Here is a 43,854-nt window from a genome sequence, read left to right as displayed (position 1 = left end):
TCATCAACACGCCGAACCAGCCTACGTACAGGCGGTTGTCGGTCGAGGTCACCCAGTTGCAGAACTGCGCCCACAGGTTGGCGCTTTCGCGTCTCTGTAAGGTCGTTGTCATGGTTGGATAATTACAATTTGAAGAATGATGTAAGTGGTGTTAACCACACTTTACATAGTAGAGAAAAAATTTCGATTTGTAAAGCGTTTTAACGATCGTTTCTCAGATTCTCCATCTGAAGGAGTAGATCAAGAGTACAAAAAGTATCTGGCTTCAAATGCTCTGCCCCGTCCCAGAGCGGCTTCTGAGCATCCGAAGACACTCTTTAGTCAAGACTGAGAAGAGGCAGAAGCAATTGTAAACGAATAATACGAACTAAAACCGAGAGAACGACATCCGCTCTCTTGTTTCAATCCGTAACGAGGTTGCGAACCCATCCATTAAATTACGATCGCTAGCTTGCGTCCTAAATTGACGATTGCAGGGGTTATTGTGGGCGATCGATGCAACCACTGGTGAAATAGCTCTTGACTCTTGGTGAAAGAAACGTTTAGTCCAAACTGTCCACTGAGCGTGATCAACCGCTCTAAGACATGAACTTGAGGGTCTGAATTTTCTATTTCACGTTCGTTAAAGAGTGTCCACAACGCTCGTTCGATCAATCGCTGCAAAATTTCACGCGCCTCTGGCTGTTGAAGCTGACAGTGCAGATGAACTGCTTCAGTTGCGATCGCTTCCAACTGCGCCAAAATTATCAAAGTTGAGTCCAGATCCTCTGCATCTTGCTCGAACGATCGCAGCGTTAGCAGCAGCCGATGTCCGAGTGCTATTTCAGCCGCGACTTGTAGCTCCTGGGGTACAGGCAATTCATCGCGATGAAACGCCATTAAAACCCCATAGTTGTCGCGATAGACTTGTGTGTAAAGTTGGTCTAAGCGCGTTAGGGTCTCTTGAGTGAGCAACCTCATCATTCGATGTCGCTCCTCTGCAAACAAATCCTGCAAACTGTAAGCCACATCCCCAAACAGTTGATTCATTTTCAGGATGACTTGAGCGGCGCTACCTTGTGCAAGCTTTTCAAAAAGCTGCTCTTTCACCTGCGTATAGTTCCGCCGTCCCGCAAAGGGTTGAATACAACACTGAAAATCCCAGCCGCATAAATGCAGCACTGCAAAGACGAAATGCTGACTCTCGCGAGTAATCTCAGACGTGAGTTGTAGCTGACCGACTGCAAGCGTTACCGATCCCAAGCGCTGAATCTGATAGTCCAACTGAGACGTGCTGTAGCAGTAAACGCGCTGTTCTCGTGCATAAGTTGTAAACAGAGAAGAGATTGCGTAGTGGGCTGCAACCTGCTCGAACGTGATTTGAGCGGGAATCACGAGTTGACGATACACTTCCGCACCATTTTCGAAGCAATCAACATTGCTCGGAGACAATGCCAGTCGTTTAATAAAACTTTTTTCAAGCTGAAGCCCTGCTACATCTCCAGCAAGTTCAAGCGCTCGTGAGGCATACCGCAGAATTTGCACCCCCTCTGGTCGAGAAAGCTCTTCAAAAAACCAGCCGCAACTTGTGTACATCAACAACGCATGACGCTGCATTTCTAGCAGGCGTAACGCATCTAAACGATCGTCACTGCTCAATTTATGCGACTGATGCCGAGCAAGAAACTTTGGTACCGAAGCCCGATCGCGAATGACTTCGATATACTCATCTCGCGCTTGCCAAGGATCATCAAACAGCTTTTTCCCTTCCTCTTCGTACACGCGAATCAACTGATCCCGCAGCCAATCCAGTGCTTCTCTCAGCGGTCGTCGCCATTTTTGGTGCCATAGACCGCCGCCTCCACAGCCACAGTCATCCTGCCAGCGATCAACTCCATGCGCACAACTCCAAGCGGTAACGGGCTTCAACACCACCTCCCACGTCGGTGGATTAAGGCTAAGGTAGTGCGCGAAATTAGTGACTGTCCAATCGCGTCTTGGAAACTCTTCAATAAAAGCATATGCCAAGCATTTCTCAGTGCCACCTTTGTGATGCCCGAAAGTTTCACCATCGGTTGCGACTGAGATTAGCTGAGTGGGACGATGATCCCCGCGTACCGCTTGGCTCAAACGACTCGCGAGATGATGAGAGCTGCTCAAGGCTGAATCAAAGCCCATGTCACGAGAAATCGGACCGTCGTAGAAGAAAATATCTAGATAAGAAGAATCAGGATCACCTGATTGCAGATAACAGCGATAGGGGCGAGTGGGATCAATTTGACCTCCGCCCACTTCCATCCAGGTAGAATCATTCTCAGCTCGACAGCGTTCTGCCTGCGATGGAGCCAGAACAATAAACTTGATCCCCTCTTCGATCAAAATCTTCAGGGTTGGATAATCAACTGCGGTTTCAGCGAGCCACATTCCTTCGGGATCGCGTCCGAAGTGCGATCGAAAATCTGCTTTTCCCCAGCGAATCTGTGTCCGCTTATCGCGATCGTTCGCCAACGGCATGATGATGTGGTTATAGACTTGAGCGATCGCATTGCCATGCCCGTTTAAACGATCGCAACTTTTACGATCGGCATCAACGATGCGTTGATATACCTCCACGTCATGCCGCTCGATCCAACTCATCAATGTTGCGCCAATATTGAAGCTTAGATACTCAAAGTTGTTAACGAGCCCCAACAGTCGTCCTTGCTCATCTAGCACTCTAGCGAACGCATTCGGACGATAACATTCGTGATGAATTCGCTCATTCCAGTCGTGAAATGGAGCGGCGCTGGGTTGTCGCTCAATGGCATCCAAGTAAGGATTTTCACGAGGAGGCTGATAGAAATGTCCATGTACTGCGACATAAACACCGATCGCAGTTTCAACAGGATCGCTTACCGCAGCGGGGTTTGGAGTATTGAGATCGGCAGCAGACAAGCGGGATGAGGTCATGGGTTAAGTTCCACATAAGAAGACACTCACACTCGCAACAGCAGCACATCGGAGTGTAAGCAGAACGTATCAAACTTAAAAAAATCGCAGTAGAAGCGGTTTTCTCAAAACTAAAATCAGTCGGAGGTTTCTCGATCGCACAGAGCGGAGATGATGCTGTGTCTGACCTTAGCAAGCGCGAAAAAAACCACAACCTAACTCAAGATTGATTCTATTGGAATGGGAATCAATAAGTTGAGTTAGATTGTGACAACGCTGATGTGAAAGCAGGATGACGAATAAAATGCGAGATTCATCGTTCTGCGATCATCTCTTCTGATTGAATCGCACTTTAGACCTGTTCCTAAAGTTCTTTAAGATCTTTATATAGAATTTTACGATCGTGCCACCAAAGTTCATTCTTTGTGATGTAAAGCGTTGAGCAAAACACAAAGAATTATGCTGCCGTCAGCGCCGATCGTGAGTATCCTATTGAGGACGATTTTCTCATCTAGAAACGCGAATGTCATTCAAGAATATAGTTTTTACAGCATTGCTCGTGATGATCCCGGTGTCGATCGCGGCTCACTATCTCCATTGGGGATCACTCGTTGTTTTCGCCACGGCAGCATTGGCAATTTTACCTCTAGCAGCCTGGATGGGAACTGCAACCGAGGAAATTGCGGTTGTTGTCGGTCCAACGTTGGGCGGTTTGATGAATGCAACGTTCGGCAATGCAACTGAGCTAATTATTGCCCTAGTTGCTCTAAATGCAGGTCTAATTGATGTTGTAAAAGCTAGTCTCACAGGTTCGATTATCGGCAATCTGCTCTTGGTTATGGGCTTAGCAATGCTGCTAGGCGGCTTGCGCTATAAAGAGCAGGAATTTCAGCCGATCGTGGCACGAGTGAATGCTTCATCAATGAATTTGGCGGTGATTGCACTTTTGTTGCCGACAGCAGTAAATATCACTTCATCAGGAATCGAGCCATCAACGCTGCAAGTTTTGTCGGTTGCAGTTGCGATCGTGTTAATTAGCGTCTATACCCTCACCCTTCTGTTCTCGATGAAAACTCATACTTATCTCTATGATGCGGGTGTAGCAGAAGAAGAACTTGCGGCGGCGAGCTTAGCCCATGAAACCAAAAAGCCGAATCTTGTGTTGTGGTCTGTTGTTTTACTCGTTTGTACAGTGCTGGTTGCAGTTGAATCGGAATTACTGGTCGATAGTTTAGAAATTGCTACAGAGAAGCTGGGATTGACCGCACTTTTTACAGGAGTAATTTTGCTGCCGATCATTGGAAATGCCGCTGAACACGCTACTGCTGTCACGGTAGCTATGAAGGACAAAATGGATCTATCGCTTTCGGTTGCTGTAGGCTCAAGCTTGCAGATTGCGCTGTTTGTCGCTCCGGTGTTGGTGATTGTGGGCTGGTTAATTGGACAACCGATGGATTTGAATTTTAATCCGTTTGAGTTGGTTGCAGTGGCGGTTGCGGTGTTAATCACGAATTCGATCAGCTCTGATGGTCGATCGAATTGGTTAGAAGGAACATTATTATTAGCAGCCTACACAGTGCTAGGACTCGCCTTTTATTTTCATCCAGTAATGGCATAGCTAAGTGTATTACTGAGGACGCGATCGCACTTTCTGCCCGACAGCTACCCAAAGAACTTGAACGCTGCGATCGCGATACTCCGCCAAATTCAACCATTTTCGTGGTCGCTACGATCCTCGAATCAGAGAGCTTGTAAAATTTGCGTTTTTAAAGTCTACGTAAATTTCCAGTTTTTCCCGGATTGCAGGATAAAATCTGGAAAATAGTGACCATAAGCAGTAGTAAAAGATACGCAGGATTCTTGCGGATATTTGTGTAAAGATTTGGTGAGTGACGCAGATTACACCGAGCCTGCGTGGGTTCGATTATGATTGCCCGTATTTTGACCTTGCCCCGGTCAAGCTTGCTTGAAGTCGATTGAATCCGCTGATTAAATCTATGTTCCTGAAGTCTGGGGTTAAGAGGTGCTAGAGCCATGATTGCTGAGTCTATTTATCAAAGTCGGGGAATTCTGCCGGAGGAACAGCGGCTCTATGATCACCTTTTATACCTGGTTCAAAACGAATCGCCGCAAGCATTGACGGAACGGTTTCGCCTTCTATTCATTGAAGCAACTGGCCATCCGAATGCTACTCTGCAACAAGACCTCGATCGCCTTGTGCAGTCCAAGAACTCCAGCGAAGACTTTCGTTTTATTCTCAATCGTTGCTGCCATATTCTAATCAATCGCTGGCAATCGCGACCCCAGTGCTACAGCGCGATCGCAGAACTCATCGCCCTGTTTGAATTAGCTCCGACTCGTCCAGTTACATCAGACCTTTATCGATCGCGCATTATCAAGCAACAGCGTCATTTGATTCAAGCATTCCGAAGCACCGAGCAGTACCTCACGCTTAAGCGCTTGGCAACTGTTTTGCAGCCTGCGGAGTTCTCGATCGAAACCGAGCGCTTCGGAACACTAATCCGCCGTTACCCCTATCTATATGAACATTGCCTTGTGACTGAGGGAACACCCGCGAGTCAACAAGCTTCAATTCGCCAGCTTCAGGTGGAACGACAAAAGCAATTTGAAATCGACCTTTCCAAGTATGTAACTTACCAAGTTCGTTGCGCTGTGAGTGATACTGCTACACCGGGACGCGATCGCGTCATTTATCCGGTGCAAAATCCAACGCTATTAGATGAACGATCGCTCAGCGCCGCCCTACACGAATTCACCGGAAAAGTGAACGGGAATGATACCTGTCGCGAAGTAGCGCAGCGATTTTCTGCTCATTGTCAGGAAGTGCGATCGTATCGGGAATTCAAAAGAGATCTGTATGGCTATCTCACCGATGTTGTGAACCCAGCTTACGGCAAGCGGCACTTCAATCGGCAGTTTGCTAATTTGCTGAATGACATTCATTCAGAGAGCGAATCACAGCCGCTGACAGACTTTCTGATGCTGCGGACTTGTAGCCAACTGCTGAATTTTCTTGTCGTCGAAAGCGCTCAAAATCCGCAGCATTTTGTACTCGTTGATTTGCTATCTAACTTGGGTGCGACCTCAACCACGCGACTTCTGCTGCAAATCGTTTTGCTCTGTCAACGAATTAAGCCTTACTTAGAGAAGCGATTTTCGATTTTGTTTCATCACTACGAAAGCTACAGTCGCGATGGCGTTCAGTGGCTAATTGCGGCAATGGAAAATCTACAGCTTGCTTTAACTACGAACTTCAGCACTTTAAATTTGTGTTTTGTGCATCAGCTTGTGCGTTAGCGGTTGGGATTTATGTTAATCTACACGATGGTAGGATGCTCATTCTCTAGAATGCTGTGCATACTCATGTATGGACAGCCATTTTTAGTCCGATGAGAAACCCAAAACTTTTGATTCAATTGGAGGATACAGCATGACCCAAGTGGTTCTCGGAGAAAACGAAGGAATCGATTCAGCGCTGCGTCGATTTAAGCGTCAAGTTTCAAAGGCTGGAATCTTAGCAGACCTGCGATCGCACCGTCATTTTGAAACCCCGCTCGAAAAGCGCAAGCGTAAAGCGATCGTCGCTCGACGCAATCGCCGCTACCGCTAACGGTGACAGTCGATTCTTAGATTAAGAATCGATTTTTTATTAAAAACGGTTGACTGGGAGCATTGCTAGGATGTGAGAAGTACGCTGCTCTTCTTTCCGTGAATTTATGACTGACTCCATTTCCGACGTTGGCAAACCCTTGGATCAGGAACTAGACGAAGCGATTTCTGGGTTTGGTGAGATCCAAGCTGAGCTAAATTATCGACAGGCGCAAACGACGCTACGAGAGCTAGTTGAGAATCTAGATTTAACGGCTCAGGAGCGATCGGGGTTGGAGTCAGAAATTCGCGGACTAGGGACGATGCTAGAGAAACTCGATCGTCTTGTAGTTCAGATTGCGGCATTTGGGATGGTGGGGCGCGGAAAATCTTCGCTCTTAAATGCGCTCTTAGGTCAACAAATTTTTGAGACAGGTGCAATTCATGGCGTGACGCGATCGCAGCAGTCGGCTCAATGGAGCGTTGCGAGTGAAGCGATCGCAGGCAGCGATCAAGCAGTGTTGCGCGTGAAGTTGCCGAGTACCAGTCACTCTCAAATCGAATTAATCGACACACCTGGAATCGATGAGGTCAACGGAGAGACGCGAGAAGCTTTAGCGCGTCAAGTGGCTCAACAGGCGGATCTGCTGCTGTTCATCGTTTCAGGTGACATTACGAAGGTTGAGTTTCAAGCGCTTTCGGAACTGCGAGAAGTTGGGAAACCGATCATTCTGGTGTTTAACAAAATTGATCAGTATCCCGATGCCGATCGCATGAGCATTTATCAAAAAATTCGGGATGAACGAGTTAAGGAACTGCTTTCACCAGATGAAATTGTGATGGCGGCAGCTTCTCCATTGATTGCAAGAGCGGTGAAACGCCCTGATGGACGAATGTCTGCCCAGATGATTAAAGCAGGACCGCAAGTTGAAGATCTCAAATTGAAAATTCTCGAAGTGCTGCATCGAGAAGGAAAATCTTTGGTTGCACTGAATTCGATGCTGTTTGCAGATGATGTTCACGATCGCTTACTTCAGCGCAAACTCGCCATTCGAGAACAAAACGCCAGTCGTGTGATTTGGAACGGCGTAATGACAAAAGCGATCGCCACTGCCGTCAATCCGATTATGGTTCTCGACTTGATTGGCAGTGCTGCGATCGATGTAGCAATGATTATGAGCTTGTCGAAGCTCTACGGCATTCATATGACGCAGCAAGGCGCGGTGAAATTGCTTCAGCGCATTGCAGTAGCGATGGGTGGAATTTCAGCAAGTGAACTGCTTGCGAATTTGGGATTAAATTCGCTGAAGGGATTGCTAGGGCTATCAATTCCGGCGACTGGGGGACTGTCGATCGCGCCTTACATTTCGGTCGCGCTTACTCAAGGAGCGGTTGCAGGGGTTTCGACTTATGCGATCGCTCAAGTGACCAAAGCTTATCTTGCCAATGATGCGTCTTGGGGGACAGAAAGCCCGAAAGCAGTTGTCACGAGAATTCTTGCCTCACTCGATGAGGACTCGATTATGAATCGGATTAAGGACGAACTACGGGCAAAGCTTGATCTTCATGCGCGACAGGCGAAGGCAAGTAAAACTTAGGGAGCGATCGCTTTACTAACTTGTTCGAGCGCGAGCAACGGAAACGCCTGCACAATGCCTTCAGGAGATGTGCCTAGCTGAAAGGAATAGACGATCGTCCCCGAATAGCTTCGTCTTCTCATTCGGATTTCTGGTGCTGGGAATTCTAACCCTTTTGTTTGTTGTGGTACTTAGGATAATTAGGCATAAAACTCATCTTCGCTGTAATCACGATCGCAGTTCTTCAATCTACCCAACCAAAATCGAATTATATTTGACGTGATAGCAAAAGTATGATTCGAGCTATGAGCCTCAATGATGTAGTAGAAACGATTAAAACCCTATCTTTTGAGGAAAAACAGGAGATTCAAGCCCTGCTAGCTCAGTATTTGCGGGAAGAGCGGCGCGAGAAAATTTACGCGAATTATCAACAAAGCCGACTTGAGGAGCAGCGCAGTGAACTGAAATTCTCTTCAAATCTCAATGAACTAAAGCAATTGCTTGAAGAGTAAAGCTGGAAGTCAGTTTTAGTCCATCATTTCGACTTGCCTTCAAGAAACGAGTCAAAGGCAAGACGGATTTAGAGGCTCGATTTTTGGCAAAGCTAGAAATATTTATCGCTAATCCATTCGATCCGAGTTTGAGAACACACAAGCTATCTGGCAAGCTCAAAGATCTTTACAGCTTCAGTCTCGAATACGATGAGCGAGTCGTGTTTTACTTCACAGAAGACGGAAACGCAGTTTTTGTCGATGTCGGCACTCACGATGAAGTGTATTGATTGCTCCCTTCCTCCAAAAAATGTCGAAAGGGGGTTGAATGATCTACACTCGTATAGGGTAAAATTCAACCCCGACCTGTTCTATTTGGAGGAAATTGCCGCTTGTCTAAACAAGACCTAATTGAAATGGAAGGAACTGTCGTCGATTCACTCCCGAACGCCATGTTCCGGGTAGACCTCGACAACGGCTTCAACGTACTCGCACACATCTCTGGAAAAATTCGGCGCAACTATATCAAGATCCTGCCGGGCGATCGTGTCAAGGTCGAACTCACCCCCTATGACCTTACCAAAGGACGCATCACCTACCGACTGAAAAATAAAGGTGGTCGTTAGTCGGCATTAAAAGATCTCTTTGACAAGCGCTATATAAAATTGATAGGATATTGTGTTTGTAATGTTGCCGAGATAGGGCATGAAAGTACGAGCGTCAGTGAAACGAATTTGCGAAAAATGCCGCGTCATTCGTCGGAAGGGGCGCGTCATGGTGATCTGTGAAAACCCGAAGCACAAACAACGCCAGGGTTAACAAGACTGCGTGTGCAAGTCTGCCGAAGCGGGGAAAGCCCTCGATCGCGGCAGACATTTTCGACTGTTTATCTATGTTTTAGGGAGAATCAGCGTGGCGCGGATTGCGGGCGTAGACCTGCCTCGCGATAAGCGAGTGGAAATTGGTCTTCGATATATCTATGGAATCGGGCCTACCCGATCGAAAGAAATCATCGCGAAAACAGGAGTCAATCCTGATACGCGAGTGAAAGACCTGAGCGAAGCGGATGTCGCAGCCCTGCGGGAAGCAGTGGAAGGCGGCTATCAGATTGAAGGAGACTTGCGGCGGTTTGAATCGATGTCGATCAAGCGATTGATGGATATTGGTTGCTATCGCGGTCGGCGGCATCGGATGGGATTACCTGTGCGGGGTCAGCGGACTCGGACCAACGCGCGGACTCGGCGAGGCGGTCGTCGGACGGTTGCCGGGAAGAAAAAAGCCCCTGGTAAAAAATAATGTGCATTGCCTCCGGGCAATCACAGCTTGTAGGAACGTAGCAGCGTAAATTTAAGAGAGTTGACATGGCAAGACAACCGCAGCGGAAAACGGGCCCGCGCAAGGCGAAAAAGAATATCCCTAGTGGAGTCGCCCATATTCAATCGACCTTCAACAACACGATCGTCACGATCTCAGATACTCAAGGCGAGGTGATTTCCTGGGCATCTGCCGGATCGAGCGGCTTCAAAGGTGCAAAGAAGGGAACTCCCTTTGCGGCACAAACCGCTGCCGAAGCAGCCGCACGTCGGGCAATGGATCAAGGAATGCGCCAACTTGAAGTCATGGTGAGCGGTCCCGGTGCGGGACGTGAAACCGCGATTCGAGCCTTACAAGGGACTGGCATCGAAATCACCCTGATCCGAGACGTGACCCCGATTCCTCATAACGGTTGTCGCCCACCCAAGCGCCGTCGCGTCTAATGCGCGATTTTGCTGTCTATAATGGACTGCACGAAACGGGTTGGATGTCAAATCGAGGGATAACCCTCACAAGCAAGGAGAAAGGGAGGCTAATCCGTGGCACAGTTTCAGGTCGAATGTATTGATACCACGACGGATAAGGATCAAAGCCAATACAGCAAGTTCATCTTGGAGCCGCTAGATCGGGGACAAGGAACGACGGTGGGGAATGCCCTTCGTCGCGTGTTGCTGTCGAACTTAGAGGGCGCAGCCGTAACCGCCGTGAGACTCGCAGGCGTAACGCATGAGTTTGCGACGATTCCGGGAGTGCGAGAAGACGTGCTGGATATCATGCTGAACATGAAGAAGCTGGTATTCAGAACATATTCGTCCCAGCCTCAGATCGGTCGGCTTCTGGTTCAAGGTGCAGCGACGGTAACGGCTGAAAGCTTTGATTTGCCTTCGGAAGTTGAACTGGTTGATCCGGATCAGTACATTGCAACGCTTGCTCCGAACGCAACGTTAGAGATGGAGTTCAAAATCGAGAAGGGTAAAGGCTATCGGGGAGCTGGAAAGTTCACTGATGATACCGCGCTCGACTTTTTGCAAATCGACTCTGTATTCATGCCCGTGCGGAAGGTGCAATACAGCGTTGAGGATGCTCGCCAGGGTGGAACGGCTGAAAAAGACCGTTTGATCATGGAAATCTGGACAAATGGCAGTTTGACTCCGCAAGAAGCGCTGAGTCAAGCGGCAAATATCCTGGTCGATCTGTTTAATCCATTGAAAGACATCACGTTCGAGCCTTCGGATGGTGACGATCTCAACGATGAGCGGATCGAAAATCAAATCCCGATCGAAGAACTGCAACTCTCAGTCAGAGCCTATAACTGCCTGAAACGTGCTCAAATCAATTCGGTCGCGGACTTGCTCGACTACAGCCAAGAAGACCTGCTCGAAATCAAAAACTTCGGTGCTAAGTCTGCGGAAGAAGTGGTCGAAGCACTGCAACAACGGTTGGGGATTACCCTGCCGCAAGAAAAATCTAAATCCTAGTAACAAGCTATGCGTCACGGTTGCAAAGTCCCCATGCTGGGCAAACCTGCGGATCAGCGAAAAGCACTCCTGAGAGCGCTCACGACTGAACTAATCCGCAACGGTCGAATCCAAACGACCAAAGTTCGCGCTCAAGCAGTGCGATCGGAAGCTGAAAAAATGATCACCCTCGCAAAAGACGGCTCCCTTGCGGCTCGTCGTCAAGCGATGGGATATATCTACGACAAGCAGCTTGTTCATGCTTTATTCGAGCAAGCTCCGGAACGATACGCCGATCGCAAAGGCGGATATACCCGCATTTTGAGAACGATTCGTCGTCGTGGTGACAATGCTGAAATGGCAATTATCGAATTGACCTAAAATGGCAACTGTTCAGCCGTCCCCCCAACGAGTCGCTCTACTGATTCAGTATTTGGGCACTCGATTTTATGGGTGGCAACGGCAACCGAATCATCGCTCAGTTCAAGAAGAGATTGAAACCGCGATCGCTTCTGTAGTAGGGCATCGGGTGGTGATTCATGCGGCAGGACGTACCGATACGGGCGTTCATGCGGCGGCTCAGGTGGCACATTTCGATGTGGTTTCCCTGATCCCGCCACACCGATGGGCAGACGTGATCAATGCTCGACTTCCCGATGATGTGTTGATTCGAGCATCGGCAGCCGTTTCTCCGGATTGGCACGCTCGATTCTCGGCTTCCTGGAGACGATACCGCTATACGATCTATACCGAGGCGCGACCGAATTTATTCGCTCGATCGCTGTCCTGGCACTACTACCACGCCCCGCTTGATGAATCAAAAATTCAGAAAGCGCTTGATCCGATGATCGGTCGCCATCACATGGCAGCGTTTCAGAGGGCAAATTCGAGCCGTCCTCATGCTTGGGTCGATATTCAAGCGGCGGAATGCGTGAGACAAGACCCGTTTCTCTATATTGAAGTTCAGGCAAGTGGATTTCTGTATGGCATGATGCGGCTTCTAGTCGGACTGCTGGTAGAAGTGGGACGGGGGGATCGATCAGTGCAAGACTTTACGCGCTTGTGGACAGAAGAACGGCGCGATGAAGTTCGGTATGCGGCTCCGCCTCAAGGACTCTGCTTGCTAAGAGTGGGCTATCCGGATATGCCATTTCCCCCGGAACTCTGGTTTGATTCGCAGCCGAAACTGGTTTTGCCGCGATCGACTGCTTCCGAACTGACTCCTTTTTAACCAAACCTCAAGCTCATGGAAAACAAAACCTATCTACCTCCGATCGCCGAGATCCAGCGCGATTGGTACGTTGTAGACGCAACGAATCAACGCCTGGGTCGTTTAGCGACTGAAATCGCGATGATTCTTCGCGGTAAGAACAAGCCGACCTACACACCGCATCTAGACACAGGCGATTTTGTCGTCGTGATCAATGCCGATAAAGTCGCCGTGACGGGCAAAAAAGCCAGTCAGAAAGTGTATCGCCGTCACTCCGGTCGTCCGGGTGGAATGAAGACCGAATCTTTTGAAAAGCTGCAAGCGCGATTGCCAGAGCGCATTATCGAGCAAGCAGTCAAAGGAATGCTGCCAAAAAATTCGCTGGGTCGCCAACTGTTCACCAAGATGAAAGTGTATGCGGGTGCAGATCATCCTCATGCAGCACAGCAACCCAAAGTTTTAGAAATCAAGACGATTCCGGGAGAGAAGTAATCGATGCAAGCTACTGAAGGAAGAGTGATGTATCAAGGCACCGGTCGCCGTAAAAACGCGATCGCTCGTGTCCGATTGGTTCCAGGAGATGGCACCATCACGATCAACGGCAAGCCCGGTGATCTTTACCTGCAATTCAACGCTGAGTACCTTTCTGGCGCGAAAGCACCCTTAGAAACCCTAGGTTTGGAAAGTGAATACGATGTCTTGGTGACGGCTCACGGTGGCGGTTTGACCGGACAAGCGGACGCGATTAAACTCGGTGTGGCGCGTGCGTTATGCCAGCTTGATCCCGAAAACCGGAAGCCGCTCAAAGTCGAAGGGTATTTAACCCGTGATCCGAGAGCAAAAGAACGGAAGAAATACGGTCTTCGCAAAGCCCGGAAGGCTCCTCAGTTCTCGAAGCGCTAATTGTTACAATCGGTATAGGACACTGGAGATAAGGCAATGGCAAAAAAAGGCATCCATCCGAACTGGTATCCCGAAGCAAAGGTTTACTGTAACGGTGAACATGTTGCGACGGTAGGTTCGACCAGGCCGGAACTGCACGTTGATGTGTGGTCGGGCAATCATCCGTTTTTCACTGGAACTCAGAAGATCATTGATACTGAGGGACGAGTCGAGCGATTCTTGCGGAAGTACGGCATGAGCGAAGAACAAAAATAGGATAATTCGGTTGAAAACTCACTCGACGATCGCGTTTTGAGTTGCCGCGATTGTCTTTTCACCGAAATTTTCTATTTTTTGAGGCGAGTCCGATGGCTGAAGCATACTTGATTGACAAACTAAATTCGGTTGAGCAAACCTTTAACGAATTGACGCGCCGCATGGCTGACCCGGATATTGCTAAAGATCCGGGTGAGTTCCAGCGCGTGGCAAAATCGCGATCGTCGTTAGAAGAAACGGTCAATACGTATGAGCTTTGGCGCAAGACGGAAAAAGACCTTGCTGGAGCGCGTCAGCTCTTAAAAGAATCGGGCGGCGATCTGGAAATGCAAGAAATGGCAGCGATGGAAGTGGAAGAACTCCAATCCAAGCTGCAAGAATTAGAAAAGCGATTGAAAATTCTCCTGCTACCGAGCGATCCGAATGATGACAAGAACATCATGTTAGAAATTCGGGCGGGAACCGGGGGCGATGAAGCCAGCATTTGGGCGGGTGATTTGGTCAGAATGTATTCACGTTTTGCCGAACGTCAAGGATGGCGCGTCAAAATGGCGAGTGAATCACTAGCAGAGGGCTTGGGCGGATTTAAGGAAGCCGTGATGGAAATTCAGGGCGATCGCGTTTACAGCAAGCTGAAATTTGAAGCAGGCGTTCACCGAGTTCAGCGCGTTCCGGTGACAGAAGCATCCGGGCGGGTTCACACTTCGACCGCGACCGTTGCTGTGATGCCTGAAGTGGATGATGTGGAAGTTCACATTGATCCGAAAGATATTGAAATGAAGACCGCGCGATCAGGCGGTGCAGGTGGTCAGAACGTCAACAAAGTTGAGACGGCAGTGGATTTGATCCACAAGCCGACGGGAATTCGGGTGTTCTGTACCGAGGAGCGATCGCAGCTTCAAAACCGAGAACGAGCGATGCAGATTCTCCGGGCGAAGTTGTATGACATTAAGTTGCGAGAGCAGCAAGATGCGATCACTTCGATGCGTCGATCGCAAGTTGGGACGGGAGAGCGATCGGAGAAGATTCGCACCTACAACTACAAAGACAATCGCGTAACGGATCACCGATTGGGGCAGAACTTCGCATTGAATCCGGTGTTAGAAGGCGATCTAGAGGATGTGATAGAGACTTGTATTTCCCAGGATCAGCAGGAGCGGTTAGAGCAATTAGCGGCTGAAAGTGGGAATGAGGCAGCAATCAAATGATGATTTCTGGAGACAAAGAGGCTGACTGGGTAGCCTTTAATTGCTTTAGCTTAAACGTGGTAGCTCTTTCAGCCTGGAAAACGGAAGAGCTATCGCCGATCTCATAACTGGAGACGGCACTTAAGATACCAGCTCATCCTCCGAACGATGCGGTTCCTGATTCGGCTACTCAAAATTACTGGGCACGATTACATCCCTGGTGTATCGTTCGCCTCTTGCCCTAAATGCAGCGAATCGTTGTTCAGCGATTTCGCACCCGCACCCAAGCCGAAGAATATTTCAAAATCATGCGACGATTACTGCCTGAAACGGTGCATCAGATTGTGTTTGACCCGGAAACAGAATAGATTAAGAAAGGTAAAGCATTCTGCGGTGCCTTCAGCGCACCCTTAAGCGATCGCACTATGTCTATCCTCGGCAAACCGCGTCCTCTTTGGCAAGTCATTTTATTCTCAGGCTTAACCGGACTACTATATTACGGCTATTACAAATGGATCATTCAGGAAGAATTACGCACCTACAACGGCAAAGGCTGGTCAGGTACGGTTTGCTTATTACCATTTGTGCTTGGAGTTGCAGTGCCGCAAGCATTGACCTTGTTTGACCCGGATGTCCCCGGTTGGTTTGGATGGTTCTCGTTACTTGGAATTGCTTGGATTTATATTGTGCAGTTTCGGCTGTATCACACAGTGAATGAATTGTATGAGCGAGACGGACTCAAGCCGCCCTTGGTCATCTGGTGGATCTTCGTTCCCGGATTAAACCTAATCGTGGGGCTGCGGCAAATTCATTTTCTCAGCCAGTATTGGGCAAAGCTTCAGGGCGAAACAGTACGCGACCCCATTGCTGATCCGATTCCCTTTCTATCAAGTAACGCCTAATCGTTCCACATCCTGCTAAGTTTATTAAAGACCGCTTTTCTGATCGGGAAAGTGGTAATTCCACCCTTTCATCTCTCTACACCACATGAGTCATCCTAACGGAATCGCACCGCACGGCGGACAGCTAATCGATCGCATTGTCACGGGCGCTCAGCGCGAAGAATTTCTCTCTAAAGCGGACTTTCTCCCGCGTGTTCAACTTGACGAACGAGCCGTTTCTGATCTGCAACTGATTGCGATCGGTGGCTTTAGTCCCCTGACCGGATTTATGGGCAAAGCAGACTACGATCGTGTCGTCGAAGAAATGCACTTGGCGAACGGGTTGCCCTGGTCGATTCCGGTGACGCTCTCGGTAACGGAAGAGGTTGCCGCACCGCTCAAGGAAGGTAGTTTGGTGCGGTTGGATGATCCGACTGGACGCTATATCGGCGTGTTGCAGTTGAGCGAGAAATACACCTACGACAAAGCGCGAGAAGCGGTGAAAGTGTACCGCACCGATGAGGAAAAGCATCCGGGCGTGGCAGTTGTTTACCGTCAGGGCAATGTGAATTTGGCAGGAGATGTATGGCTGTTGGAGCGCGACCCGCATCCGTTGTTTCCGACTTATCAGATTGATCCGGCAGTATCACGGGCTGCATTCCAAGAAAAAGGCTGGAAAACGGTCGTCGGCTTCCAAACCCGCAACCCGATTCACCGCGCTCATGAGTACATCATTAAATGTGCGCTCGAAACCGTAGATGGACTGTTTCTGCATCCCTTGGTTGGTGCGACAAAAGAAGATGATATCTCGGCAGACATTCGGATGCGCTGTTACGAGATTATGCTGGAGCATTATTTTCCGAACGATCGCGTGATTCTGGCGATTAATCCAGCAGCAATGCGCTATGCCGGGCCGCGTGAAGCCATTTTCCATGCGCTAGTGCGGAAAAACTATGGCTGTACTCACTTTATCGTGGGACGTGATCACGCTGGAGTGGGTGATTACTACGGCACCTATGATGCTCAATACATCTTTGATGAGTTTGACCCAGCAGCACTAGGCATTCAGCCTCTGAAGTTTGAACACGCTTTCTACTGCAAGCGCACCCAAGGAATGGCAACGACGAAAACCAGTCCGAGTTCAGCAGAAGAGCGCGTGCATTTGTCAGGGACGAAGGTGAGAGAAATGCTGCGTCGAGGAGAATTACCGCCGCCTGAGTTTTCACGTCCAGAGGTCGCGACGGAATTGGCGAAAGCAATGAAGGTGTAGATCAACGTGGAGAGAGGCGTTTCGGCGAAACGCCTCTCTAAGTATCTGGTAGCACTTGATTACTCCACCGGGAATTTGCCCGATCGCACCTCTTCACAATATTCCTGCACCGATCGCGTAATCAACGTATTCAAATCCAGATACGCTTTCGCAAACTTTGGCTTCCACGTTCCCAACCCCAACACATCGGAAGTCACCAGCACTTGACCATCACAACCCGCTCCCGCCCCGATGCCGATGGTCGGAATCGTCAGCTTTTGCGTAATCGTTCGCGCTAATTCTGCGGGGATGTGTTCGAGTACAATCGCAAAGGCTCCCGCTTGTTCGAGCGCGATCGCTTCAGACAAAATTCGCTCTCCCGCTTCAGTCGATCGTCCTTGTTGCCGAAATCCCGTTTGCCGAACCGATTGCGGCGTTAATCCCACATGACCCATCACCGGAATTCCCGCTTGCACTAACCGCGAAACCGTTTCCGCCATTACTGGATAGCCGCCTTCTAGCTTCACGGCACCCGCACCCGTTTCTTTGAGAATGCGACCTGCGGAGTGCAGAGCTTGCTGCACACTTTCTTGATATGTCAGAAACGGCAAATCTACGATCAGAAGTGCTTCTTTTACTCCACGTCGCACCGCTTTTGCGTGGTAAATCATTTCATCAAGCGTGAGCGGCAGCGTTGTATCGTGTCCGAGTGCCACCATTGCCAGTGAATCTCCGACCAAAATGGCATCAATTCCCGCACGATCGAGAATCGACGCGATCGCGTAATCCCAAGCGGTAAGAATGGCAATCGATCGCTGTTGTTGTTTCCACTGAATCAGGTGTTGTGGCGTAACGGGCATCGGACAATCAAAGAATAGGAGTGAATCTATCTTAATCTTTCAGTCTGAATGTTTGGGAAGAACACAAGATGATTAAATAGGTGAAGTCTTTTTGCCGTACCCTGTTGTGACTGAAACTCCGAAACCTAAACGCTCCCTTGCAGGCATCGCGGGAATTGTCGCGATCGCAACGCTGATCAGCAAAGTGGTAGGACTGATTCGACAGCTAGCGATCGCGTTTGCGTTTGGAGTCGGGACAGCAAAAGCCGCTTACGATATTTCTGTCATTATTCCAAGCTTCTTTTTGATTTTGCTCGGTGGGATTAACGGCCCGTTCCACAGTGCGATGGTCAGCGCTTTAGCAAAACGTCGAAAAGAAGAATCCGCCCCGCTCGTCGAAGCAATTTCGACACTGATCGGGCTTGTTTTTCTAGTAGTGTCACTGATTGTTTTTTTCTTTGCACCGTTCTTTATTGATTTGCTGGCAAGTGGATTAAGGCAGACTGCGCAAGGGTTAGAGACTAGAACGATCGCAATTCAACAACTGCAAATCATGGCTCCGATCGCTTGGTTTGCCGGCATGATCGGAATTGGCTTTGGTACGTTAAACGCAGCCGATCAATATTGGCTACCGTCAATTAGTCCACTGCTTTCTAGCCTGACATTAATCATCGGCATTGGAATCTTTATCCTGACTGCGGGAACTCAAGTGACTAATCCGAACTATGCGCTGATTGGGGGAATGGTTCTCGCGACCGGCACACTGTTGGGAACGGTTTTACAGTGGCTCGCGCAATTCTGGGCGCAGCGACAATCAGGATTAGGACGATTTCGAGTTCGCTTTGTGTGGAATGATCCGGGTGTACGGGAAGTGTTTCGCGTCATGGGGCCTGCGCTGTTCTCGTCGGGAATGCTGCAAATTAATGTGATCACGGATTTGACGTTTGCTGCCTATCTGCCAAATGCGGTTGCGGCGATCTCTAGCTTGGATTACGCCAATCTTTTGGTTCAGACTCCGCTAGGACTGCTTTCAAATATGATCCTGGTGCCATTTCTACCGATCTTTTCTCGGTTGGCTGATCCGAGTCAGGCAGATGAACTGAAGGCGCGAATTCGGCAGGGACTTTTGATTACCGCGATCGCGATGTTGCCTCTAAGTGCCTTAACGATCGCGCTTTCAACTCCGATCGTGCGAGTGGTTTACGAACGGGGAGCCTTTCAACCGGAAGCAACTCAATTAGTCGCGTCGGTATTGATGGCCTATGCTGCGGGAATGTTCGTTTACCTGAGTCGAGATGTTTTAGTGAGAGTATTCTACGCGCTTGGAGATGGCGATACTCCATTCAGAATTAGTATTGTCAATATCTTTCTCAATGCGTTGTTTGACTTTCTACTTTACCGACCCTTTGGCATCGTTGGAATTGTTTTAGCAACGGTGAGCGTGAATATTCTCTCAGTCTTCGCACTGCTATATTTTCTCGATCGTAGACTCAATCGATTACCCCTGCTGGAATGGAGCTATCCGATTTTGGGGCTGACGATTGGCAGTTTTATTGCCGGAACCGCAAGCTGGTTTATCTCGAATGCGATCGCGAATTTTTCCAGTCTTAACGGCTTCTGGCTTGCATTAGCGCAGATGACGATCGCGGGTTCGGTCGGGCTTGGACTCTTCGCTCTGATTGCAAGTCAGCTAAGATTACCAGAAGTAGACCTATTTACCGATCGTATTCGTCAACGCCTCCGCCGATGAAACCCTACACTGTGATTTATGACGGGCACTGTAATCTTTGCTCGAATTTGGTTCAAGTTCTGGAACAGATTGATAAGGGCGATCGCTTTCAATATCTGCCAATGCAGGATGAAGCGGGATTAGCTCAATTCGGCATTACCGCTCAAGATTGCGAAATGGGCATGATCCTAATTGATAATGTGACACCCGATCGCCGATGGCAAGGAAGCGATGCTGCCGAAGAAATTGGGCGACTGCTTCCGGTGGGAAATGTATTTGTCACCGTTTACCGAAATCTACCTGGCATGAAATGGGTGGGCGATCGCGTGTACGAGCAGGTGCGCGATAATCGATATGCTTTATTTGGTCGGCGATCGAGTCCCTATCAAACCGCTTATCCTGCTTGTGACACAGCTTGCAACCAGTATTTCTCGAAATGAATTCTCCCTGGCAACTTCAACAGGCTCAGCGTTTAATTGATAGCTTTCATCACTGGACAGGAAAAACGCTGATTCAAACGCCCGAAGCTTTATTTGAGGCTCCGTTTGTCGTCGTTTCTCATGGCACTGACCCTGATCCGATCTTCAACTACGGCAATCGGCAGGCGCTAACGCTGTGGGAAATGGACTGGGAAGCCTTCACGCAATTGCCTTCAAGAAAATCTGCTGAGCCTGTCAGCCAAGAGGAACGATCGCGGCTGCTCGCTCAAGCAAAAGCGCAGGGTTATATCAGCGACTATCGTGGAGTCCGCATTTCTAGCGCGGGTAAACGGTTCTGGATCGAAGATGTGATCCTTTGGACAGTGTTAGATGAATTCAACCAACCCTCTGGACAGGCAGCGACATTTTCGACGTGGAAGTTTATTCCGTAAAGCTTGTTCATGAAGAAAAATTGCTTAATTCAAACTGCTTTGCTTCGTGATGACTTTGGGATAGAAGCGGCAGTTCTTCACTCAGGAAATCGTCTTCAAAAAACAAATACTTTAGTGGCCTTTGCTACAGAAACTACCCACGCTCGTCCTACTTTTTCGGCTCAGTTTCCCGACATTCGGGAACTGCATCAATCGCATTCAAGAAATAAATAAAGAACCTGCAAATCTGTCAAAGATCTACGTCTATCTATAGGAAGAAGGACTAGAATATTGAATGTCAAGTTTGCTTCACAAAACCAGCCAGCAGAGCTTAACTAAATTACGAGAAAGTCTTAAAAGATGGACGTAATTTCGTGAGCTTTGTTAAGATAAGTAAAGCAGATTGGATACACAACAAACTCTGGAATCGTCTCTCCAGAATTTCACTTCATCGCCCGTATTTGCTTCATCGATCGTTGTAGACACTTCACGGACGACTCTCTACACATCTCACCAGTTCGAGGAACGTTTCAGCATGAGCTTTCAGAAACTCGGTGGCTCCGCGCAAGAGCGCGATCGTCACAGCAGCATTGCCATCTCCGGCTGGGTCTCTCACCCATTCGCCCCTGTCACCTCTGCACCCCCTGTCTCTCATTCGTTACCTAAGCCTTTTGCTCTCCTCGCTCCGCTGCGTCGTAAGCTAGACAGCATTCAGGTTCACAATCCCAAATTTGCTCATTTTCTAGCAGATCATATTCCCGCTCAGTGCCCATTCGAGCGCGATGTTAAGCTATTCGGCCGCACACTCCTGCACATTCCTCCCATGTGCAAACTCAATCCGCTTTATGAAGAGGTTATTGCCCTCCGCTTCCGGGCATTGTGCTATTTAGCAGATGAATGCGGCGAAGATATCAGTCAATATTGCTAAACATAAATCAACCTAGTTTTGCACAGTGGCGGTTTTGAAACGATTGTGGGTTCAGACCGCTTTTTTCGTGCGATAAACTCCGCAAGCCATAGGTTGCAATTTATATTTCTAAACCCTTCAATTTACATCTAGAAAACTAACTGCAATCAAGCGCTTGCATAGGCGTAAACTTTCATCTCTATCGCTTGTCTGTTGGGGACAAAATGGTATCTTTGAAATTGAAGCAACTAACAGCTTCCCTGGCAGATCAAACAGCCAAATCTAGTTAAATTCAAGAGGTCAAGACGCTGTTTAACTCTACATCTGTCTCGCTCAACGGCAACAGCACCAAGCTCGAAATCTGATATTTCCTCTTCTGGCACTTTGGGGAGTTTCTAAACAAACTGGCGCTTAAATATTAATTTAGTGTCCAATTTGTTCAACTCTATCTAAAATGGATTTACTTGAGGAAGTCACTCGGAGAGTAGTAGCTGGGTGCTGTTGTAGTTTTAAATAGAAGGCAGATTGCAGCATGGCGATCATTGCGCTGAAGGCGTGGTATTTGGAGCAGTATGAACCCATTCGGGAGCTAGAGAAACGTCCCCATGATTTAAGACTAAGCAAAAATAGTCTGCTGAAATCGGGCTTAAGGGCTGACTTTCTTGAGGATAGCGCTGAGGTGAAGAAATCGACCTGGTTTCAACGGTATCTCCAAGGCGAAACGGTTGAGTTTTACATCGAAGGAAGCGGCGGCTACGCAATTTCTAATATTGATCTCTCCAGCCACGAAATCTACTTCTCAAAACAAGAAGTGATGGCAAATCTAGAGCCTGAAATCTTCTTTTCCTATCAGACCGAGTTTACGGAATCCGGCGATCTACTCCGAGATGAACTCGAATCCGTCATTGATAGCTTGAATCGTCGATCGCGCCTCCCCATCACCCTGCGAGAATCCCACCGCCTCAGCGAAGGAGCCATTCGATTGAATAGCTCCCTGATGCGATCAATTCGTCAATGTCTTTTATTTATCGGCGATGGCACTTCGATCGCTCAAATTTCCGATACGCCTCCGCTCCTGATTCCCAGCCCTAAAGTGTGTGTCGAAACGGGCTACGCGCTGCAAAGTAAGCGATCGGAGCAAGTTCTACTGGTGCAGATGGAACGCTCCGATATGCCAGGGCAGTTTCCATTTGATCTACCGAGCCAGAATCGATTGGTGTTCAAAGATAAAACACAACTGCGGAAGCTATTACCGAAAACGATCGAATCCCAACTCCAGCGCTTCAATCTGCTGTAGAACAAAGCTGCAGAAATCAGACCGGTAAATGCGAAAACTCTGGATTATAACAGAATCCAGAGTTTTTAAGATCTTTTCGCAGGATTAATCTTGAGCTTCGTTCAGTGCATACCGAGCGATCGCCAGCGTCAATTTCGCCTGCTCCGTTTCCGACAGTCTCGCCCAGTCGGTCGCCTTTACCGCTTGTTCTTCACCGCGCATCGAGTAAGCCAAGGGACGCGCTAACACTTGTAAATCTTCTTCTGCCCACTGCGGCAGCGCTTCTTGTACACACTGAACCAACTGATCTGCCAGAGTTGCGGAGGAATTCGCTAGTTTCTGCGCTTGCTGAGCGATCGTGTTCAAAATCGATTGTGGCACGGTTGCAAATTTTTGCGCCAGAGAGGTTTCAAGCGTGGGAGCCGCGAACAGCGAATCTAAATGAGAGAAAAAGGCATCGGCACGATCGGCAACTTCAGCATCAGAGAGCGCATCGAGTGAGAATTTCTGCTCTAAGCTGTTGAAAAACGATTCTGCCTCCGGATCAGCCGGATTCCAAGGATAAGCGATCGCGCTATCGGGAACTTCCGCGACCTCAACTTCTACAGTGTCAGCATTGTCCGGCTGATTCCACCGCACCGTCACTGCTTCCGAATCAAGTAAGGCATCGACGAATGCTTGCTGAAGTTCATGAGAGTTAGAAGGACTTGCTTCGTGTGCCATGACAATAATCCGCATCTGTAATTGAACTAAGGGTTGGTGTGTTTGATGGCTATAGCTTCAAGCCCAGTGTTACCAGTTCCGTAACTGACCTATCAATTTACGCTAAATTACTTAAAATCTCCAAACCTTTACGATCGACCTCCGTAACTCTAAGGGCAGATTTTAGTTTCTTCCATCCGCAGGCGAGACCAAGAACTCTAAAACAGAGTTCTGAGAGCCACCAAACTTAATCTGCGCCCCTGAATATAAGGGCACCTCGTAATTATGGACTTTCTGCCACCCGTTCACCGTCGAAATCCAGGTGCCATAGCGTGAAAAATCCCGCAGAAAATAGGTCGGCTGCATCGAATCAGCGCTGCGGGAAAAAATTTCCGCGTGTTTGCGCGAAACACCGGGTTCGTTCGCTAAGACCAAATCATTCTCGGTGCTCATGCCCACGCGCATCAAGCCACCGCGAATCGTCCAAATCTTGGCGTTTTCCAGCGATCGCAGCGATGCGATCGGATGCTGCCCCCCTAGCTGGCTCGGTGTGTGGGGAATTTGCGTTAATCCTTCTTCGATCGGTTTAATCAATTCCCCGTTGAATTCCGGGTGCATATACAACACAGGCAATGTCCAGGCCTGGTGATTGAATCGAAACAAAGTCAGCAAATGTTGACGCGCAACGGCAACGGATTGATCGATCGGCATTCGATCGCTCAACGCTTGAGCAAAGGCTGCGATAAAACTCAGCGCTTCTTGATCGGTAATCGAATCTCGCATCGCTAACACTGCGGGCACTCCGTGATGCAGCAACACCTCCGCTAAGCTACTTCTCGGAATCGTCTGGTGATGTTGTTCCTCTGGTTGCGCTCCCCAACACGCATTAAACACGGCTAGTTTGACCTGACAGCGAGTGAGCACCTGTGCTAGTTCTGTCCCATTCATCGGCTGATTGGGGCGCAGAAATAGCAAGCCACCATCGGGCGCAGGAACGCCGTGACCCGCATAAAACAGGACATTATAATGACCGTTCTCCAGCCGATCGATCAGGTCTGCTGAAGTCGGTTGCAGCAGCGTATCGACGAAACAAGGAGCCGCAAGCCGACCCATTCCCGGTCGCTCTCGTAGAATTCTCGAGAGCGCGGTTGCTTCTTGCTCTAACTTCAGTCGCTTCAACTCGTCGCGCTGTCTGCCTTCAAATCCAACGTTAGGCAAGTCGGGCGCGGCATTTTGTCCTAGAACCAAGAGTACATTCAGGCTGGTTTCCGATCGCAGTTCCGGGAGTGCATCGACATCGGTGGTGGTGCGACTAAATAAAAGCTGCTGACTGAGCGAGATTGCCTGCTTTCCCGCATCGCTTTGCATGATCTCCCAAGGCAGCGAGATCAGATCGGGATCGCGTACATCTAATCGTACCCGGAGCGCTTTTCCTTTGCCCTGAGCGATTCCCTGGCTGCGATTTAGACTGCTCTGAATCACGCCATCAAACAGCCATTGCCACAGATTAATTCCCAGATCTTGCATTAAGCGGGCGCTGCGCGGAATCGGTTGACCGATCGGCAGTTCTGCGGCTCGGATTGGCGGTGTGCTGACCTGCGAGACGTGCGGCACGTCCGGAACTCCACGCGAGGAAAACATTTCCTGCCACGATCGCCAGTGGTGCATCAACTCGTCTGTCCATAGACAATCTCGCAGCAAATATCCTCCCCGATAAGGAGCTTCAATCACATGGATTGCGAAGTGCTGGGCTTGGGAAGCGCGTAATCGCTCGATCGCAAGACTTAAACAGGGAAGTTCAGACGGTGACATGAATTGGCAAAAGCTGGTTAACTCCAGAACTTCAATATTAATATTCTATGGGGTGGAAGGAACGTTCGGTTTTGGCAGTTCTGTTGAAGCAGTACAGACTCCGAGTTGGTTGGAATCAGCGATGGAGAAGGGCGCGATCGCGCTTTCTTTCTGCAAACCGATGTCTCCGGCTTTAACGGCATTTGGCAGTTTCGCATCTGGATTTGGGGTGCAAACTTTTAGGCGTATCCAAGTCGATCGATCTGTCGTGTTCTGCTGTCGTCCCAGGACTTGTAAAACGGTTCCCGGTGGGATTTGTCCGACGAGTTCGCGAGCAGGATCAACCGGCGACCCAGATGTTCTCAAGAGTGGAAGTCCTACGTCGCTTGCAGGGCGATCGAGACGAATGAGTGCGCCTGTGTCCAGAGCGCGGGGAGGATCGGGTACAGGCGGAACGAGCGGCGATTCTACAACGGTGGGACGACGATTGCTCAGGGTGGGAATGAGTTCTGGGACAAATAGTGCCGCGATCGCGCCTGCTACGCTGAATAATCCCAGAAGCATCAGCAACGTTTTGAGCCAGGACGATCGGCGCGGTTGCAGTTCGGTTCGCAGTCCGGGCGGCGAGGTGGAAGGCGCAAACATTTGAGTTGGTTTTGTCCGTTCTGGTAGCTCACTGAGTTGCACGGTGGAGGATTGCCCCGTTTCACGGATTTGACAATGAATTAAACCGACGGTGACGTTATCGTGACCGTTCTGCGTGTTGGCGATTTCCACTAATCTGCGGGCAACGGTAGCAAGATCGGTTTTACCGTCAAGCATTGGAACAATTTCGCTTTGCCAGTATTCTTCGACGAGATCGTTATCGCTCAAGCCATCCGAACACAATAGGAAAACGCAGTCTTCATCGAGAATAAATCGTTGAGTAGAGGGATGCAAAGTGTTTGAACTTCCCATGCCCAGAGCTTGTACGAGTGAGCCCGCCGAGGAGCGTTGTACCGCTTCCCGGTATAAGGTGTAGCCCGATCGCGCTTGGCGGGAGGCAACATCATCATCAAGCGTGACCTGATAACAGCCGCGTCGAGTAATACGATAAGCGCGACTATCGCCAACGTGCGTCAGATACAGTTCGTGCGATCGTACCAGTCCCATAACGACTGTAGTTCCCATACGTTGCCGCTCTTGTCGCCGTTCTGCATCGTTCTTTGCGGCGATCGCGTCATTGGCCCTCAGCACTGCTTCTTCGAGTCCCCACTCCAGATTCTGGGTTAGCGTTTGCGTGTGCTGCACGATCGTTTGAATTGCCAGGTTTGAGGCAACTTCTCCCCCTTCATGCCCACCCACGCCATCGCAGACAATCAGGAGGGAATGATTCGCACCGCTAGTTCCGCTCACTGGATAACAGGCATCTTCGTTACTTGAACGACTTGGGCCCTGATCGCTGAGCGTGGCGAGTTGAATCTGTCGAGTTTGTTGGGTGCTTTGAGACGCGATCGCAGCATCTAGCACTTCGATCAAGCCTTCTGCGTTGGTAATCTGTCCTTGAATTAAATTCTGACAGACTTGATTCAAGAATTCTGCGATCGCAGGCTGGACTTGCCAACTTGACCAAAATTTTCCCAGTTCTGCAAGTGGAACCGTGCCTCGATCTAGCTCTAGCTCTAAGACTCTAACGGTATCCCCATCTGCAAAGATAAGATCAGAATTCAGCAGCGTAGAGGCAGCTTTTTCTACACTCAAACTGCGCCAAAGTTGTGCCAGTTGCCGCAAAAAGTGAAGCTGACGAAATCCGCGACTTGCATTCCACACTTGCTCTAATCGCGGCATCAATTGCCCGGATAAATCTTCTCCCTGTTCAGAACGCGCCCCACTGGGATAGAGCGGAGCCGATTCTAGAAAGACGATCTCGCCAACCACGGCATAGGGCTGTGGAATTGCAGGGCGTTCGGTCATCAGGTGCAAATAAGGTTCGAGCGGTGGGGGGACTTCGATCGCGCTCGTCGGCAGCCCTGGTTTTGTGTCTAATGCGATTTGACCGGACTTAATCAAAAAGCGATCGTCGATCAATTCCCCAGGTGAAGCAGTTGATCCGAGTGCCCACAGGTAACGCTTTGGAATTCGGGTGTGACAGTTGTGGCAAAACGGCTGGCTTTCAGAATTGAGCGCCTGACAAAAACAGTTGGGGCATTGCACGATCGAATCAGTTTGCATTGAAAGAATGTCTCTACGAGTTGCCCGGTTCCGATGGCGTGAAGTATTTCTCACTCTAACAATTTTTGTCGATCGTAGCGGATAAGACGACGGTGATTCGAGTGGAATTCCGGGTTTCCTCGCGTTGCGATCGTCCGATTTGGAGGCACAATAAACCAGATTTTACTGAGATGGGCTATGTCTTTCGTGCGCCGCCGATTCGGATTTGCTTCGCTGTTGCTGGGTTTGACCATTGCCGCACCAAGTGCGACCGCTGTACCCCCATTTGCGCCGATCGCGCCGCCTCCGGTTGCGCCATCTTTACCGCAGGAGAATCAGCCCGATTTTCGAGTGGCAGGACTTCAGCGCGATTTTCAAGGCAATCTCTGGGTGGCAACTTCACGCAGCGTTGCAAAAATTGATCCTAATACCGGAAGAGTGCTGGCACGAGTGCCATTGCCGAATCTGACGATCGGGGCGCTGGCTCAAGATCGGGTGGGTCGAATTTGGGTCGGCACCAGTGAGGGACTTTGGCGCATCGATCCAAAAACGAATCAAGTGACTGCGCTCAATCTCTTTTTGCCATCGAATCGGGTGTTAGCTTTGCTTGTCGATCAACGAGGCTTTCTTTGGGTCGGGACTGATTCGGGATTGGCGCTGGTCAGCCCGCATGAAGGGCTACTAATGACGACGCTGAAGAACTTACCAGGTGTGAGTGCCAACGCGCTCAGCCTCGATCCACAAGGTCAGCTTTGGGCGGGAACGCTCGATAGCTTGGTGCAGGTCGATACAGCAACCGCCAAGATTCTTCATACGACCAACTTGGAGGAAGGAGCGGTTCAGGCTTTAGCGCTCGATCGACATGGCTCCCTCTGGGCGGGCACAACGAGCGGTCTGGTGAAAATTGATCCGGCAAATCGGCGACGGGAGCGATCGATCACATCGCTGCGGGGGCGTGAGATTCTGTCTGCGGGATTCGATGCCGTGGGCAGCATTTGGGTGGGAACCAATCGCGGATTGCTGCGCGTGAATCCCTACAATGGCGCGATCGTCGGTGAAGTACCGAATTTGCCTTCAAATCGTGTGTTGTCGCTTGCGCCTGATACTGGGAATAAGTTGTGGGTGGGAACCAGTGAGGGATTAGCCTGGGTGAGTATGACTAATTTTCAGACGAGACCGCATTTGCTATTTTCTAGAACGTATTAATCGCACGCGGTTAGCAAAAAAATTGCGCTTCTTTATTTTGCGTTGGCAAGGAGTAGGGGGTTAAACAGAACGACACCCCACTTCCCACTTCACAACTAATTCAGAATTGCGATGTTTGCATTGAACCAAGTGCGATCGACCTCACAACCTAGATGCTGCTGAATTCGTAATAAGTCCTGTTCTGCATTACCCAAGCAAGTTGTAGCACCGGGTGAAGGTGTCACGTTAAACCGGATGCCATTGCCTGGATCAATCTCTGCCTGCCCCAAAATGAGCTTGCCCTGAGTTTTGTCAATTAGCTGAGGACGAATTCCACCCACTCCATGAGCAAACTCTAAATCCTCTAGCTGCAAAGATGGCACAATCTTCTGTGCATCTTTTAGAAACAGGCGACGACTGACGATCGGCACTTCAAATGCAAAGTTCTTCAAAATGTAGTTGCGAATGTCCCGCACCTTAAACAAATCCCAAAGAACAGCGCTGACACGCTGATCAAAGCGCAACACTTCCAGATAATCCACAAACGTCTTCAGGTTGTAGCGCTCTAACAAGGGCAGTGGTAGCGCCGTTGGCCCAAACCGAGTCTTTCCAGGCACAGTCACATCCGGATCGCCATGAATTGCTGCGAACGGAAGTTTATCATTCTGCACGGTGTAAACCTTGCCGTTGAGGACTTGGGGTGTAAAGTAGAAATTCCCCGCGACCGGCAAGCAAGAATATTCCAGCCCAATTCCCATGCGGTGAGCAAAGAGCAGGCTATGTCCTCCGGCCGAGACTACAACAAATCGCGCCGTAATGGAGGTGTCTGCGATCGTAATGCGGTAGTTCTGTCCGACCGGTTCGATCGACTTGACCGGACTGCCTAACATCAAATCCACTGTCTTATCTGCCACTTCTTGTGCTTGCTCCACCAGGGACTGAGCCAAAGCACCATAGTTCACGGCAGTATAGTCATCAAGCACTGCAAGCGCTACCAGTTCTTCGGGTCGATCGTGTTGGTTGAGCTTAACAACGTTCGGTTCAACCTCAGCAATTTGCGCCTTTTCTAAAAGCTGCATTCCCCCAAAGTGCGGCTTAAATTCCTCGTACCGTTGCCGCAAAATTTGACTTTCTTCGGCTCCCACGCCTAGAACCATCTTGGGATAGCGGTAGATGACTTGATCGCGAATGGCTGGAGGTAGTGCAGTCGAATAGCGCACGATCATATCTGCCGATCGCCGCACCTTCAGTGCTTTTTCCAGGCTGTAATTCGTCTCGATGTCGCCGCAGTGAATTGTCTGGCTGTTATTGCTAGATTTGGAATTCACAGTTGCAATTTGCGAATACTTCTCGACCAGAGCGATGCGCTTTAGATCGGTAAATTTTGCAAGCGAATAAAGTAAAGCGGTTCCTGTAACCCCACCGCCAATCACCACGACATCGTAGACCTGCTCTGCCATTTCTTTAGATTGATAGATATTCAGCTTATTCAGCCTAACGTATGCAGGTTTGTATATGCTCCGGTTTCTCAAAGAACCCTTACGATCGCGCTGATTATCTTCTCATTCCCATTTGAAATGCTGCACATGATTTCAATTGCGATCGCTCATTACCACTGTTTCCGGCGCAGATGAAGTAAACAGCCACTCTTTGGCATCATTCATCAAAGCGTCCTCCACGGCACGAGGTAATTGCACCTCAACGCCATTCACCACTGCACCAAGTAAGCGTAAATTCGCGGTTTCAGTCAGTTGGTCGATCGCTTCTTCGAGTAAGCTTTGTTGCGTCACACCGGGACGAGTCACCAACACCATGCCATCGGTCAATGGCTCTAGCAAAAGCGCATCATTACATTGGCTCAAGGGTGGCGAATCTAAAATTACCAGGTCAAATCGCCCCCTTGCATCTTCGAGTAAACGACGGAGTTCGCTGGATTCTAATAACGATGCGGCAGACGCTTGCGGCCCCGGACTGGTCACAACATACAGGTTTTCGACATCGGGAGCGAGGCGAATACAATCGCTGATGTCGCCAAAATACCGCAGCGGCTCTAGCTGGCTATCGGGATCAGGCGTGAGATTCACTTGGTGAGCCGCAGAAGGCGATCGCAAATCCGCTTCAACGAGCAATGTCCGCTTTCCTGCCCGTGCCGAAGCGATCGCTAAGTTATACGCCGTGACTGTCTTTCCTTCATTCTCGATCGTGCTGATGGTCATGATGACGCGCAGATCTTTGGTTTCAGTTAGTCGAAGATTGCTGCGGAACCGCTCGTAATATTCTGCATAAGGCGAATTGGGCTTCACTAAAATTGGAGACTGTCCCGGAATAAAAGATTTGACTTGCGGCAGAATGCCTAAAATTGCCACATCGCGCTGCCGAATTACCTCGCGCAAATCTTCATCCGTGTAGACTGTGCCCTCAAGCATATCGAGCAAGAAGATCACCCCTGCTCCCGCAACTAACCCAACGATCGCACCGACTGCCAGCGTAATCGGAATGCTTTTCGGTGCTTTTACACTTGCAGGAGCAACAGACGGCGCTTGCGCCACACCCAAGCTACTGACGATTTCGACCTCGGCTGCTTTCGCATCAACTAGCTTCTGCTGCATCTGGTCATAGAGACTCTTTTGGCGTTTGACTTGATCTTCCAGCCTGGTGCGCTCTAGCTGCTTGTTGGGAATGGTGGAAAACTGTTGTCGCAGCGCTTGCTCCGATCGCAGACTCGATGCAACCTGCTGCTGTAGCGATTCCTGCTGAGTTTTGAGATTGACCAGCGTATTTGCCAGTTGCTGTCTGGCTGGATCAAGATTGCTATCTTGGCGCACGTTGGCGACAAACGGAGTGACCTGACCATTACCGCCAACCACTTCTGCGGCTCGCTTGCGGATTTCTTCTTCGTAGGCTTGCTGTTGTTTTTGGAGCGTGACTACTTGAGGATGCTCAGGGCGCAAATCTTTGAGTAAGACCGTCATTTGCGACTCGATTTGCTGAAGCTGAGCGCGTAAACTTGCAATGATCGGATCAGCGCTCAGTGCTGAAGACACATAAGCTTGGTTTGGATCAAGTCCTAATTTTCGCTGAATGCTGTTAATTTGGGCGTTAATGCCGTCTAGCTGGAGTCTCAGTTGTTGCTGTTGTTGCTGGCTGCTGGCGATCGACTTAATGATGTTGCCATCTTGAGCGGCAAAGAGTTGCGGCCCTTCGGTGCGATCGTATCGCATCAAGATGCTCTCAGCTTTTGCTAGATCTTGCCGGACACTGGGCAATCGCTGTTCGATCGCGCTGATAATTGCTCTGAGTCGAGCTGAATTGTTCAATCGGCTCTGCTCAATCAATCGACTAGCGAGCAGCGCCATCACGTCGCCGACCCGCTTTTGGTCCCCATCTTTGTAGGTGAGCTGAATTTCTGCTTTTGCCGCATTTGGATCTTTTGGATCACCACCCCCTTTGATCTGAATCGTCGCTGCTTTTTCCAACCGATCGGGCTTGATGCCGACCTCTTTCGCGACTCCTTCGATCACTGCTGGCGTTAATAAAGTGTCTTTTGTAAAGGTTTCGACGGGTTGACGCACCTGGGAGCCGATCGTCGAAAAAGTAATAGGCGGTGCGTTTGCCACGAGTCGAGCCTCGCCCAAGAAATCGATCGGCGGATCGGGCTGAACGGCAACGATTCCGCCCGCACTTAGACCCGCAACCACACTGGCAGGAATCACCCATTTATAGCGATTTACGGCAAGTAAATACCGTTTGACGATCGGTGGAACCATAACAAAGTCCTGTTAACACTAGAAGTTATCGATTCAAAAGTTATCGATCCCCGTTGACCCCGGTTGGGCCAAACAGCGTATCGGCACCGTTTCTCAGCTCCCGGAAAAAGAGCAAGAAGCCTAAAACGTCGCGGAACGGCTGGGTAAAGGTATTGAGCGCATAAGTGATTCTGCCAACGAGGTTGCGCCCGAGAACAATCACGTCATTATCTTCGAGGGCAACGTTTTGAGCCATATTGCCGCTCAGAATGCTGCGAGCATCAATCTCGCGAGTCACTGCTTTTTTCTGAACCGGATCAAACCGAATCAGCGCTACTCGACGTAGATTTGCGGTGTCCGGCCCCGGTCTTGCGGCAGTGAGGGCATCTAGAAAAGTGCTGCCGTTGGGCAGCGTTAGCGTTCCGAGACCATTGTTCGCGTAGCTCAATAGCCGGATGTTGATTTGCGGTTTGGCTAACGTTGATCGTGCCATCAGGGTGCGATCGTAGGTCTGATCCTGTTCTGCAAGCTTGGGGATGACCACAACATCGCCGTCCTGTAGCTTCAAATCCGGTAGCGCCGCTCCGTCTTGTAAAGGAGTGACTAAATCTAGCTTCTCTTCGAGAACCGATCCATCGGATAAAAGCCGTTTGACCTGTACCGATCGTAAATCTGCCTGTCCAGTCGCGCCGCCTGCAAGTAATAAAGCGGCGGACGCACGCGGTAGGGTAAGCGTATAAAGACCCGGACGTGCAATCTCGCCTGTTACGGTGACGAGAACGGGGCGTTGATTGGTGAGTGCCACAAAGACAACCGGATTAATCACAAAACGATTCACCCCTTCCCGGATGCGTTCTTGAGCTTGAGCGATCGTCAACCCTTGCAGCGGCACTTTACCGAGCAATGGGGCGGTAATATTGCCCTCTTGGTCGATCGTCGCTTGAAAATTCAGGTCGGTAAATCGCTGCACCTGCACAGAAACGGTATCGCCCGCCCCCAAACGGTAAAGACTAAACGTTTTGACAGGCGGAACGACTGGCGCTTGTGCATTCGGAGCTTGTACGTTCGGAACAGAGGGCATTGCCGATTCTCGAAGTTTTTGCCGCGCCTGCTCAATGATTTCAAGCGGGGATGGGCGTGTCGGCAAAGGAGCAGAGGGTTGAACAGGCACAGCGAGATCAGACGCAACCGCGCTTCGGGCGCTCAGCCAAATTGACAGAGCAGGAGTAACAGAGTATACACCCGTCATCAGTAGCGAAGTGATCCAGCCGCGTGCATTCGGGAGGTGGAATTGAACTAGAGGCATGGGACAGCCATTCGTGTTGCGATCGTGCTCATTGTAGTGAGATGCACCCCTCTGACATCCGAGTTTTCCGCTTCAGTCTGCCTAAATTGCTGCCTAAATTGATCGGTTTGAGCGCAAAATCTGATTCGTCAAGGTGGATTGTACGGTTTGTACCAGCGATTCGAGCTTGCTGCGATGGGGTTCGATGTCTTCGAGCGGCTCGATCGGTAATATCACGCTGACTGCCACCCAAGCCGCTCTCTGGTTCTGCCATTGGGCGAGACGATCGCGGATAAACCACTGAATCGGAGCTGGGTGTCCACCGTCTTCCCAGGCATACCAACGCATGACGGCATAGGTTTGTCTCGGTGTCCACGCCCGCAGAAATTCAACGGTGATCGAATGGGTTTGGATTGGGCGATGGGAATCGGTTTTCCAGCGTTGGAAGCCGTCGAGATCTGTCCATTCGACTTGCGGCTGCGCGATCGATTTCGTCTGTGGCAGAAATAGAACGGTTGCGATCGTTTGGGTTGCGTCCTGAATTTCCTGGCGCATCCACTTGTGTTCACCGATTTCGGTCGCTTGTTTGGCGATCGTTTGCCAGCCTGGAAACTCGATGCCGACTTTTTTCAGCGCTTTCAAGTTGTCGAGTACGGCAACCGGGGGTGGGGCTGTCCAGCGCCATTGCCCATTTGAGAGATATCCAGGTAATGCGCCTACACCAACAAATCCGCTCAACATCAGCAGCAAAACAACTTTTGGCAGATTGAGCCGGAGCGATTTAGACAAAGAAGACAGCATCAGGATTCGGGGCTGGATGGTGCGAAAAACTTTTCCATCTGGTTTGACAGCACTATTAGTAAGCCCAGCATTGCCGCAGAGTAGACATCTCCACCCCAACCGTCATGCAGGAAATGAAACGCTGATTCTTGTCCTGTGCCGTGGAAGAACGTCAGCAATGTATTGCGGATAATGTTAGCGGTGACGCTGATGAGAACAGTTCCAATCATGAAAGTAATACAGAAAGAACGCGATCGAAGATTGTTTGTCCAATACAGCAGCATCAGCCCCACATATAAGCTAGTGAACAGCATCTTTAATCCGGCACAATAAGGTGCAACTTCGACGAGACGATTGTTTACGAACAGATAAATATTTTCTACTCGCACAGCCATACCGAACTGATTCAAGATAAATCCTGCTGTCCCTGCGATAAAGCTCTGAAGCGGCATTGTGTAAGGGGCAAGTAGGTAAGGAATCTCGTTCGGCGTTGCGAGAAAAACAAGCAGGAGGGCGAAAGCCTGCAATCTTAAGCCAGACACTCCTTTGAGCCAGAGGCAAACGCCAGTTAGCAGAATTGGAAACGACAAATTAACCGGCTCAGGCAGCCCACTGAGATAAAACAATCCTGCGACCAGCAATAATCCAAGACCGACAAGCCTAGCTGATCCCACTTCATCCGCAAGCCGTATCCAGCGCTTGCGGTTATACCAAGCAATATTGGCGGCAAACGGCAGGCCGATTACACCATGACTGAAGTATTCGTGTTCAGTGCTGATTGATTTTCTGATCCAGCCGTCATACCAATGAACCAGCAACGGAGCATATAACGCCGCAATTAATCCCAACAGGACAATATCGCTCCAGTAGCGATCGAGAAATGACAAGCGCCGAATTTGCATAGCTTAAGCTGAAATCTGAACAACATTGGGAGCCGCGAGGCTCTCTTCGATCGTGCCGACGACTTGGATCACTTGCGCTTCGGTTAGGCCGGGATACATCGGTAGCGAAAGGATTTCTTGACATAACCTTTCAGAAACCGGGAAATCTCCTTCTCGATAGCCCAAGTGTTTGAATGCAGGCTGCAAATGACAGGGCAAGGGATAGTGAATTCCAGCCTGAACGCCTCGAAGCTCAAGGCGCTCTTGTAGAGCTGTGCGATCGATCAATCCCGCTTCCGACTGCAACACGCGCAGGACATAGAGGTGATATACATGACCTTTACCGCTCTGGTTTTGGATCGGAACCAGTCCGCGTGAATGCAGGGGATAGAGCAGCGCGTTATATTGTTCCGCAATCTGAAATCGATCGCGGTTCCAATGCTGGAGATAAGGCAGCTTTACGTTCAAAACCGCAGCTTGAATCGAGTCTAAACGGCTGTTCGTGCCAAAGTCTGTATGAAAATACTTGCGGGGAGCGCCATAGTTTCTCAGCGATCGTACCTTTGTCGCGATCACTTCGTCTTTTGTGACGACCATGCCGCCGTCGCCCAATGCGCCTAAATTCTTGCTGGGATAAAAGCTAAAGGCAGCCGCAAGCCCGATCGATCCAGCTCGAACCCCCTCGCATTCTGCCAAATGTGCCTGTGCCGCATCTTCAAAAATCACTAATTCGTAGGTATCGGCTAAATCTCTTAACCGACTGGGGGAGACCATCTGCCCATAAAGGTGAACAGGAACGATCGCTCTAGTCCGAGGTGTAACGGCTCGCTCTGCCGCAGCTAAATCGATCAGCGCCGTTCTTGGATCGCAATCGACCAGAACGGGTGTCGCCCCACAGCGCAACACTCCGATCAGCGTCGCGACAAAGGTATTCGCAGGCAGAAGCACCTCATCGCCCTGTCGAATGCCACAGGCTTGCAGTCCCAACGCGATCGCATCGGTGCCACAGGCAACTCCAATCCCATGCGCGACTCGGCAAGCTTTTGCAAACGCCTGCTCAAATTCTTTTACCGCTTGTCCCACAATGTAGTCTCCTCGCTCAAGCACTGTATGAATGGCTTGTTCGATTTGAGACTGGATCGGTTGGTGTTGAAGCGTGAGATCGACGAATGGAATGGTAGGAGAGATGCTCTGCATACTAAAGCTGCCAGATGGATGAGCAAGCCGAGTAGAAACCCCAGGGAATCTAAAAGTCGTTGCGCTTTATAAGAGTGACAGATCTTATTGAGCGCCAAATTTCGAGTTCTGTCTGGTTCAGAGTACCCAAGGAAAACCACTTCGATGCAGACGAGATCTGAAGAAAAGGTAAAGCTTGCTACTGGCGATGCAGCCAATTGACGGTGGCAACTGAGGCGATCGTGCCCAGAAAGTGCGCCGTAACTCCGATGATGTTTGACATCGCCACAAAGACATCTAGTGGACGAATAATCCGGGCGGGGTCATAGATGGCGACTCCTTGGGGTTGGGAAATTGCTTTCGACAGCAGGACTCCTAAAGTTGTGCCGCTGCCTAAGATGGTGAACGCCATGCCGAGAAATCCAGCGATGATGCCAAGTCGTAGCACTTGCATCACGTCGCTTTTTTTGGGATGGCGCTCTGTGCTCGGATGGCGAAGTCGCCGCGCAAATAAAGTGTGCCGAAACGCCAGAAAAGCCGTGAATAGTAACGTGGCAATGCCGCAGACTGCCCAGAAGATGCCGATTCCGAGTCCTGGTGTCGTGACGCTGCCGAAGTTATCAACGGGTGCGCCCGGAGCGATAAAATTCGCTGCGGCTTGATTAAAACTTCGTCCTGCGATCGCAAATAGCAGCAGAACTGCGGCGACGATCGCCAATCCAAGCTGCGTGATCACGCCGAGCCATCCAATTAAGCGTAGGACTTTACCAATCTGCCTTAACTTATGATCATTGTCCTCGATCGTAGGGGGTTGTGTGGTGGGGTGCATTTTGCGCTCCTTTGACTTGCTTCTAGTTCACACGCTAGGCAAGAGGAGTAGGCTTAACGACTCTCTCTAGAACGATCTATCAATTAATTCATATCTGCTTCAAGGTTGGGGCAAATTTTGGTGTGGATTAGTTCTGGTGCGGGCTGCTCTTGCCATTGAGAAAGAACGCTTTGCAGTTCAGCCCGGAGCGTATGGAGTTGTTCGATTTGCGCGGTGATTTGAGCCACTTTGTCTTCGATTTGTTCTTTGACTTTTTCGCAGGGCAAAATTCCCTGATCGTGTACCGCCAAAATTTCTTTCACCTCAATCAAGCTCAATCCTAGAGACTGCGCTCTTTTGATAAAAGCAAGACGCTCAATCACTTGAGGCATAAATAAGCGGTAGCCGGACTGCGATCGCTCGACAGTCGGTGTGAGCAGTCCGATATCGTCGTAGTAGCGAATTGTTTTTACAGGTAGACCGCTTTTTGCAGCAGCTTCACCGATTTTCAGAACAGAATTCATTGTTTAGCGTGGCTTTTTAGGCATCGATAAAGGGGGGAGTGATCGCGCGGATGAGGTTTCAGGTAGAGCGCGAACGGGGACTTGTCCGGATCGAGCAGAGGGGGTGACTCGAATGGGTTCAGGTCGTCGAGACAGCGACCACCAGCGGAGAATGAGCGCGATCGTTACGGTGCTGAATCCGAACACGGCGAGCGAAGTGCTGTGGTCAATGCCGCCGATCGCAACGTTCATCATGCCTGCGGTGAGAATAAAGGCAGAAATGGGTTCTTTACGATAAATCGTTCTTAGAACGTGGAACCATAGAGCGTTCATAGCGTTTTCCGGCTTGCGCTTTATCTTATTTTAAAGTGATCGACTGAGAGACGGTAGAGTCTCTCAGTCTTGCTCTGAATTTATTCTTAAGAGGCTGAATTTTGGCTGAGATTTCAGCAAAACTCCGAAATTTCTAAATCAGACCTAACCAGGTCAACAGCCCTTGTCCGGTGACGTATTCTACAATCAGCGTCGCGACAAATCCAATCATTGCTGCACGTCCGTTCAAGCGTTCTGCGTAATCATTGAAGCCGAACTTTGGATTCTCTAGCTTAGGAGTTGTGGTGGGTTGAATTTGAGTCATGATCAAAAAGCCTCTGCTTAACGTGGAGTGCAAACCCGTTTAGAAAGCGGATCTAAACAGTTCTTCATCTTATTCTAAACTCGTCCTGCATTGGACTACGATTCACATGGAGATTGCCGATTAAGCTATAGATAGCTTGTCGATCGAGGTTGATCATGGAAATTGGTGTGCCGAAGGAAACGAAGGATCAAGAGTTTCGCGTGGGATTAAGTCCAAGCAGTGTCCGAGTGCTAGTTGAACAAGGGCACTCGGTGTTTGTAGAGTCGCATGCGGGAATCGGATCGGGATTTAGCGATGCAGATTATACACAGGCAGGCGCGACGATCGTGACGCATACCCAGGAGGCTTGGGATCGAGAGCTTGTGATCAAGGTGAAAGAGCCGTTAGTTTCCGAATATCATTACCTTCAGAAAGGCAAAATTCTGTTTACGTATTTGCATTTAGCTGCCAATCGCCGCTTAACCGAACATTTGCTTGATTCTGGTGTAAGTGCGATCGCTTACGAAACGGTTGAACTTCCAGATAGACGCTTGCCGTTGTTAACGCCGATGAGCATTATCGCGGGGCGACTATCGGTGCAATTTGGCGCGCGATATTTAGAGCGGCAACAGGGCGGGCGCGGTGTGTTACTCGGTGGAGTTCCGGGAGTGAAGCCGGGACGAGTGGTGATTCTGGGTGGGGGAATTGTTGGAACCGAAGCGGCGAGAATGGCGATCGGGATGGGCGCACAGGTGACAATTTTGGATGTGAATGTCGATCGATTGTCTTATCTTGAAACGATTTTCGGTTCACGAGCAGAGCTACTGTATAGCAATTCGAGCCACATTGAAGAACTCGTACCGCAGGCGGATTTGCTGATCGGGTCTGTGCTCATTCCAGGACGAAAAGCTCCGATTTTAGTATCGCGGGAATTGGTCAGTCAGATGCGATCGGGTTCAGTCATCGTGGATGTAGCTGTGGATCAAGGCGGCTGTATCGAAACATTGCATCCAACTTCACATACAGCGCCAACCTATGTAGAGGAAGGTGTCGTGCATTATGGGGTGCCGAATATGCCCGGAGCTGTTCCCTGGAGTGCAACTCAGGCGCTAAACAACAGTACATTGCCCTACGTGATAAAGCTAGCGAACAATGGAATGACAGCGCTCGATCTTGATTCTGCGTTAGCAAAGGGCTTAAACGTGCAGAATCATCATTTGTTCCATTCAGCCGTACAAGAAGTGTTTCCAGATTTAGCGCGAGTCTAGCGACAATCGTAGCCAACATAAGGAATACCAATGCGGTATTGCTGGTTTGGATTCCGATCGCATCTCCGCTTCTGAACGGTGACTTGATCCGGAAAATCACGCATCCTTAAACCAGGCGCGATCGCCCAAAATTTTTGAATGGGAGGAGTCTCGACCTTCAGTGTTGCTAACTTTTGCCAAAAGGTGTTATGGCCTTGCGATCGCGAAACGAATGCAAATCTTGAAGGTTGACAGTGTTGGGGATGCTGTTTCTCCTCAGTTTGAATCGCTAAAGCAAAGCCTAATCCTAAAGCAATGTCTTGAAAATCGTTGTAGCTCATGACGATCGCGCTACAGTCTTTAGACAAGATATTGTTAGCAACACGATCAGGCGTAAACGGCTTGAGAAACACTAAGTTAGACACCACGAAAACGCAGCTTAAACCGCCGACAAAATACAGCAGCAATGGTTTTTCATACTTAGAAGGCTGCAACTTCCAAAAGCTTGCTCCGATCAATGCACAGACGGCTGGATAGTAGATGAAATTGTATCGGGGCACTTGAGTAATGTCTTTGCCAAGAATGTAGACGATCGCCACAAATTCAAGAATGACGGCAATGACAAAACTTGCAAGCACTAATGTTTGCCAATGCGTTTGTGGATCGTGCCACAGGAGCTTTAGTCCTTTTACAATGCACCAAACAATCCAGCCTGCCAACAACAGCATTGCGATCGCGCATAGCACAATCATCCAAACTGGCTGATACTCCACCGGAAACGCTACCACCATGACAAGCCAACCTGCGACAAACTGATATAGCGGAACTAGAAAGCTCCACCATGCAGCAGTAGAGGTTTCTAGCCAATCTGTTTCAGGACGACTGATATGACTGATAAAAGTTGGGAGCCAGGGAAAGCAGATTGCAACTATTCCTAAGCCTGCAAGGACGATCGCACCCCAAGTCTGCCACCAGAACGTTAAGGGTTGCCTCGATTTCAATCGAATTTGCAGCACCAACAGCGCGAAAAACTGAGCGACGATCGCTAATACTAAAAAATAATGGACGTAAAAGCCAACACCATTTACAACGCTCCAACCCATCCAGATTTTAGAAGAGTGCTTCTGTTGAAGCAAATCTTGTTGAATCCGAACCAATCCAGTGAGTGCCACGATTACAAACAATATCGGAATGGTATAGTGACGTGCTTCTTGAGAGAGATAGATCGCAAACGGTGATACTGCCATGACCAGAGCCGCGATCGTTCCCGCGCTTGGAGAAAAAGCCACTCGATTCAGCCCATATGAGAGCGCGATCGCAGCAACTCCCGCAACTGCACTTAGTGATCGCGCTCGCCATACCCAATCGCCCGGAACCCATTGCAGCCATTGATGCAGCCAGCAAAAAAATAGCGGCGGATGAACCGACTGTACCGAAACTGTTTGAGCAATGTTCGCGCAGGTTGTAGGATTCAGTTGAAAAAACTGATCTAACACCGCAACGGTAAAAAACTGCTCTACTGGCACTTCAAGATAATTCCGCCCCATGCTAAAGATTGCGGTAATCACCTCATCCATCCAGAGCGGTTTTGCGTCAAGATTCCAAAACCGCAGAACCGCACCAATTAGTAGCGCCGTGATTAAGCCAAGCCAATGAGCCAAGAGAACCTCGATCGAGACTTCAGCCCGAACTTTACACTAGATCAAGAAATTTGAGGACACCTTGCATGGGATTGACCCGCAGGATCGGAATTACGGGCGGAATCGGGATGGGTAAAACCACAGTTTCAAATTATCTCGCTGCTGCACATCGTTTACCGATTCTAGATGCAGATTTGATTGCGCGGGATGCAGTCGCACCGGGATCGCCGATTCTGGCTCAAATCATTGATCGCTATGGCGCTCATCTCCTCCGAATCGATGGTACGCTCGATCGAGCAAAACTAGGCACGATCGTCTTCTCTAATCCCACTGAACGCATTTGGCTAGAGCAGCAGATCCATCCGTATGTGAGGCAAATGCTTGAAGCCGAGTGCGATCGTCTTGCTCAAACTCACCCAACGATCGTGCTTGTGATTCCGCTCCTGTTTGAAGCCAATATGACCGATTTAGTGAGTGAGATTTGGGTGATTTGTTGCTCGGAGTCGCAGCAAATTCAACGACTGATGCAGCGTGAAAAGTTGAGCCTAGAGCAAGCCCAAGCGCGAATTCAAAGCCAAATGCCGATCAAGCAAAAGCGCGATCGGGCAAACGTCATTCTTGATAATTCCACAACGCCTGAAGCCTTAATGCGCCAGGTCGATCGGGCTTTATCGCCAACAAGTTGACAACCGACCATCATCGACCGCTAGACTGTTCAAGACTGAATCGGAAAAATTTCTTATGGCAGCCACCTTACAACAAATTGCAGGTTATCTCGACCTTAAAGCGTGGAAATATCGCATTGACGAGGAAGGCAGCCGGATTCTGACCGGAGTGTATGGTGAGAATTTAGAAGATTTTTTGATTGTGATCCAACTCGATGAAGAAGGCGAATTCTTCGAGATGTTCGCACCACGGGTGTTGTCAGGAGTCAAAGACCATCCGCATAAAGCGGCAATTCTACAAACAATGCTGGCAATTTCTTGGGAAACCAAGATGTTGCAGTGGGAATACGATCCCTCAGACGGCGAGATTCGTGCAATCATCGAGTTTCCGCTAGAAGATTCTACTTTGACCGAGCGCCAGTTCAACCGATGCTTACATAGCCTCGTAGAGTTAGTGGATGAACTCGCTTTACCGCGCTTGAAGGCAGTGATGGAAACCGGCGAAGATCCTGGCGATCTTGAAGAAGGCGAACGCTTGTTACTAGCGCTACAGGAAGAAGCACCAGGACTACTGACCGTTCTAGAGCGAGCAATGGAAGCACGAAAGCGACGGGGGCGACGCTTGCCCTCAGAAGGAAAAGACGAATCCTGAAGTCAGGATCAGGAAACGTGGTATAACAATTAAGGTTTCTTAATAAGAAAACACAATACTTTAATAATCTGAAATCGGGTTGCCGTCGCCTGGAGCCTGATTTTCGTGCGGCAAATGTTTGATCGAGCATTTGTCTCAACGATTGTGTTTTTTACAGTCCTTTCCGGAGAGAAAGATCGTTCATGACAGCATCGCTCACGCCCGATTATTCGACTCTGACGAGTCCCGAAACAAAACTTCGATTGAAAGACATTATCAAGACGCTACCGCGTGAGTGCTTTCAAAAAAATATGCAAAAAGCCTGGACAACCTTAATCGTCAATGTTTTGATGGTGGGCTTAGGCTACTGGAGTATTCAGGCTTCTCCCTGGTTTCTCCTGCCGTTTGCCTGGATTTTTACCGGAACGGCACTCACTGGCTTTTTTGTAATCGCGCATGACTGTGGACATCGATCGTTTGCCAACCGTAAATGGGTAAACGATCTCATTGGTCACATTTTTATGGCTCCGTTGATCTACCCGTTCCATTGCTGGCGGATTTCACACAACCAACACCACAATCACACCAACAAAATGGATGTGGATAATGCGTGGCAACCGTGGCGACCGGAAGTGTATGACAGTCTCGACCCGATTACAAGAATCGCTTACAAAACGACTCGCGGACGGCTCTGGTGGTTAGCATCGGTTCTGCACTGGGCGATCGTTCACTTTAACCTAGCGAACTACAAGCCGAAAGATCACGGCAAAGTGAAATTGTCGATCGCGGTTGTCGTTGCGTTTGCGGCGATCGCTTTTCCTGCTTTGTTTCTAACGGTTGGTGCGTGGGGTTTTGTTAAGTTCTGGCTGATGCCCTGGTTGGTTTATCACTTCTGGATGAGTACCTTTACGCTGGTTCACCACACCTTACCGGACATTCAATTTAAAGAGCCAGAAGAATGGGATGCCGCCCAAGCGCAATTGTTCGGCACCGTGCATTGTGACTATCCCAAGTGGATTGAATTCCTCTGCCACGATATCAATGTCCACATTCCGCATCACCTTTGTACAGCGATTCCGTCCTACAATCTGCGGCTGGCTCATCATAGCTTGACCCAAATTTGGGGGACTCAGCTAAGGCAGTACAAGTTCTCCTGGGGTTTGATGAAAGAGATCACCGATCGCTGTCATCTGTACCACCCAGAGTACGCTTACCAATCGTTCCGCTCCTACAAAAAGTAGCAGTCAGGAAGAGGATTAAATGCAGAACTCCGATCAAACGATCGGAGTTTTTTGTTAACAGCCAGTTCTATAAGCCGCACTAATATCTGCCGTAAGATGCCGGCAGTTCGATCGAAGGATAGAGGA

Annotated in this window: 47 protein-coding genes and 1 pseudogene; 30 read left to right on the top strand and 18 right to left on the bottom strand. The window is 49.5% G+C overall.

Annotated elements, in window-relative coordinates:
* Together NC981_RS16465 and NC981_RS16460 are read right to left on the bottom strand one after the other, a co-directional pair.
* Positions 1-112 (bottom strand): annotated as a pseudogene (locus NC981_RS16465) (photosystem II q(b) protein); the annotation flags it as partial.
* A gap of 320 nt (positions 113-432) precedes the next feature.
* Complete coding sequence (locus NC981_RS16460) at positions 433-2,928, bottom strand: DUF3536 domain-containing protein (protein WP_348243932.1); 2,496 nt, start codon at positions 2,926-2,928, stop codon at positions 433-435.
* A gap of 502 nt (positions 2,929-3,430) precedes the next feature.
* On the opposite strand from NC981_RS16460, the gene cax reads away from it, so the two are divergent.
* The 4 genes from cax (at position 3,431) to NC981_RS16440 (ending at position 8,114) form a co-directional block, all read left to right on the top strand.
* On the top strand, positions 3,431-4,525 hold the full coding sequence (gene cax / locus NC981_RS16455; protein WP_348243931.1) for a calcium/proton exchanger: 1,095 nt from the start codon (positions 3,431-3,433) through the stop codon (positions 4,523-4,525).
* A 416-nt stretch (positions 4,526-4,941) separates the two neighbouring features.
* The gene (locus tag NC981_RS16450) at positions 4,942-6,225 is read left to right on the top strand and encodes a hypothetical protein (protein WP_348243930.1); all 1,284 of its coding nucleotides are present in this window, start codon (positions 4,942-4,944) and stop codon (positions 6,223-6,225) included.
* A 133-nt stretch (positions 6,226-6,358) separates the two neighbouring features.
* The gene (rpsU, locus tag NC981_RS16445) at positions 6,359-6,538 is read left to right on the top strand and encodes a 30S ribosomal protein S21 (protein ID WP_017291035.1); all 180 of its coding nucleotides are present in this window, start codon (positions 6,359-6,361) and stop codon (positions 6,536-6,538) included.
* A 106-nt stretch (positions 6,539-6,644) separates the two neighbouring features.
* A complete protein-coding gene (locus tag NC981_RS16440) occupies positions 6,645-8,114 on the top strand; it encodes a GTP-binding protein (RefSeq protein WP_348243929.1) in 1,470 nt (489 codons plus the stop codon).
* On the opposite strand, the gene NC981_RS16435 is transcribed toward NC981_RS16440, so the two are convergent.
* Positions 8,111-8,236 (bottom strand): hypothetical protein, encoded by a 126-nt coding sequence (locus tag NC981_RS16435; protein ID WP_348243928.1) that lies wholly within the window; start codon positions 8,234-8,236, stop codon positions 8,111-8,113. The genes NC981_RS16440 and NC981_RS16435 overlap by 4 nt on opposite strands.
* 162 nt (positions 8,237-8,398) lie before the next feature.
* Between NC981_RS16435 and NC981_RS16430 the strand changes: the two genes are divergently transcribed.
* The 16 genes from NC981_RS16430 to sat all read left to right on the top strand — a co-directional run bounded on the left by NC981_RS16430 (position 8,399) and on the right by sat (position 17,061).
* The gene (locus NC981_RS16430; protein WP_348243927.1) at positions 8,399-8,605 is read left to right on the top strand and encodes a hypothetical protein; all 207 of its coding nucleotides are present in this window, start codon (positions 8,399-8,401) and stop codon (positions 8,603-8,605) included.
* A 2-nt stretch (positions 8,606-8,607) separates the two neighbouring features.
* Entirely contained in the window at positions 8,608-8,874 is a 267-nt protein-coding gene (locus NC981_RS16425) for a type II toxin-antitoxin system mRNA interferase toxin, RelE/StbE family (protein ID WP_348243958.1), read from the top strand.
* Positions 8,875-8,976: 102 nt separating this feature from the next.
* A complete protein-coding gene (gene infA, locus NC981_RS16420; RefSeq protein WP_059002063.1) occupies positions 8,977-9,210 on the top strand; it encodes a translation initiation factor IF-1 in 234 nt (77 codons plus the stop codon).
* Positions 9,211-9,289: 79 nt separating this feature from the next.
* Entirely contained in the window at positions 9,290-9,403 is a 114-nt protein-coding gene (gene rpmJ / locus NC981_RS16415) for a 50S ribosomal protein L36 (protein WP_071596180.1), read from the top strand.
* A gap of 93 nt (positions 9,404-9,496) precedes the next feature.
* Entirely contained in the window at positions 9,497-9,880 is a 384-nt protein-coding gene (rpsM, locus tag NC981_RS16410; RefSeq protein WP_017289528.1) for a 30S ribosomal protein S13, read from the top strand.
* 65 nt (positions 9,881-9,945) lie between these two features.
* On the top strand, positions 9,946-10,341 hold the full coding sequence (rpsK, locus tag NC981_RS16405) for a 30S ribosomal protein S11 (RefSeq protein WP_059000915.1): 396 nt from the start codon (positions 9,946-9,948) through the stop codon (positions 10,339-10,341).
* 96 nt (positions 10,342-10,437) lie between these two features.
* Positions 10,438-11,376 carry a DNA-directed RNA polymerase subunit alpha gene (locus tag NC981_RS16400; protein ID WP_348243926.1) on the top strand — a complete coding sequence of 313 codons (939 nt, stop codon included), beginning with the start codon at positions 10,438-10,440 and terminating at the stop codon, positions 11,374-11,376.
* Positions 11,377-11,385: 9 nt separating this feature from the next.
* Positions 11,386-11,736, top strand: a complete 351-nt coding sequence (rplQ, locus tag NC981_RS16395; protein ID WP_190378000.1) for a 50S ribosomal protein L17 — start codon at positions 11,386-11,388, stop codon at positions 11,734-11,736.
* Between the two features lies 1 nt (position 11,737).
* Entirely contained in the window at positions 11,738-12,586 is an 849-nt protein-coding gene (gene truA / locus NC981_RS16390; RefSeq protein WP_348243925.1) for a tRNA pseudouridine(38-40) synthase TruA, read from the top strand.
* Between the two features lie 15 nt (positions 12,587-12,601).
* A complete protein-coding gene (gene rplM / locus NC981_RS16385) occupies positions 12,602-13,057 on the top strand; it encodes a 50S ribosomal protein L13 (protein WP_348243924.1) in 456 nt (151 codons plus the stop codon).
* Between the two features lie 3 nt (positions 13,058-13,060).
* Complete coding sequence (rpsI, locus tag NC981_RS16380; RefSeq protein ID WP_348243923.1) at positions 13,061-13,468, top strand: 30S ribosomal protein S9; 408 nt, start codon at positions 13,061-13,063, stop codon at positions 13,466-13,468.
* A gap of 36 nt (positions 13,469-13,504) precedes the next feature.
* Positions 13,505-13,723: a 50S ribosomal protein L31 gene (gene rpmE / locus NC981_RS16375; RefSeq protein WP_348243922.1), complete on the top strand. Its 219-nt coding sequence runs from the start codon at positions 13,505-13,507 to the stop codon at positions 13,721-13,723.
* Positions 13,724-13,815: 92 nt separating this feature from the next.
* Complete coding sequence (prfA, locus tag NC981_RS16370; protein ID WP_348243921.1) at positions 13,816-14,931, top strand: peptide chain release factor 1; 1,116 nt, start codon at positions 13,816-13,818, stop codon at positions 14,929-14,931.
* A 224-nt stretch (positions 14,932-15,155) separates the two neighbouring features.
* On the top strand, positions 15,156-15,278 hold the full coding sequence (locus NC981_RS16365; protein WP_348243920.1) for a hypothetical protein: 123 nt from the start codon (positions 15,156-15,158) through the stop codon (positions 15,276-15,278).
* Between the two features lie 57 nt (positions 15,279-15,335).
* Positions 15,336-15,812 (top strand): hypothetical protein, encoded by a 477-nt coding sequence (locus NC981_RS16360; RefSeq protein ID WP_348243919.1) that lies wholly within the window; start codon positions 15,336-15,338, stop codon positions 15,810-15,812.
* A gap of 85 nt (positions 15,813-15,897) precedes the next feature.
* The gene (gene sat / locus NC981_RS16355) at positions 15,898-17,061 is read left to right on the top strand and encodes a sulfate adenylyltransferase (RefSeq protein WP_348243918.1); all 1,164 of its coding nucleotides are present in this window, start codon (positions 15,898-15,900) and stop codon (positions 17,059-17,061) included.
* Between the two features lie 59 nt (positions 17,062-17,120).
* Here sat and panB read toward each other — a convergent pair whose 3' ends face one another.
* A complete protein-coding gene (gene panB / locus NC981_RS16350) occupies positions 17,121-17,900 on the bottom strand; it encodes a 3-methyl-2-oxobutanoate hydroxymethyltransferase (protein ID WP_348243917.1) in 780 nt (259 codons plus the stop codon).
* 106 nt (positions 17,901-18,006) lie between these two features.
* On the opposite strand from panB, the gene murJ reads away from it, so the two are divergent.
* The 5 genes from murJ (at position 18,007) to NC981_RS16325 (ending at position 22,662) form a co-directional block, all read left to right on the top strand.
* Positions 18,007-19,629, top strand: a complete 1,623-nt coding sequence (gene murJ / locus NC981_RS16345) for a murein biosynthesis integral membrane protein MurJ (protein ID WP_348243957.1) — start codon at positions 18,007-18,009, stop codon at positions 19,627-19,629.
* A complete protein-coding gene (locus tag NC981_RS16340; RefSeq protein ID WP_348243916.1) occupies positions 19,626-20,048 on the top strand; it encodes a DCC1-like thiol-disulfide oxidoreductase family protein in 423 nt (140 codons plus the stop codon). The genes murJ and NC981_RS16340 overlap by 4 nt, the downstream gene beginning before the upstream one ends.
* A complete protein-coding gene (locus tag NC981_RS16335) occupies positions 20,045-20,479 on the top strand; it encodes an MEKHLA domain-containing protein (RefSeq protein ID WP_348243956.1) in 435 nt (144 codons plus the stop codon). The genes NC981_RS16340 and NC981_RS16335 overlap by 4 nt, the downstream gene beginning before the upstream one ends.
* A 514-nt stretch (positions 20,480-20,993) precedes the next feature.
* Complete coding sequence (locus NC981_RS16330; protein ID WP_348243915.1) at positions 20,994-21,386, top strand: Mo-dependent nitrogenase C-terminal domain-containing protein; 393 nt, start codon at positions 20,994-20,996, stop codon at positions 21,384-21,386.
* Between the two features lie 511 nt (positions 21,387-21,897).
* Positions 21,898-22,662, top strand: coding sequence for a hypothetical protein (locus tag NC981_RS16325; RefSeq protein WP_348243914.1), 765 nt, complete (start codon positions 21,898-21,900; stop codon positions 22,660-22,662).
* 84 nt (positions 22,663-22,746) lie between these two features.
* Here the strand turns inward: NC981_RS16325 and NC981_RS16320 are convergent, their stop codons facing one another.
* The 3 genes from NC981_RS16320 to NC981_RS16310 all read right to left on the bottom strand — a co-directional run bounded on the left by NC981_RS16320 (position 22,747) and on the right by NC981_RS16310 (position 27,345).
* Positions 22,747-23,364 (bottom strand): hypothetical protein, encoded by a 618-nt coding sequence (locus NC981_RS16320; protein WP_199298609.1) that lies wholly within the window; start codon positions 23,362-23,364, stop codon positions 22,747-22,749.
* A 162-nt stretch (positions 23,365-23,526) separates the two neighbouring features.
* Positions 23,527-25,155, bottom strand: a complete 1,629-nt coding sequence (locus NC981_RS16315; protein WP_348243913.1) for a CHAT domain-containing protein — start codon at positions 25,153-25,155, stop codon at positions 23,527-23,529.
* Between the two features lie 45 nt (positions 25,156-25,200).
* Positions 25,201-27,345: a protein phosphatase 2C domain-containing protein gene (locus NC981_RS16310; RefSeq protein ID WP_348243912.1), complete on the bottom strand. Its 2,145-nt coding sequence runs from the start codon at positions 27,343-27,345 to the stop codon at positions 25,201-25,203.
* 177 nt (positions 27,346-27,522) lie between these two features.
* Here NC981_RS16310 and NC981_RS16305 point away from each other — a divergent pair, with 177 nt between their 5' ends.
* Complete coding sequence (locus tag NC981_RS16305; protein ID WP_348243911.1) at positions 27,523-28,530, top strand: two-component regulator propeller domain-containing protein; 1,008 nt, start codon at positions 27,523-27,525, stop codon at positions 28,528-28,530.
* 95 nt (positions 28,531-28,625) lie between these two features.
* Here NC981_RS16305 and NC981_RS16300 read toward each other — a convergent pair whose 3' ends face one another.
* From NC981_RS16300 to NC981_RS16255, 10 genes are all read right to left on the bottom strand, one after another.
* Complete coding sequence (locus NC981_RS16300) at positions 28,626-29,969, bottom strand: FAD-dependent oxidoreductase (protein WP_348243910.1); 1,344 nt, start codon at positions 29,967-29,969, stop codon at positions 28,626-28,628.
* Positions 29,970-30,101: 132 nt separating this feature from the next.
* Entirely contained in the window at positions 30,102-32,276 is a 2,175-nt protein-coding gene (locus NC981_RS16295; protein ID WP_348243909.1) for a polysaccharide biosynthesis tyrosine autokinase, read from the bottom strand.
* 40 nt (positions 32,277-32,316) lie between these two features.
* On the bottom strand, positions 32,317-33,561 hold the full coding sequence (locus NC981_RS16290; protein ID WP_348243908.1) for a polysaccharide biosynthesis/export family protein: 1,245 nt from the start codon (positions 33,559-33,561) through the stop codon (positions 32,317-32,319).
* Between the two features lie 93 nt (positions 33,562-33,654).
* Positions 33,655-34,341 carry a cyanoexosortase B system-associated protein gene (locus tag NC981_RS16285; RefSeq protein ID WP_348243907.1) on the bottom strand — a complete coding sequence of 229 codons (687 nt, stop codon included), beginning with the start codon at positions 34,339-34,341 and terminating at the stop codon, positions 33,655-33,657.
* Positions 34,341-35,222, bottom strand: coding sequence for a cyanoexosortase B (crtB, locus tag NC981_RS16280; RefSeq protein ID WP_348243906.1), 882 nt, complete (start codon positions 35,220-35,222; stop codon positions 34,341-34,343). Before crtB ends, NC981_RS16285 begins: the two co-directional genes overlap by 1 nt.
* A 3-nt stretch (positions 35,223-35,225) precedes the next feature.
* Positions 35,226-36,398, bottom strand: coding sequence for a DegT/DnrJ/EryC1/StrS aminotransferase family protein (locus tag NC981_RS16275; RefSeq protein WP_348243905.1), 1,173 nt, complete (start codon positions 36,396-36,398; stop codon positions 35,226-35,228).
* Positions 36,399-36,576: 178 nt separating this feature from the next.
* On the bottom strand, positions 36,577-37,206 hold the full coding sequence (locus tag NC981_RS16270) for a DUF3611 family protein (RefSeq protein WP_348243904.1): 630 nt from the start codon (positions 37,204-37,206) through the stop codon (positions 36,577-36,579).
* An 83-nt stretch (positions 37,207-37,289) separates the two neighbouring features.
* Positions 37,290-37,709, bottom strand: a complete 420-nt coding sequence (locus NC981_RS16265; RefSeq protein WP_348243903.1) for a heavy metal-responsive transcriptional regulator — start codon at positions 37,707-37,709, stop codon at positions 37,290-37,292.
* A 3-nt stretch (positions 37,710-37,712) separates the two neighbouring features.
* Positions 37,713-38,021, bottom strand: a complete 309-nt coding sequence (locus NC981_RS16260; protein WP_348243902.1) for a hypothetical protein — start codon at positions 38,019-38,021, stop codon at positions 37,713-37,715.
* 133 nt (positions 38,022-38,154) lie between these two features.
* Positions 38,155-38,325: a chlorophyll a/b-binding protein gene (locus NC981_RS16255; RefSeq protein ID WP_348243901.1), complete on the bottom strand. Its 171-nt coding sequence runs from the start codon at positions 38,323-38,325 to the stop codon at positions 38,155-38,157.
* A gap of 155 nt (positions 38,326-38,480) precedes the next feature.
* Between NC981_RS16255 and ald the strand changes: the two genes are divergently transcribed.
* On the top strand, positions 38,481-39,572 hold the full coding sequence (ald, locus tag NC981_RS16250) for an alanine dehydrogenase (protein ID WP_348243900.1): 1,092 nt from the start codon (positions 38,481-38,483) through the stop codon (positions 39,570-39,572).
* Here the strand turns inward: ald and NC981_RS16245 are convergent.
* Positions 39,569-41,212, bottom strand: a complete 1,644-nt coding sequence (locus NC981_RS16245) for a glycosyltransferase family 39 protein (RefSeq protein WP_348243899.1) — start codon at positions 41,210-41,212, stop codon at positions 39,569-39,571. The two genes, ald and NC981_RS16245, sit on opposite strands and share 4 nt — an antisense overlap.
* Positions 41,213-41,283: 71 nt before the next feature.
* On the opposite strand from NC981_RS16245, the gene coaE reads away from it, so the two are divergent.
* The 3 genes from coaE to NC981_RS16230 all read left to right on the top strand — a co-directional run bounded on the left by coaE (position 41,284) and on the right by NC981_RS16230 (position 43,728).
* A complete protein-coding gene (gene coaE, locus NC981_RS16240) occupies positions 41,284-41,877 on the top strand; it encodes a dephospho-CoA kinase (protein ID WP_348243955.1) in 594 nt (197 codons plus the stop codon).
* Between the two features lie 55 nt (positions 41,878-41,932).
* On the top strand, positions 41,933-42,508 hold the full coding sequence (locus NC981_RS16235; RefSeq protein ID WP_190377974.1) for a hypothetical protein: 576 nt from the start codon (positions 41,933-41,935) through the stop codon (positions 42,506-42,508).
* A 182-nt stretch (positions 42,509-42,690) separates the two neighbouring features.
* Positions 42,691-43,728: a fatty acid desaturase gene (locus tag NC981_RS16230; RefSeq protein ID WP_348243898.1), complete on the top strand. Its 1,038-nt coding sequence runs from the start codon at positions 42,691-42,693 to the stop codon at positions 43,726-43,728.
* Positions 43,729-43,854 lie beyond the last annotated feature (126 nt).

It is taken from the genome of Leptolyngbya sp. DQ-M1 (assembly GCF_039962505.1).
GTDB lineage: Bacteria > Cyanobacteriota > Cyanobacteriia > Leptolyngbyales > Leptolyngbyaceae > Leptolyngbya.
Note: the sequence above shows the minus strand (reverse complement) of the source record. Positions and strands in the feature narration are given on the sequence as shown.

Excerpts from the sequence above, each read along its gene's own strand:
- NC981_RS16310 (WP_348243912.1), bottom strand. The coding sequence starts at position 27,345 with ATGCAAACTGATTCGATCGTGCAATGCCCCAACTGTTTTTGTCAGGCG.
- panB (WP_348243917.1), bottom strand. The coding sequence starts at position 17,900 with ATGCCCGTTACGCCACAACACCTGATTCAGTGGAAACAACAACAGCGA.
- NC981_RS16460 (WP_348243932.1), bottom strand. The coding sequence starts at position 2,928 with ATGACCTCATCCCGCTTGTCTGCTGCCGATCTCAATACTCCAAACCCC.
- NC981_RS16320 (WP_199298609.1), bottom strand. The coding sequence starts at position 23,364 with ATGGCACACGAAGCAAGTCCTTCTAACTCTCATGAACTTCAGCAAGCA.
- rpsK (WP_059000915.1), top strand. The coding sequence starts at position 9,946 with ATGGCAAGACAACCGCAGCGGAAAACGGGCCCGCGCAAGGCGAAAAAG.
- NC981_RS16295 (WP_348243909.1), bottom strand. The coding sequence starts at position 32,276 with ATGGTTCCACCGATCGTCAAACGGTATTTACTTGCCGTAAATCGCTAT.
- NC981_RS16365 (WP_348243920.1), top strand. The coding sequence starts at position 15,156 with ATGCAGCGAATCGTTGTTCAGCGATTTCGCACCCGCACCCAAGCCGAA.
- NC981_RS16270 (WP_348243904.1), bottom strand. The coding sequence starts at position 37,206 with ATGCACCCCACCACACAACCCCCTACGATCGAGGACAATGATCATAAG.
- NC981_RS16340 (WP_348243916.1), top strand. The coding sequence starts at position 19,626 with ATGAAACCCTACACTGTGATTTATGACGGGCACTGTAATCTTTGCTCG.
- NC981_RS16315 (WP_348243913.1), bottom strand. The coding sequence starts at position 25,155 with ATGTCACCGTCTGAACTTCCCTGTTTAAGTCTTGCGATCGAGCGATTA.
- NC981_RS16440 (WP_348243929.1), top strand. The coding sequence starts at position 6,645 with ATGACTGACTCCATTTCCGACGTTGGCAAACCCTTGGATCAGGAACTA.
- rpsU (WP_017291035.1), top strand. The coding sequence starts at position 6,359 with ATGACCCAAGTGGTTCTCGGAGAAAACGAAGGAATCGATTCAGCGCTG.
- NC981_RS16290 (WP_348243908.1), bottom strand. The coding sequence starts at position 33,561 with ATGCCTCTAGTTCAATTCCACCTCCCGAATGCACGCGGCTGGATCACT.
- NC981_RS16275 (WP_348243905.1), bottom strand. The coding sequence starts at position 36,398 with ATGCAGAGCATCTCTCCTACCATTCCATTCGTCGATCTCACGCTTCAA.
- prfA (WP_348243921.1), top strand. The coding sequence starts at position 13,816 with ATGGCTGAAGCATACTTGATTGACAAACTAAATTCGGTTGAGCAAACC.
- NC981_RS16450 (WP_348243930.1), top strand. The coding sequence starts at position 4,942 with ATGATTGCTGAGTCTATTTATCAAAGTCGGGGAATTCTGCCGGAGGAA.
- sat (WP_348243918.1), top strand. The coding sequence starts at position 15,898 with ATGAGTCATCCTAACGGAATCGCACCGCACGGCGGACAGCTAATCGAT.
- NC981_RS16305 (WP_348243911.1), top strand. The coding sequence starts at position 27,523 with ATGTCTTTCGTGCGCCGCCGATTCGGATTTGCTTCGCTGTTGCTGGGT.
- NC981_RS16265 (WP_348243903.1), bottom strand. The coding sequence starts at position 37,709 with ATGAATTCTGTTCTGAAAATCGGTGAAGCTGCTGCAAAAAGCGGTCTA.
- NC981_RS16300 (WP_348243910.1), bottom strand. The coding sequence starts at position 29,969 with ATGGCAGAGCAGGTCTACGATGTCGTGGTGATTGGCGGTGGGGTTACA.
- NC981_RS16260 (WP_348243902.1), bottom strand. The coding sequence starts at position 38,021 with ATGAACGCTCTATGGTTCCACGTTCTAAGAACGATTTATCGTAAAGAA.
- rplQ (WP_190378000.1), top strand. The coding sequence starts at position 11,386 with ATGCGTCACGGTTGCAAAGTCCCCATGCTGGGCAAACCTGCGGATCAG.
- cax (WP_348243931.1), top strand. The coding sequence starts at position 3,431 with ATGTCATTCAAGAATATAGTTTTTACAGCATTGCTCGTGATGATCCCG.
- rplM (WP_348243924.1), top strand. The coding sequence starts at position 12,602 with ATGGAAAACAAAACCTATCTACCTCCGATCGCCGAGATCCAGCGCGAT.
- NC981_RS16285 (WP_348243907.1), bottom strand. The coding sequence starts at position 34,341 with ATGCTGTCTTCTTTGTCTAAATCGCTCCGGCTCAATCTGCCAAAAGTT.
- NC981_RS16435 (WP_348243928.1), bottom strand. The coding sequence starts at position 8,236 with ATGAGAAGACGAAGCTATTCGGGGACGATCGTCTATTCCTTTCAGCTA.
- NC981_RS16335 (WP_348243956.1), top strand. The coding sequence starts at position 20,045 with ATGAATTCTCCCTGGCAACTTCAACAGGCTCAGCGTTTAATTGATAGC.
- NC981_RS16330 (WP_348243915.1), top strand. The coding sequence starts at position 20,994 with ATGAGCTTTCAGAAACTCGGTGGCTCCGCGCAAGAGCGCGATCGTCAC.
- truA (WP_348243925.1), top strand. The coding sequence starts at position 11,738 with ATGGCAACTGTTCAGCCGTCCCCCCAACGAGTCGCTCTACTGATTCAG.
- NC981_RS16430 (WP_348243927.1), top strand. The coding sequence starts at position 8,399 with ATGAGCCTCAATGATGTAGTAGAAACGATTAAAACCCTATCTTTTGAG.
- NC981_RS16255 (WP_348243901.1), bottom strand. The coding sequence starts at position 38,325 with ATGACTCAAATTCAACCCACCACAACTCCTAAGCTAGAGAATCCAAAG.
- NC981_RS16230 (WP_348243898.1), top strand. The coding sequence starts at position 42,691 with ATGACAGCATCGCTCACGCCCGATTATTCGACTCTGACGAGTCCCGAA.
- rpmE (WP_348243922.1), top strand. The coding sequence starts at position 13,505 with ATGGCAAAAAAAGGCATCCATCCGAACTGGTATCCCGAAGCAAAGGTT.
- NC981_RS16360 (WP_348243919.1), top strand. The coding sequence starts at position 15,336 with ATGTCTATCCTCGGCAAACCGCGTCCTCTTTGGCAAGTCATTTTATTC.
- rpmJ (WP_071596180.1), top strand. The coding sequence starts at position 9,290 with ATGAAAGTACGAGCGTCAGTGAAACGAATTTGCGAAAAATGCCGCGTC.
- NC981_RS16325 (WP_348243914.1), top strand. The coding sequence starts at position 21,898 with ATGGCGATCATTGCGCTGAAGGCGTGGTATTTGGAGCAGTATGAACCC.
- NC981_RS16235 (WP_190377974.1), top strand. The coding sequence starts at position 41,933 with ATGGCAGCCACCTTACAACAAATTGCAGGTTATCTCGACCTTAAAGCG.
- rpsI (WP_348243923.1), top strand. The coding sequence starts at position 13,061 with ATGCAAGCTACTGAAGGAAGAGTGATGTATCAAGGCACCGGTCGCCGT.
- ald (WP_348243900.1), top strand. The coding sequence starts at position 38,481 with ATGGAAATTGGTGTGCCGAAGGAAACGAAGGATCAAGAGTTTCGCGTG.
- crtB (WP_348243906.1), bottom strand. The coding sequence starts at position 35,222 with ATGCAAATTCGGCGCTTGTCATTTCTCGATCGCTACTGGAGCGATATT.